Raw genomic sequence first — 57,671 nt, forward strand, 5'->3', positions numbered from 1 at the left:
CGCCAGCGTCGGCGGCGGCTGGTGACTCGACGGCGCTGTAACGGGGCCAGCAGGCGGGGCCAGGGGCCCAGCCATACCACCCGGGTCATTCCCGCCAAGGCTTGGACAGCCAGCCCGATGCCCGCGGTGGCCAACAACGCCGCGACCACCGCGACTGCCTGGCCGCCGGGGGGTTGCCGGGCCATCCAGGCGATGAGATCGGTTGCGGCCGTGCGTAGCCGGGTGTAGTCGAGGGCGTGTTGCTGTCCGAGCCGGGCAGCGATCCCGGCTGCGGTGGTGAACAGGGCGCCAGGAACGACCAGCAGGGTGAGCCATCGTTCGGCGAGTTTCTTGGCCAGTTCCTGAAAGAAGGTCCCCACCGGTAGCTACCGTCGCCGCATCGGGGTGTCGGTGAGCACACAACGCGGCACCGGCCCGGCCGGTAGGGGGACACAGACCCGGTCGCAGGCTTGGTCCGGGCAGCCGAAGGACTCTTCGTCCGCGCGCCCGCCCCTGAACCCAGGCAGGCCACTGGAGACCATCTGGCGGGTTTCTTGCTGGCTAGCGCCCATCAGCTGGGCCAGCAGAGGAAGGATCGGCCGCCGTGCCCTGGCTTCGGTTTCGATGCGCGCCAGCAACTCTCGGTGCGATTCAGTATGCCGGGCACACTCGGCCCGTAGCGATTCCAACTCCTCGCACAGCATCGTCAGGACCGCCCGCTCGGGACCCTCCACCCGACTTCCCCTCTCCCGCATGAACATCGACCGCCGCGGCAGCCGCGGCGGCGTGAGGTAACGCCCGTCACTCACACCCGATGATTCCATCAAACACAGGGACACGGGAATGACAGAATGACAGCGTGCGGTAACACAACCAGCCAGGGGGCTTGCGTGTCGTTCGACGAGCTGCAGACACGGATCCACCACCGGCTCATCACTTATCACCGCTCGGGCCAAGCAGAGACCATCCTTGGTGATGAGGCACTGGCCGAGGCGAACGAGGTGTGGCAGGCCGCGCAACCGGCCGACGGTGATCACCTCACGCGCGAGGACAGCGAGCGCCTGGAAGCGGCTCGTTTCGCCTTGGGATGGCTGCATTTTCTGCGCTGGAAGGCACTACCGAGCTTCGATCCACATGCGCTGGCCCGTGCCATTTTTTTCTTCGAGCCCCTGGACTGGGACATCGAGATGTTCCCCGAGCCGCTGCGGGTCGTCGTCGGAGCTTCAGCCGAGGCTCGCGTTCAAGGCGACCTCGCAGCGCACTTGCTGCAGCATGTCCAAACCTCAATCGATCCGATCCTTCTGCACACATGCATCAGTCTGTCCGCTGCGGCGGTGGCCGCCGCACCTCCCGGCCACCGCAGCCGGGCAGCGATGTTGTCCAACCTCGGCGCTGCCTGCCTGTTGCGGTTCGGGCGGGGTGGAGTGGAAGCCGACCTCGACCGCGCGATCGAGGCGGCCGAGCAGGCAGTCACCGCCTCACCCCCTGACCATCCCGACCGAGCGAATTTCCTGTCCAACCTCGGTAACGCCTACCGGGTCCGGTTCGAACATCGCGGGGTGGGGGCCGACCTCGACCGCGCCATCGAGACAAGCGAGCAGGCACTCAGTGCCACAGCCGCCGATCATCCCAACCGTGGGATTTGCTTGTCCAACCTCGGCGGCGCCTACCGGGTCCGGTTCGAACATCGCGGGGTGGGGGCTGACCTCGACCGCGCCATCGAGATTGGCGAACAGGCAGTCGCTGTCACACCTTCCGATCACCCCGACCGAGCGATGAGGCTGTCGAATCTCGGCCTCGCCTATCGAGTCCGGTTCGAGCGCCTCGGGGTGGAAGCCGACCTCGACCGCGCCATTGAGATAGGCGAGCAAGCAGTCACCGCGACACCCCCCAACCACCCCGACCGAGCGATAGTCCTGTCCATACTCGGCGGTACCTATGGGCGACGGTCCGAGCATCGTGGGGGCGAGGCCGATCTGGACCTCGCGATCGAGCTAGGCGAGCAAGCGCGAACCGCCACGCCCGCTGATCACCCCGACCGTGTGATGATGCTGCTCGCCCTCGGCGCCGCCTGCCAGCGGCGGTTCGAACGGCGTGGCATGGAGGCCGATCTGGACCTCGCGATCGAGCTAGGCGAGCAAGCACGAACCGCCATGCCCCCTGGGCGCATCAAACGGGCCGGGGTCCTGTCCAACCTAGGCGGCGCCTACCAGCGGCGGTTCGAACGGCGTGGGGTAGAGGCAGATCTAGACCTCGCGATCGACGTGTTGGAGCAGGCGTCCGCCGACACATCCCTTGATCACCCGGATCGAGCGGCGACACTGTCCAACCTCGGTAACGCTTATCAGATACGGTTCGAGCGCCACGGGGTAGACGCCGATCTAGATCTTGCGATCGAGACGGGCGAGCAGGCGGTCAACGCGACCCCGTCCGACGACCCGTACCGTGCGATATTCCTGTCCAGCCTCAGTGGCACGCATTTGATGCGGTTCGAGCGCCGCGGGGTGGTTGCCGACCTGGATCGGGCGATAGAGGCAGGTGAGCAAGCGGTCGCCGCCATACCCGCCGACCATCCCGACCGAGCGATCATCCTGTCAAACCTCGCGAACGGCTACCAGCGGCGGTTTGTGCGCGATGGGGCATCGACCGACCTGGATCGGGCGATAGTGATAGGCGGGCAGGTGATTGCTACTACACCTCCTGAGCACCCCGGCCGAGCGATATTCCTCTCCAATCTCGCGAACGGCTACCTGACGCGGGTGGCTACGGGCGAGCAGAGCGTGGACCGCGAGACTCTCCACGGCCTGGTCGGGCAGGTTGCTGCAACCAGGACAGCGTCGCCGATCGACCGGATTCGGGTGGGGTATTTGGTGGGGTCTCTGGCACTCGCAGTGCACGAGTACTCGCTCGCGGTGCAGATCCTCGACGCGGCGGTGGCGCTGATGCCATCGATGGCGCCGCGGGAGTCGGGATGGGAAGACCAGGAGTATCGCCTCGGTGCGTATCCGGGTGTGGTCGGGGCGGCCGTCGAGGCCCATTGCGCGACCGACGACCCTGCCGGTGCAGTGGAGGTCGCCGAATTGGGGAGAGGCGTGCTACTCGCCGCTCAGCTGGACTCTCGCACCGACCTCACCGATCTCGACCACTCCCTTCCCGACTTGGCCGCGCGGTTGCGACACGTGCGTGAGTTGCTGAACACCCCACATACCGGCACCACCCCAGCAGGGGATACCCCAGCCGAAATCGCCAACCGAATCGAGGACCGCAAGAGTTGGTGGGCCGAACACGACGAGCTACTCGATCGAATTCGCCAATACCCCGGTTTCGACCGATTTCTGCGAACGCCCCGCCTGACTGACCTGCAGCAGGCGTTGGCTGGCAGCACGGTCATTCTCGTCAACGCCGGACAACATCGTGGCGACGCCATCATCCTCACTTCGGACGGCGAAACAGTACTCGTCCCATTACCGGATCTGGCTCCCGCCGACGTCGCCTCCTACGCCCGAGCCCTGCTAGACGCCAGCTATGACCGCGGTCTGGTAGGAGTCCTGGGACGACAGCGCATAATTTCTGAGGCTCTTGCCTGGTTGTGGGACACAATCGTGCACCCCATCCTGCGAACCGCCCTACACCTCAACGGCGCTGGAGGACTGCTACCGCGGGTGTGGTGGCTGCCCACCGGCCTGCTCGGCCTGTTCCCCCTCCACGCCGCCGGCCGCCCTGGACAACCGGGCGCCCTCGACACCATCATCTCCTCTTACACCCCCACCCTGCGCACACTCGCCCACGCCCGCACTCGCCCACCAGCCACCACACGCCGCCAACTCACCGTGGCCCTGCACCACACCCCCGGACAGCCCGACCTGCCCGGCACCGTCGCTGAAGCCACCCTCCTGCATGCCGACCACCCCGGCACCCCGCTGCTGCGCGACTCCACCGCCACTGCCGACCGCGTCCTGGCCGAACTCCCCGACGCCACCTGGGCGCACTTCGCCTGCCACGCCGGGATCGATTTCACCGCTCCCTCCCGCAGCGGGCTGCGATTGCACGACGCCACCCTGTCGCTGCCCGAGATCAGCCGACTCCAACTCACCCACGCCGAACTCGCCTACCTATCGGCCTGCTCCACCGCCCACCGCGGCATCCAGCACGCCGACGAAGCCTTACACCCCGCCTCAGCCTTCCAGCTCGCCGGGTTCCGCCACGTCATCGCCAGCCTCTGGCCACTCGCCGACCACACAGCCGCGACCACCGCCACCACCTTCTACCAGCATCTTCCCCCATCACCAATCGCTGATAGCGCCGCGACCGCCCTGCACAACACCGTCCACGAGCTACGCACCCTGTACCCTGACCGGCCCGATCTGTGGGCGGGGCTCATCCACAGCGGCCCATAGACAGCCCGAATATGCGGTAAGCGCGCACCGCCTGGTACGCGGGATGTGGGCCCATTCGAGCGAAAGTCCCAGCGCGTCAACCCCGTCCCCACTCAGACGAATCCCACCCACGATCCAGAATATCCGGAAATCGGCTGCAGATCACTTACATAGACTTCAGTCAGCCCGCAGGCCCACAGTTCGGTACCGGCCAGCTGCTAATTCGGCAGCTGGCCGTCGGCCGAATCACAACACGATCACACGGTCGTTCGAGCGACCTGGGCGGATTCGGTGAATCCGCAGCACCTGAGAGGCGCAACGGCATGTCCGCCGACGCGTTAAATCGGATACGCACCCACGATGACCAAGCGTTTTCCAGTTGCCCATGTTTTGCGTGTCCTGCCGAGGGCACGAACCTGCGACCAACGACCGACACAGGCCCGATGGCGATAACTCGGTACCGACTCTGCCGTCGTGCCACTCCAGGGTGGAACAACTGGGCCACCGGTCGTCCGTGGTGTCGAAAGAGAGTGAGCCCGGAAGCAAGTTTGCACCGGCTACCGGGTTCGCCCGGGTATCGCCCCGCCGATCGCTCAGCTTGACCCGATGACCGTACCCGATCCCACTCCACCTGCTCGACTCCGCCGTCACCCACGCGGCGACATTCACTCACGAACCCGCCAAAGGATCCGGCGAATCCCCTGCAACGACAGGTAACCAAAGATCATCGGTCAGCATGGTTGAGATGAAAGACACTCGGCCACAACCTATTACGGCAGAAATGCCCCGCCGACAACCTTGCGGCAATTGCCTATGTCAGATGTCATCGAGCACATGGTTCAGGCACATCTGCCGCACCGAGGGGTTCAAGCCCCCTCTCGCACACAGCGACTTGACGACCGCGGGCGAATACCGTCAGAACGCACACGCTCGACCCCGCGTGCCAGACATATTCATCGCCACAGTCGCGACACTGCACAAACCAGCGCACCACCGGACACTCCTCCTCCTCACTTCGCCTCGAAGCCCGGACACCGTCCGAAGGCAGATCCGGACTTTAATAATCAAGTGCGCATATATTGGTACCAATCTAAGTCACGCGCGGGAAACGCGCGGATCGCCTCTGAAGCCCGATTCCACTCACCCGCGAATCGCGTCGGAATCGCACAGGACGTCGGCAAACGACATCAGCATCAGGACGTCCACAGGACGTCACAGATCCACGAACAGCAACAAACAGCAACCGGCAACAGTCGCCAACAACCACGAACCCCCAGGTCGCACCGGTTCGGCGGACGAAACCGGGCGGTCGCAAGTAGCATCCAAGGATGCGATCGATACGCAAATAGGCTGGCGCACTTCCTCGTTCGCGCTACTCCTCCGCATTGTGACGAACAGCAAACCCGCAGTTGGACTGCGTTTCGGTACGACAAAACTACTGAAACCACGCTTCCAAACTTCCTGGTTGCCAATCCGTTTGGATCTACAGAACGTCGACAGGACGTCGCGGAATCACAACAACATCCGAGAAGGACTGTTACCCCTGAACCTGACCGTATTCACCCCCGATCCGTCGCCGACGGCGAAACTGTCTGTGCTGGTGCGGATTCACGGGGGCGTCACGCACGCACTACAGGAGGAGAGTCTGATGACCGGGATCAGTCGGCGCCACCGGCGCACACAGCTCCCGATGATCTTGTACCTGCTCGTGGCACTGCTGATCCGGACTGCCAACGGCGGTGGCGCTGTCGGGCTGCGGACTCTGGCGATCGACCGTGGCGCGGGTGGTCAGGTAGGTGCAATTCGTGTCGGCGACGACCATCCGCGTCAGCGTCCCAGCGCCTGCAGCACGCGGCCGTTGACCTCTTCGACCTCGCCGACACCGTCCACGGTGACGACCAGCCCGTCGTAGTGCTCGAGCAGCGGCGCGGTCTCCGACTGGTACACGTGCATCCGGTTGCGGATGACCTCTTCGGTGTCGTCCGAGCGACCGCGACCGAGCATGCGCCCCACCACGACGTCTTCGGCGACCTCGAGGTTGACCACGGCGTTCAGCTCGTGTCCGGCCTCCTTGAGCATCTTCTCCAGTGCCTTGGCCTGATCGACCGTGCGCGGGTAGCCGTCGAGTACGAAACCCTTCATCGCGTCCGGTTCGGAGATGCGGGATTCCACCATGCGGTTGGTGACGTCGCTCGGCACCAGATTGCCCGCGTCGATATACCGCTGTGCCTCGCGGCCGAGCGGCGTCTGCTGCGAGATGTTCGCACGGAAGAGGTTCCCCGTGGAGATGTGCGGGACGCCCAACTTGTCCGACAGCAGTTTGGCTTGTGTGCCTTTACCGGCACCCGGCGGACCGAGCAGTACGAGTCTCACTCGAGGAACCCTTCGTAATTTCTGTTCATCAGTTGGCTGTCGATCTGATCTGTTTCACCGTGTCGAGGCCCACACAAACGACGATCAGCACCGACGTACCACCGAACGGCAGGTTGCTGGCCGCACCGCCGGATCCACCGATATGCAGCAGCAGATTCGGCAACACCGCAACAGCACCCAGAGACAACCCGTAACCGCGGGCCATGACGACCTGGTTCCCCCCACGCGCGTATTCCGACGATGCCGCCGTCGATGCCGTTCTGGTGTAGAAAACTCGCCTCCTCGGTGGGTGAAGTTCACATCTGGGATGGTCCATGATGGTCCACTCTCGTATGTGCGGGTTGGTGCAAGGTTGAGACAGTCGGCGTTTCGGAATTATGCGCATCGTGCCGCGTGTAGTCGTGCGGCGGCCACGGCACGACAGAATCCGGCAGCAGCGAAATCCTCGGACGGAGGGACCGTGGGATTTTCGGTGGCTGGGTCGTCCACGCCGGATACAGTCTTGCTCCCTACGTCGAAGGCGCTGTTGTACGGGCTGGGATCGAATCGTGCGCTTCCCGGACGGCAGGAGGTCCGTCCGGCACCGATACCGGTTCTCGGGCGTCGAGATCCAGGGCGCGGCGTAGAGCGCCAGGGCTCCACCGTCACCGAATTGAGCGAAGCCCTCTGCGGCGACCCGGATCATGCCGTGGCGGTGCGTGTGGATCGTCGGATCGGTGGTGCAAAGCCGACCGTACCGTCCGGCCGTCGGCGAGCTCACCCTGATCCCCAGCACGACAGGCGAATTCGCCGACTGTTCCTTCGTCCGAGACTCCACCCGGCCCAGGCATCCGACCCCTACCACGCCACCTGCGCTGAGACGTCGTTCAGATCAAGCCCATCTTGCTGGCCTCGTACACCGCTTCGGCGCGGGTCGAGACCGCCAACTTGCGCATCAGATTGCGCACGTGGAACTTGACGGTGGTCTCGGAAACAAAGAGGCGAGAACCGATTTCGCGATTGCTCAGCCCACGCGCCAACAGCTCCAGCACTCCCTGCTCACGTTCGGTGAGCGCCGGGTCCTCCGGCGCCGTCCGGATGCTGCGCATCATGACCGAGGCCGACCGTGAGTCGAAGGCGCTCTCGTCGCGGGCGACGGCGCGGATGGAGGAGATCAGGCCGGTGGTGTCGACGTCCTTGATGACATAGCCCTTGGCGCCCCGATGAACCGCCTCGAGCACCAGGTGGTCGTCGAGGAAGGTGGTGAGCACCAGCACGCCGACGCCCGGGAACCGGGCTGTCAGCTCCGAACACACCTGCAATCCTTCGGTATCGGCACCGGTGCCGAGTTTGAGATCCAGCAGCACGATGTCGGGGCACTGCTGCTCGACCACGGCCAGCGCGTCCGCGGCGGTACTTGCCTCGCCGACGACGTGCAGGTCGACCTCGCGCTCGAGGATGGAGCGCAGGCCCTGGCGGATGATGGCGTGGTCGTCCACCAGGACGATCCGCAGTTGCTGCGGAACCTGTTGCGGCACAGTGGTTATCGGCACCCGCGCGTTCACGACATGCTCTCCCTCTCGGTCGTCACGGGCAGCGGGATCTCGAACCTGATCATCACCCCGCCCAATTGGGAACGGCGGATGGACATGCCCCCGCCCAATTCGGCCGCCCGCGCCCACATATTGGCCAGTCCGCGATGCGATCCGGCCAGATCTGCCGTCGAGGTCATACGCAGCAGCCTGCGCAGCTGGGCTGGATCACCGGCGCCGTCGTCGGAGACGGTGAGCACGATGCGGTCGGGATAGTAGAGCAGCCGCACGTGCGCCTGCGTCGCCTCGGCGTGCGCGACCGTATTGAACAGCGCCTCGCCGGTGATGCGCAGCAGCGAGTATCCGGCGTCGTCGGGCAGCGCCACCTGCTCTCCGATCACGGTGACGCACACCTTCAGATCGCTGGGCAGGTGCACGTTGGACAGCCGTTCCAGCATCTCCGGCAGCGAACCGGGCGTCTCGTCGGCGGCGTGATGCAGCGCGTAGATGGCCGCCCGCAGCCGCTCCACCGCAAGACGTGTGAGTTCCTTTGCCGCCGTGAGCTTTTCGACGACAGCGTCGTTCCCGCCGACTGCGGCGAGTTCGGAGCGGCAGATCTCGACGGTCATGCCCGCCGAAAGCACGTCCTGGGTGACGCTGTCGTGCAATTCCCGGGCGATGCGGTGGCGTTCGTCGTCGAGCACCTGCCGCTGCATGGCCTCGGTCAGGCGTTGCTGGGTGAGCGCCAGCTGAGCATCGCGTTCGGCCAGATCACGGGCGTGCTGGGCGGCCGTCTCCGTGAGCTGCTCGGCGCGGCCGCGCAACCGGGTGGTGGCGTGCAGCAGGAACGAATTGTGCAGCGCCACGGCCACTTGATTGGCCAGCACCCGAAGCAGCGCCAGATCGGTGTCGGCGACGTCCACCTCTCGGCCCGGCAGACCGGCGATGCCGCCGACCGGTTCACCGTCGACGGTCATCATCACGCGCACGACCGGCCGCTGCGGGCACTGTTCGGCTTCCCAGGGCCGGCTCCGCAGCACGCGCAGGTGTTCGGCGACCTCCGCGGGCAGCCGACCCTCGTCGTCCACGACCCCATCGCCGGTCAGCAGCAGGAACCGCGGGCGTGCCGCCGGCAGTGCACCGTCCGCGACGGCGACGAGCAGCCAGTCGGCCTGCAGATGGTCCGCTGCCGCCCGCAGTACGGCCTCCACCAGCCCGCGCGGCCCCTCCGCGGTCCGCACCAAGGCCCGCGAAATCCGGTCCAGCGCCTGGATGGTGCGCTCGAGCCGCTCGGCCGAGCGCACGTACGCGGTGTAGTACGAGCGCTTGCCCGAGCGCACGCCGGTGAGCGTGCCGAGATCGGGTGTGATCGCATCGGCCTCGTAATGCCCTGTAGGCAGCGGGAATTCGACGCTCATAGAGCCCGCCGGAACAGGGCCTCGATATCCTCTGCGGCAACCGACCTCGGATTGGTGGTCAGGCAGGCGTCGCCGAGCGTGGTACGCGCCAGCGTGGGCAGATCCGCGGTGGTGACTCCGAGCTCGCCGAGGCCGCGAGGTATGCCGAGTTCGTCGGCCAGCTCGCGGATCCGCTGCGCCAGCACGTCGGCGGCCTCCGCGGCGGGCAGGCGCGTGACATCGATGCCCACCGCGGCGGCGAGCGGCACGTAGCGGGTCGGATCGGTCTCGGCGTTGAAGCGGATGCAGTGCGGCAGCAGCACTCCGTTCACCACCCCGTGCGGCGCGTCGAGCAGACCGCCCACCTGATGGCTCATGGCGTGCGTGATGCCCAGGATCGCGTTGGTGAAGGCCATGCCCGCCTCGAGCGCGCCCTGGGCCATCGCGATCCGGGGCTCGGACCGACGCGGATGGGTGATGGCATGGCGCAGATTGCTCGTGATCAGATGCACCGCGTGCAGCGCGTGGTGGTCGGTGAGCCGGTTGTGTGCCCGGGAGACGAACGATTCGACGGCGTGGGTGAGCGCGTCGAGTCCGGTGGCAGCATTCAGGTCGTCGGGCATGGTGGTCAGCAGCCGCGGGTCGACGATCGAGATGTCCGGCACCAGGGTCCGGCTCAGAATGGTGATCTTCGTGCGCTCGACGGTGTCGGTGATGATCGCGAACTGCGAGACATCCGCGCCGGTGCCCGAGGTCGAGGGTGCCATCACCATCGGGGGAATGGGCTGCACCACCCGGTCGACCCCGGCGTAGTCCAGGATCGAGCCGCCGTTACCGGACAGGATGGCCACCGCTTTCGCCGCGTCGATGCACGAGCCGCCGCCGACGGCCATGATCACGTCGCAGCCGGTCTCCACATAGTGCTCGTAGGCTGCGGTGACCTCGTGATCCTTCGGGTTCGGCGTGATCCGCGACCACACCACCGGCTGCAGCCCCACGTGCTGCAGATGGGCCACAGCCTCGGCGGCCCACCCCGCCTCGGTGATGCCGGGATCGGTGACCAGGAAAGGTCTGCGCGCTCCTACCCGGCGCGCGCAGTGGCCGAATTCGGCGAGCGCGCCAGGGCCGAACACCACTTCGGGCGCGTGGAATTTCGCCAGTTCGGGCGCGGTGGTCCCGCCCACGGCACAGGCGCCAGGGCCGGTGAGCTCCGCTGGTTCCGCCGAGGCCCCGGGCTCCGGGAGCGACCCCGACCACGCGTCCAGACCCTGCTCCCCCAAGATCGGTCGAGTCACTGAGCCACCGCGATTCCTCCTGAAAGCCTCGGCCGCATTGCCGAGCACTTCCCAGGCTAACCGGATGTGAGAGCCGACACACCGTCCGGTGGGTCCGGAGGGCACCTGGCCGATCGGACAGGTAGCGATCGGCGTTCGAACGGTTCCGGCGCTGTTTCGTTCTCATCCCCCGCGACCATCCCTAACGTCCAGGTCACATCATCGAACCGTCTCACAAGGAGCCAGATATGAACGAAATGAGTGAATCCAGCACCGACGCCGTGGCCGTCGAGCAGGACCTGCTCGTGGAGGACGTCTCGATCGACGGGATGTGCGGTGTCTACTGACACCGCGCGCTTCGACCCGGCCCGGCCGTACCGTCTCGCCCCGTCGGTGGCGGTGCGGCCCGAGCCGTTCGGCGCGCTGCTCTACGACTACGGCACCCGCAGGCTGTCCTTCCTCAAGACCCCCGATCTGGTGCGCGTGGTTCGGGGGCTGGCCGAGCACGACGACGTGGCTGCGGCACTGACCGCCGCGCACGTCCCGGCCGCCGAGCACACCCGCTATCTGGCCGCGCTGACCGATCTGGCCGCGACCGGAACGATCGAGCCTCGCCGCCGAGGCTGACGCCGGGCGCATCCCGCACCGCGGGGCCGCCCGCAATCAGGAGAAAACGATGAAACTGGTGGAGCATTTCAAACAGGGGCTGGACGCACCGATCTGCCTGACCTGGGAGCTGACCTACGCCTGCAACCTCGCGTGCACGCACTGCCTGTCGTCCTCGGGCCGGCGCGATCCGCGGGAGCTCTCGACCGCCGAAGGCCGGGCGGTGATCGACGAGCTGCGGCGCATGCAGGTCTTCTATGTGAATATCGGCGGCGGTGAACCCACTGTGCGCCCGGACTTCTGGGAGCTGCTGGACTATTCCGTCGACCAGGGCGTCGGAGTCAAGTTCTCCACCAACGGAGTTCGCATCACCCAGGAGCGGGCGCGACGGTTGGCGACGACCGGCTACGTCGACGTCCAGATCTCCATCGACGGCGCGACCGCCGAGGTCAACGATGCCGTGCGCGGTCCGGGTTCGTTCGCGACCGCCTGCCGCGCCATGGAGAATCTCGCCGCGGCCGGGTTCGAGAATTTCAAGATCTCGGTCGTCATGACCCGCCACAATGTCGGCCAGCTCGACGAATTCAAGGCCATCGCCGATCGTTTCGGCGCACAGCTGCGCATCACCCGCCTGCGGCCCTCCGGGCGCGGCGCAGACGTCTGGCCGCAGCTGCACCCGACCGCCGAACAGCAGCTGCGACTCTACGACTGGCTCGTCGACCACGGGGAGGGCGTCCTCACCGGCGATTCGTTCTTCCACCTGAACGCACTCGGTTCCACCCCACTGCCGGGGCTGAACCTGTGTGGCGCGGGCCGCGTGGTGTGCCTGATCGATCCGGTGGGCGATGTGTACGCCTGCCCCTTCGCCATTCACGATCAGTTCCTCGCCGGCAATGTCCGCGATCCGGGCGGCTTCGAGAACGTCTGGCGCACTTCGGAATTGTTCACCCGGCTGCGGGAACCGCAGGGCGGCGGCGCGTGCGTGTCGTGCTCGGCCTTCGACGCCTGCCAGGGCGGGTGCATGGCCGCGAAGTTCTTCACCGGCCTGCCGCTGGACGGACCCGACCCCGAATGTGTCCGGGGCAACGGCGAATTCACGCTCGCCGCTGCCGGTGCGCGTCCGCAACCGGACAAGGACCATTCGCGGACCGCGGCGGCGCGGCCCCGGTCGGTGGCCCTGGGCCTGCCGAGCGTCGGACTGCTGCCCGACCGGCCCTGCGACACCAGCCCCCTCATTTGAACACGTTGAACCGCAAGGACATTCATCATGGCAAGTAGCAAGGATTGGTTCGAGACCGTCGCCGAGGCGCGCGAGCGCGCCCGCAAGCGGGTGCCCGAACCCGTGTACCGCGCGTTGCTGGCCGGGTCGGAAGCCGGCGTGACGCTGGCCGACAACACCGCCGCCTTCGCCGAACTGGGTTTGCGACCGCACATCGCCGACCTGCCCAGCGTCCGCGATCAAGCGACGACGCTGATGGGTCAGCAGCTTTCGCTGCCGGTGATCTGTTCACCCACCGGCGTGCAGGCCGTGGACCCGGCCGGGGAGGTCGCCGTCGCCCGCGCGGCAGCCGCCTCCGGCACCGCGCTCGGGCTGTCCTCGTTCGCCTCCAAGCCGATCGAAGACGTCATTGCAGCCAACGACAAGGTCTTCTTCCAGGTCTACTGGCTCGGCAGCCGCGAGGCCATGCTGGCCCGGTTGGACCGGGCCAAGCGGGCCGGAGCCAAGGGCCTCATCGTCACCCTGGACTGGGTTTTCGCCACCGCGCGTGACTGGGGCAGCCCGCCGCTGCCCGAGCGGATCGACCTGGCGACCGCGATCCGTTTCGCCCCGCGGGTGCTGACCCGGCCGGGCTGGCTGTGGCGGTTCGCGCGGTCGGGGCGACTGCCCGACCTGACCACCCCGAATCTGGTCGGCCCCGGCGAAACCGGTCCCACCTTCTTCGGCGCGTACGGCGAGTGGATGGGCACCCCGCCGCCGAACTGGGCGGATCTGGCGTGGCTGCGCGACCAGTGGGACGGCCCGCTGATGATCAAGGGCATCTACCGTCCCGAGGACGCCCGCCGCGCCGTCGACGTGGGTGCCACCGCCGTCTCGGTGTCCAATCACGGTGGCAACAACATGGATTCGACCCCGGCCGCGATCCGGGCGCTGCCCGCGGTGGCCGCGGCGGTGGGTGATCGGGTCGAGGTGGTGCTCGACGGCGGCGTGCGCCGGGGCAGCGATGTGGTCAAGGCGCTGGCGCTGGGCGCCCGGGCCGTGATGATCGGACGCCCCTACCTGTGGGGCATGGCCGCGGGCGGGGAACGCGGGGTGCACAATGTTCTCGAAATCCTGCGTCAGGGCATCGATTCCACCCTGTACGGGCTCGGCCGCGCCTCGGTGCAGGAGCTCACCGCCGACGATGTGCTGATGCCGGACAGCTTCACGCGAGGCATGTAGTGACCGCCCGAGTCGCCGTGGTCACCGGCGCGACGCGGGGCATCGGCGCCGCCGTGGTGCACCGGCTGGCCTGGGCCGGCTGGTCGGTGGTGGCGGTGGACCGCTGCGCCGACGATCCACGCCTGGACTATCCGCTGGCGACCCGCCGGCAGCTGACCGCGCTGGCCGAGGCCCATCCGGACACCGTCCTCCCGGTTGTCGCCGACGTCCAGGATCCGGCCGCGCTGCGTTCGGCGGTCGCGTTCGCGGCGTCGTCCTTCGGCCGCCTGGACGCGGCGGTCGGGGCCGCCGCGGTCATGTCGGGCGGAAAACCGCTGTGGGACATGGACGATCGGCAGTGGGAGGCGCTGTTCGACATCGATGTGCGGGGTGTGGCCAATCTCGCGCGGGCCGCCGTGCCCGCGCTACTGCGCCGCCCGCGCCCGCGCTCGGGTCGGTTCGTGACACTGGCTTCGTCGGCCGCGCACCACGGCATGACACAGCTGGCGGGCTACAACGCCGCCATGCACGCGGTGGTGGGACTCATCAAGGGGCTCGCGCACGATCTGCGCGGCAGCGGGATCACCGCGACGGCGGTGTCCCCCGGGTCCACCCGCACCGACATGCTCACCGAGACCGCCCGCCTGTACGGACTCGATACCGTCGAGCTCTTCGCCGACCATCAGCCGCTGGGCCGCCTGCTCGCGCCGAACGAGGTGGCCGCCGTCGTCACCTGGCTGTGCGGAGCCGACTCCGCCGCGGTGAACGGTACCGTCATCCATGCCGACGGAGGATTCGTGCCGTGACCATCGCCCGTGAACCCAATTCCACTGCTGTACAAGAGAATCCGCTACCCCCACCGTGGATGCGGGTAGCACCCGATGCCACCGTGCGGCGCCATGCCGAGGGCCGACTGCTGGTCGGCGGATCGCCTTTGCGGCTGGTGCGGCTCTCACGCGCGGGCGCCGAGCTGCTGGGCCGCTGGCTCGACGGCGCGCCGATCGGGGACGACCCCGCGGCGCGGACACTGGCCCGGCGGCTGCTCGATGCCGGGGTCATCCACCCGGTGGGAGGCGGCCGCGTTCACACCACCGCGGACGTGACCCTCGTGATTCCGGTGCGCGACAACCCGGCTGGAGTCCAGCGGCTGCTGGCACGCACGCGCTCGCTCCGCCATCACCTCGTCGTCGACGACGGCTCGAGACCGCCCGCCACCGCCGCCCACCTGCGCCACGACACACCACAGGGCCCGGCGGCGGCCCGCAACACCGGATGGCGCGAGGCGCGCACCGACCTCATCGCCTTCGTCGACTCCGACGTCGAGCCCGAAACCGGTTGGCTGGACGCGCTTGTGCCCCTGTTCGACGATCCTGCGGTCGCGGCCGTCGCGCCGCGCGTGCGGGCGACGACGGACACACCCGTCCCGAGGACGACGGCGCTGCTGTCGCACTACGAAGCGACTCGATGCGCACTCGACATGGGCGCCACCCAAGGCGTGGTGCGGCCGCTGAGCCGAATCGGCTACGTGCCCTCGGCGGCGCTGCTGGTGCGCCGCTCGGCCTTGCGGGCAGTCGGCGGATTCGACGAGCGGTTGCGGTTCGGCGAGGACGTCGACCTGGTCTGGAGACTCGCCGACGCCGGATTCCTGATTCGCTACCACCCCGGCGCCGTGGTCCGGCATCGGCCGCGCCGGACACTGCGCGCCTGGCTGACACAGCGATTCGACTACGGCACCTCCGCTGCTGCGCTGGCGCGGCGGCATCCGGGGCGCCTCGCGTGCGCTAGTGTCAAACCGTGGAGCGCCGTGATCTGGGCGCTGCTGGTAACAGGTCGCCCGCTGCCCGCCGGGATCGCGGCCGTGACGACCACCGCGGTGGCGCAGCACCGGCTGCGGCGACACGGCCTGCCGCCCGCGGTGGCCTGCTCGATCGCCGGCCGGGGACATCTACTCGGTGGCCGGGCGCTGGCCGACGCGGTGCGCCGAACCTGGTGGCCCCTGGCGCTGCTGACCCGCACCGGCCGACGCGCCGTGCTGGTAGCCCTGCTGCCACTCGCGGTGGAGGCGGTCGCCGGACGGCGTCCGCCGAGTTGGTGGCTGCTGCGGCTCGCCGAGGATCTGGCCTACTCGGCCGGTGTATGGGCCGGTTGCCTGCGGGCCCGCACCCTCGCCCCACTGCTACCCGATCTCGCCGCGCGGCCGGGCGCTTCGACCGCGCCCGAGAAGCGCGCACGCCCCTCGACGAGCTGACCACGACGGAGGCAGCGGCCCGGCCAGCGCCGACCGTGCTGACCGTGCCGCTCGGGGCGACCGAACAGCACGGCCCGCATCTGCCGCTGGGCACGGACACCGCCATCGCGACCGAACTGTGTCGCCGACTCTGCGCGGCCCGGCCGCAGATCCTCGCCGCGCCCGGGGTGCCCCACGGGTCCAGCGGCGAGCACGCGGGATTCACCGGATCGCTGTCCATCGGCCGCGCCGCGGTCGAGTTGCCGATCGTCGAATTGGTGCGCTCCGCCGATACTTTCGCGGGGGTCGTGCTCGTCAACGGCCACGGCGGCAATCTCACACCGTTGGCGGGCCGCGGCGGATACCTTGCGTCGAGAGGGCCGTCGCGTACTGGCTTGGTCGCCCACCGGCCGACCCGACGACAGCCATGCCGGGCACCTCGAGACCTCGGGCATGCTGCGTCTGCGGCCGGATCTGGTCCATCTCGACCGCGCCGCCGTGGCAACACCGAATCCCTTGCGAAGCTGATGGATCGCCTGCGTTCCGGCGGGGTACGCGCGGTCAGCGCGAACGGCGTGCTGGGCGACCCGACGCGGGCCACGCCCGAGGGCGGGGCCGCCGTACTCGACCGCTGGAGCGCCGATCTGGACGCCGCGGTGACGCGGTGGCTGCCCACGATCGGGTAGCCACCGCCCTCGCCTCAGTCGATGTCGAGCACCAGCCAGCCGCCGTGGTACTCCGAGACAGTATGTGGCAGACCGGTTTCCAGGCCCAACACCTGCAATTCCGGCAGATCGAAGGTCCGCACATGCCCGTACACCGGGTCCGGCTCGTCCTCGAGCGGCACCGCGACGACCACCCGCCGCTGCGCGATCCGGATGGCCTCGGCCAGCACCGCACGGGCGTGTTCGGGATCCAGATGCTCGAGCAGATGCAGCACCGTGACCGCGGGAACCGACTTGGGCGGCAACGGAACCGCGGCCGCGTCACACGTCAGCGTGCCGACCTCGACGCGGCGGCGGGCGGCCACCGCCGCCAGCAGCCGCATGCCGCCGCGCGACAGATCGCTGGCGACGACCGTGCGCCCGGTCTCGGCCAGCAGCATCGGGAAGAACCCGAAGCAGGAGGCGATGTCGAGCGCCCGGCCCGGCACCACCAGATCGGCCGCGCGGCGGTACACGGGAGCCATGCCCGCCAGCTGGGTCCCCGATTCCCAGGTCCCAGCCCAGTGGCCGCGGATCTTGGCCAGGGTGTTGCGGTAGAAGACGTCCCACGCCGGCAGCTCGCCCTCCACACTGGAACGGACGACGCCGACGAGTATCCGCTCGAACATGTCGGTGCCGGCGACCAGCCCGGTCCGGAACAGTTCATCGGCAATCAGTTCCGCGATGTCGTTGTCCACCCGCTCCGGCGGCAGCCTATGGTGCACCACCACCCGCCCTGCCCGGGCGTGCACCCGGAAGTGCACGGTGTCCACCCCGGACGTGGCGTGCCCCGGGCGCAGCGCCGCCACCCGCACCACGCCGTCGTCGTAGGGCAGTTCCGGTGATTCCGCGAGCGGGTCCGGCGGCGGGGCGACCGGCCCCCTCATCAACCGACCGCCGCGTCGAGCAGCTCCGCCACGTCCACCAGTTCCCGCAGGCCGCGCACCACCGACACCCGGTCGCAGCGCTCGGCGTAGGCGGCCATGTCACAGCTGCCCAGCCGCCAGGAGTAGCGCGGTTCCGGTGTGAGCCAGACGGTTTCGCGCACCCGCCGGGTGATCTCCTCGAATTCGGCCAGGCCCGGATCGTTGCCGTTGCCGCGGCCGTCACCGAGCACCAGCAGGGTGGTACGCCGGGTGAGCGCGCCGGAATGTTCGGCCAGCAGCGCGCGGAAGACCGCCCCGTAGTCGGAATTGGCGTCGGTGTCGAGGAGATCGCCACCGAACAGCGCCCCCAGCGCGCGCCCGCCCCCGTCCTCGGCGAGCAGCCCGGTGATCTCGGCCGTCTCGGCGACGAAAGCGAACGAGCGGACCTGCGCGAACACGTCCTGCATGGAATGCACCAGATGCAGGGTGAAATGCGCGGTGGCACGCACCGACAGGCTGACGTCGGCGAGCACCAGCAACCGTGGACGGTCCTGAGCGCGGCGGACCGTCACCGGGGCGAACGGCACCCCGTCGAAACGGCGGCAGCGCCGCATGGTTCGCGCTGCGTCCACGCGACCGGCACGCGCAACCCGGCGACGGTGGGTAGGCGCGCCCCGCAGCGAGCGCGCGATCCGGCGCAGCGCCTGTTCGAGTTCGAGCCGCTCGGCCGCGCCGAGGTACGGCAGGTCGGCTCCGCGGCGCGGCCCGGCCTCGTGGTCGCGGCGGCGCAGCCGCAGCAGGGATTCGGCATGGCGGCGCAGCGCCGCCGGGAGGTCGCCCAGCAGGCAAGCCTGCTCCCGGGCGGCCGCGGCGTCGAGATCCTCGGGCGCGCCGAGCCATTCGAGCAGCGCCTGCTGATCGGCCGACCCCAGCCGCAGATCGACCTCGGCGCCCGCACCACCGCTGAGCTGTCCGGGCGCGGCGCCGGTGTGCAGCCGTCGGGCGTCGAACTGCAGCCGGTATCCGTCGGCGCCCACCACCTGATTGCCTTGGGAGAAGGCGATCTCCTCACTCGGCGCGGACAGATCGATCATGCCGTCGTCCTGGCTGAGGTTGAACCGGCGGCCCAACTGCTCGGTGTCGAACAGGTGCCGGACGTCCTCGGGTCGTGCGCCGTCGCCGGGAGTGGCGGCGGCGGCCTCCTCGGCCAGCTCGAAGGACGCCGGATCCGCGGTGGGCATGGCGGATTCGTCCGCCCCCGTCAATTCGGCCGTCGCCGCCGTGGCGGTGCTGGGGGCGGCGGGTTCCGCGTCGAGCAGCGCGAAGTACACATCGAACAGGTCACCGAAGAGTTCGTCGTCGCGCTGATCCTTGATCAGGGCCGCGCGCAGGGTCCAGCGCAGGGTTTCCCGGTCGGCAAGCACTCCCGGTTGGGCCGCGCCCCGCATGGCGTCGGCCATCTCGGCCGCCGATACCCGGATCCCCCAGCGCCGCAGGATATTCGCGAATCTATGCACGGTCGCTTCCATGGCGTTTCCCTACACTCCGCGGCGGCGGGCGAACGACAGCGCGCCCTGACTGGCGCTCACGCCAGACCGGGCCAGGTTGCGGGCATGCGCGCCGTAGTAGCCCTCGTCGAAGCGGCCCGGCGCGTCCTTGCCCGCGCGCACCCTGCCGCCGTCGTCGAGCGAATCCGGCTGTCCCGCCGGTATTTCGCCGGCGAGCAGGCTGGGCAGCGCCTCGACCGCGAGCCGCAGATCCTTGTCGTATTTCGCGACGACCGACAGGGTGTCGGTAAGCACGTGCCGCGACAGCGCGCGCACCTCGAGCACGGCCAGCGTGCGCGCCCAGTCCACCGTCTCGGAAATGCCGGGGGCCTTGCGCATGTCGAGCGCGCGCAACCCGCGCACGATGCGCACCAGTTCGGCCGCGAGCGCGTCGTCCAGGCCGGTGCGCTTGGAGCGGATGATTTCCAATTCCCGCTCCTCGGAAGGATAGTCGGCGAACAGATGCAGGCAGCGGCGTTTCAGGGCGGCGGCCAGGTCGCGAGTGTTGTTGGAGGTGAGGATGACCAGCGGCGTGTGCCGGGCGCGGAAGGTGCCCAGTTCGGGTACCGAGATCTGGTATTCGCCGAGCATTTCCAGCAGTACTGCTTCGAGGGCTTCGTCGGCGCGGTCGACCTCGTCGATGAGCAGCACCACCGGCTGTTCGGAGCGCACCGCCTCGAGCAGCGGCCGGTGACTCAGGAAGCGCTCGGAGTAGAACACGCTGTCGTAGGCGCCGATGCGTTCCACCGCGGCGTCGACCGAGTCGGTGTCGGCGAGCAGGTCGCCGATCTTCTCGCGCAGCATCTGTGTGTACAGCAGCTGTTTGCCGTAATCCCACTCGTACAGCGCGCGGGTTTCGTCCTGCCCCTCATAGCATTGCAACCGCAACAGACGGCGGCCGGTCGCGGCGGCCAGCGCCTTGGCCAGTTCTGTCTTGCCGACTCCGGCGGGTCCCTCGATCAGCAGTGGTTTGTCCAGGCGCGCCGACAGGAACACCGTGGTGGCCAGGCGCGCGTCGGCGACGTATCCGGTCTCGGACAGCGCCCGGCGCACGTCCTCGACGTCGGTGAAGTGATTCATCGGCAGTCCTTTCCGGGACAGGAACGGTGCGCGGACGGAGTACGGGTCTCCGTCCGCGCACCGGAGACGGTCAGCTGAGCAGGTCGTCGAGGCTGCCGTTCATGCAGTGCTCGACCACCGGCCGCACCGTCTCGAACGTGCACTCCTTGGGGTTGCCCGGAGTGCAGGCATCGCCGAGCACGTGGCGGGTGATCCGATCGACGTCCTCGTCGTCGCCCTTGATGACCGCGGCGTTCTGGTAGAACTTGGTCGGGCCCTGACCCAGCCGGTTCTTCGAGTAGCTGGTCTGGGTGATGTCGGTGAACTTCTCCGGGATGCCGACATCGCGCAGCAGCCGGATCGCCGCCGCCAGGGCGGCATCGGCGGCCTGCACGTCGGTCATCCCGTGGGTGTCGACGCCCATGGCGCCGGCGATCTCCGCGAAGCGCTTGTAGACGACCGGCATGTTGAAGGCCCACACGCGCGGCAGCGCGATGGCGTTGTTGAGCCCGTGGTGAGTGTCGTAGAACGCCGACACCGCGTGCGAGATCGAGTGGATGATGCCGAGTCCGCCGGAGTTGAATGCCTGCCCGGCAATGTATTGCGCGTACATCATGCCTTCGCGGCCGGACAATTCCGCCGGATTCCAGGTGGCCGTGCGCAGATTCTCGGCGACCAGTTTGATCGACTGCAGCGCATTACCGATGGAGGGCGTGAAATTCAGCCGGGAGACATACGGTTCCGAACCGTGCGCGAGCACATCGAAACCGCACTGCGCGGTGTAATCGGTCGGGCAGTCGAAATACAGCACCGGATCGTCGATCGCCAGAGTCGCCACCGACGCGTCGTCGAATGCCACATACTTGTGGGGATTGCCGGGATCGGTGGTGGTATCGGTGATGACATACGCCCACGACGTTTCCGAGCCCGTTCCCGCCGTGGTGGATACCGCGATGTGCGGCGGGTTCTTCGGATTCTCCGACTTGTTGAAGCCCTCGAACTCGTTGATGTTGCGCCCGTCGTGCGCGATCGAGATGCGCGCGCCCTTACAAGCGTCGTGCGAGGACCCGCCGCCGATGGAAACGAAACTGTCGCAATCGTTCTCCTGATACAGCGCCACGGCGTCCATGACGTTGTAGTCCTTCGGATTCGATTCGACCTTGTCGTAGAGCACGACCTCGAGTCCGTGGTATTCGAGCGAACCGACGATCTTGGGCACGATATCGGTACCGCGCAGGCCGCTGGTCATTACCAGCACCTTCCGAAATCCGAGTTTCAGTGCCTCCGGGCCGATGATCTCGTGCGCGCCCGGACCGAGCAGCGCTCGCGGAAACGGGTGAAACTCCTTGATGGGAAACGGCTTGATCAGCTCGTCGACCTGCATGGCACAGTCCTTTCGGGAAATACAGACGGTCCGGAATCGCACCGGCCCCTGCGACGCTATGACCGCGGCCACAGCCGCGACAGGCGAATTCCGGCAAACCATGCGACCGGAACCGGCCACCCGACCGAAAGACCAACCCCGGACTGCCCGATCGGAGAGGGTGGCAGGCAACGGCATTCGACGCTCGCGCGCTATTTCACCATTGTTCGGCAGCGAAATTCACCCGCCCAGAAATGAGAAATGCCGGTCGGCCCGGTCGTTCGCCACAGTGGGTGAACGACCGGGCCGACCGGCGCCGAGGGGCTGCCCTCCCTTCGCGCGGGAAGGAAGGGCAGCATTCCAGGCGGTGGAGCCAGGGGCGGCTCGAGGCTGCTCCGCGCGCCCCCGCTATCCAGCCGGGTCCGCGCCCGTTCTCGGGAGCGGACCGGCCTGCAGTTTCGCGTACTCCTCGTCGTCGAGCAGTCGCGAGCGGATGAGGAAGCGCACGCCGTCGGGCGCCTCCAGTGAGAACCCGCTCCCCCGGCCGGGCACCACGTCCACTGTCAGAAAGGTGTGCTTCCAGTACTCGTACTGGTCAGCGCTCATCCAGAACGGCGTCTGGTCACCGACGTGCCCGAGCAGCACATCGGAGCCCCCGACCCGGAACTCCCCGACTGGGTAGCAGATCGGGGCGCTGCCGTCGCAGCAGCCGCCCGACTGGTGGAACATGACCTGACCGTGACGCCGAATCAGGCTGCGCAGCAGCGATTCCGCCGATTCGGTCAGTTCCACCCGGGCGAGGCCCTCGGCCATCAGAAGAATCCGAGCTTCTTGGGCGAGTAGGAAACCAGCAGATTCTTGGTCTGCTGATAGTGGTCGAGCATCATGGCGTGGTTCTCACGGCCGATGCCGGACTTCTTGTAGCCGCCGAACGCCGCGTGCGCCGGGTAGGCGTGGTAGCAGTTGGTCCACACCCGGCCCGCCTTGATACCGCGACCCAGGCGGTAGGCGGTGTTCATATCGCGAGTCCACACGCCCGCGCCGAGGCCGTAGAGCGTGTCGTTGGCGATCCGCAGCGCCTCCTCGGTGGAGTCGAAGGTGGTCACCGACACCACCGGACCGAAGATCTCCTCCTGGAAGATCCGCATGTCATTGCGGCCGGAGAAGATCGTGGGCTCGACGTAGTACCCGTTGGGGTAATCCTCGACCTTGCGCGGCCCGCCGCCGGTGAGCACCTGCGCGCCCTCCCTGCGGCCGATGTCGATGTAGGACAGGATCTTCTCGTACTGGTCGTTGGACGCCTGGGCGCCGATCATGGTCGAATCGTCGAGCGGATTTCCGCTCTTGATCGCCTTGGTGCGCTCGACGCAGCGGGCCATGAACTCGTCGTAGATCGACGAATGCACCAGTGCCCGAGACGGACAGGTGCAGACCTCGCCCTGGTTGAGGGCGAACATCACGAAACCCTCGACGGCCTTGTCCAGGAACTCGTCGTCGGCGGCCATCACATCGGGCAGGAAGACGTTGGGGCTCTTGCCACCCAGTTCGAGGGTGACCGGGATGATGTTCTCGCTGGCGTACTGCATGATCAACCGGCCGGTGGTGGTCTCGCCGGTGAACGCCACCTTGGCCACCCGCGGGCTCGACGCCAGCGGCTTGCCCGCCTCGACACCGAAACCGTTGACCACGTTGAGAACTCCCGGCGGCAGCAGATCCGAGACCAGCTCCACCACCTTCAGAATCGAAGCCGGGGTCTGCTCGGCGGGCTTGAGCACCACCGCGTTTCCGGCCGCCAACGCCGGAGCCAGCTTCCAGGTCGCCATGAGAATGGGAAAGTTCCAGGGGATGATCTGGCCGACCACGCCCAGCGGTTCGTGGAAATGATAGGCCACTGTGTCGGCGTCGAGCTCGGAGATGCCGCCCTCCTGTGCCCGCAGGGCACCGGCGAAGTAGCGGAAGTGATCCACCGCCAACGGGATGTCGGCCGCCTTGGTTTCGCGGACCGGCTTGCCGTTCTCCCAGGTCTCGGCGACCGCGATCGCCTCGAGGTTCTCCTCGATCCGGTCGGCGATCTTGTTGAGGATATTGGCGCGCTCGGCCACCGACGTCGCGCCCCACGGCTCGGCGGCCCGATGCGCGGCATCCAGGGCGAGCTCGATATCGGGAGCGGTGGAACGCGCTACCTCACAGAAGGTTTCGCCGTCGACGGGGGACGCGTTCTCGAAGTAGCGGCCCTCGACCGGAGCGGTCCATTCGCCTCCGATGAAATTGTCGTACCGGGCGGCGTAGCTGACGATGCTGCCGTCCGAACCGGGCTTGGCGTAGGCCATGACTGATACTCCTCGCTGAGTCGAGCTGTGCATCACACGACCACTCGGCCGTGATGCGCACCACTATCCGCAGCGAGGGTTGGCAGAAGGTTTGACAACCCGCCACCGGCCGGTTACCGCCGGTCAAGACCGCAGCGCGGCGTGCAGGCGGGCCACAGCGACAGCGCGACGCGTGTCGTCGGGACGCAGCAATCGCAGGGCATGCTCGTGTACCGCGATGTCGTCAGGCACCCGCTCGCCGTAGCGCAGCGCATACTCGGGATCGGTGCTGGCCAGCACCGCCGTCCGGACGCCGACCTCGAAATACTCACGCCACTCGACGATTCCGGGAGTTTCCGATCCCGGCAGCAGCGGACCGCGGTACAGGCGCACCGCCTCGGCCGTGTTCCCAGCCTCCAGCGCGGCGGCCAGGTCGACGGCGTCGCAGGTCAGCGGGACGGTCAATTGATAGACACGGTTGGCGATCTCGCCGCCGGTCTCGCGCCGCAGATGCGACACATCCGCCTTCAAAGTGCTCGAGGTGACCGGGCGGTCCCCGTAGATTGCGTAGTGCAGCCGCTCATGGGTGAAGCCCTCGGGCTCGAGGGCGAGCAGGGTGAGGATCTCGATCTGCCTGGGGCGCAACCGCACTGGTTTGCCGTCGCGCAGAACGCGGGCGGAACCGAGGCTGGTCAACCGCATTCCGCTCTCCGCCGCTTGCGCGGCCCCCGCCCGCAGTCGGTTCTCGATCGCGCTGACAAGCATCTGCGCGGTAGACATCGCCAGCGGATGCGCGCGATCCCAAGTCGTCGACAGATCGAGCACACCGAGCTGGCGCCCGTCGGCGCCACGGATCGGCGCGCAATAGCAGACCCAGCCGTGCAGGGCCGCGACTAGATGCTCGGCGGAGAACACCTTGCTCGGCTTGCCGGTCTGCAAGGCGAGCGACAACGCGTTGGTCCCCATGTGCATTTCGCCCCAGCGTCCGCCGGGTGCGAAGTTGACGCGCTCGGCGCGGCGGCGCATGACCATGCCGCCGTAGGACCACAGGATCGTGCCCGCCTCGTCGGTCACCGCGGCGACGTACCCGGCATCGTGCGTGATGCCGTGCAACTGGTCGGCCAGCTCGGTGACCGGCGCACGCAGCGGCGACTCGGCCCAGCGCGGCGCGATATCACCGGGCGCGGTGGGCGCGCTGTCACGGCCGGGGTCGACGTCGAGCAGCGACCGCATCCACGACTGTGCCACCTCACCACGCAGCCGCGAACTCGCCGGCGCGGGTGCGTGGCCGGGAATCCAGCGGGCCCATTCCTGCTCCAATGCAGCTCGCAGCTGCGAGAGGGTGCTGTGGTCTGCCATCTCGCGATGTCTTCCTCGTCACATTCTCGTGTGTCTACATCATGCATCACACTGCGCCGGGTGCAAGCAGCGTCCCGGGGACGCCCAACCTGTTGCCAACCGGCGCTCTGGAAACTGCCCGCCATGGACGACCAGGTGAACCACCTCACTCCCGCACACCCCGCGCACGGCAACGACTCCGGCGCCGAACTGTACGCCCGCGCCGAGGCCGACCGAAAGGCGTTCTGGGCGGCACAGGCCCGCCGCCTGCATTGGGACGAGCCGTGGCAGCACGTCCTCGACTGGTCGAGGCCCCCGATCGCGCGCTGGTTCGATGGCGGCCGACTCAACGTCGCCTACAACTGCGTGGATCGACATGTCGAGGCCGGATACGGCGACCAGGTGGCGGTCCACTGGGTCGGCGAACCCGGCGACACCCGTGACATCACCTATCGTGACCTGCACCGGATGGTGCAGCAGGCCGCCAACGCGCTGGCTGGACTCGGCCTGCGCGCCGGCGACCGGGTCGCGATTCAGCTGCCGATGATCCCGGAGGCGATCGTGGCCATGCTCGCGTGCGCCCGTCTGGGCTTGGTGCACAGCGTCGTCTTCGCCGGATTCTCCCCGGCGGCGTTGCGGGCGCGCGTCGACGACGCACGCGCCAGGGTGGTCGTCACCGCGGACGGGCAGTACCGCCGCGGACGGGCAGTACCCATGAAGGAGAAGGTCGACGAGGCACTGGTCGACGCGGACAGTGTCGAGAGGGTGATTGTGGTGCGCCGCGTCGGGGCTGACCTCGACGATGACACGCCCTGGCAGAACGGCCGCGACATATGGTGGCACGACCTCCTGCGCGACGCATCCGACCACCACGACGCCGAATCCTTCGACGCCGAGCATCCCCTGTTCATCCTCTACACCTCGGGCACGACGGGGAAACCGAAAGGTATCCTGCACACCAGCGGCGGCTATCTCACTCAAGCCGCCTATACGCACCGCATCGTGTTCGACCATCGCCCCGGCAGCGACGTCTACTGGTGCACCGCCGACATCGGCTGGATCACCGGCCACACCTATCTGGTGTATGGGCCGCTGGCCAACCGGACCACCCAAGTGGTGTACGAGGGCACGCCGAACGTCCCACACGAGGGCAGGCACTGGGAGATCATCCAGCGCTACCGCGTCAGTCTCTACTACACCGCGCCTACCCTCATCCGGACGTTCATGAAATGGGGGGAGCAGATTCCGGCCCGCTACGACCTGTCCAGCCTGCGGGTGCTGGGCAGCGTCGGCGAGCCCATCAATCCCGAGGCGTGGCTGTGGTATCACCAGCATGTCGGCGGCGGGCGCAGCCCGATCGTCGACACCTGGTGGCAGACCGAGACCGGGGCGATCATGGTCGCGCCGCTGCCCGGGCTCCGTGCGCCGAAACCTGGTGCCGCACAACGACCGCTGCCCGGCATCGGGGCGAAGGTCGTCGACGACGAGGGGCGGCAGGTCTCTCCCGGCGCGTCCGGATATCTCGTCATCGACAGCCCCTGGCCCGCCATGGCCCGCGGGATCTGGGGCGACGACGAGCGGTTCCGAACGACCTACTGGGATCGCTTCGCCGCGCACGACGACTACTTCGCAGGTGACGGCGCCCGGTACGACACCGACGGCGATATCTGGATCCTCGGCCGCACCGATGACGTCATGAACGTCTCCGGCCACCGCCTGTCGACGGCGGAGATCGAATCGGCCCTGGTCGCCCATCCTGCGGTGGCCGAAGCGGCGGTGGTCGGCGCATCCGACGCGTTGACCGGCCAGCGCGTGATCGGGTTCGTCGTGGCGCGCGGTGAGGCCGATCCGCCCACCGCCGACGACCTGCGCCGGTATGTGGCCGAAGCAATCGGCCCGATCGCTACCCCCCGCGAAATCCACTCGGTGCCAGAGCTTCCCAAAACCAGGTCGGGCAAGATCGTGCGCAGGCTGCTGCGGGACATCGCCGACGGTCGCGAGCCGAGCGAAACCACGACGCTGGCGGACCCCGCCGTAATCACAGACATCGCACAACGATTCGGCCCGCGAACGGATGCGTGAGTCCGACCCGCCCGAGGCGTCGCGGCACGAACCGCAGAGTGACGATCAGGTCCAGCGCCGCGCCCATGCAGTACCTGGTGGGGCGCTTCGACAGCAAAGCACAGCGGCTCTGCCGCGCTGAGACGCGCCGACAGGAGTTCGGTGAACGTGCTGCCGCCAAGGTGGCAGCACGCGAACGTCCTCACCACGGGGTGTCCCACTCCCGCGACACCTCGGGCGGGTCGGTGACCAGGGGTAGCGGTGCGGGTGTCCGGGTGACCGGCCAACCGGCGGAGCGAACGACGGCGGCGAAGCGGATCGCGTTGTGGATGGCCGCGCCATCGGGATCGTTGTTGAAGTAGACGTAGATGTCGCGGTCGACGTCCCAGATGTCGCCGAGGCGGTGCACCCGGTCGGCTAGGACGTTCTCCTCGTAGCAGGGCCACAGCGTGCCGGTGCTCTCGTGGAAGCACAGGTAGCCCCAGTCTGCCGTGCGCAGGATTATGACGAGCCCGGAGACTTCAGCTAGGCCGAATTGAGCAGTCCCGAGTCCTCCGCATCGACGACTGCCCTACTGCGGGTGGGTGGTCGGGCAGCGCGGTGCGGGCGGGGTGTCCCAGCCGGTGCCGGTCAGCCACCGGAGACCCTGCTCACAAGGTTATCCGCGCGCGACCTCGCCGTATCGACGTAGTTCACTGCTCACATCGCCGCCACGGCCGCCTCGGCGACGGTCTTGTCCTGCTCTCCGGTGCCACCGCTGACGCCGACCGCGCCGACGACCTGGCCGTTGCGCCGCAGCGGCACACCGCCGGCGAAGATCATGATGCGCCCCCCGTTGGAGGCGTGTATCCCGTAGAACTGTCCGCCCGGACCCGCGTCGGCCGCGAGGTGCTCGGTCGAGATGTCCAGCGCCCGCGCGGTGAACGCCTTGTTGATCGAGATGTCGATGCTGGCGATCCAGGCACCATCCATCCGCACGTGGGCGACGAGGTTGCCGCCGGCATCGACCACCGCAATGTTCGACGGCGACTCGATCTCGTCGGCTTTGGCCTGTCCGGCGGCGATCATCCGCTGCGCATCGCCGAGGGACACCGAGGTCTGGTTCACTGTCATCACGCACTCCCTCGGGGCTTCGCGGACTGCTCTACGATGGCCCGACAGAACGCGGGGAGGTCGTCGGGCGAGCGGCTCGAGATCAGGTTCCCGTCGATCGCGACCTCTTCGTCCACGACGTCGGCCCCGGCGGCAACCAGTATCGCGATCCGCTTGCCCTGCAGTGTCGTTGCCATGGTTGTGCTCCTCTCGGTCCGGGACGCCTCACGGATGCATGACGACCTTGGTCCATCCGTCGTCCCGGGCATCGAAATGCTGATAGCCGGACTCGGCCTCGGCCAGCGGGAGCTCGTGAGAGACGATCCAGGACGGTGTGGCCCGGCCCTCGTGGATCAGGTCGCGCAGCTGCCGGTTGTAGTGCTTGACGTTGGCCTGTCCGGTACCGACCTTCTGCCCCTTGAACCAGAATTTGCCCATGTCGAAGGCGATCTTGCCGTGACGTTCGAGTTCGTCGGGGCCGTTCTGGTCCTGGGGCAGGAAGATGCCGACCACGCCGATGTGGCCGGTGAAGCGCACCGAGTCGACGAGCCGGTTCATCGTCATCGCGGCGTTTTCGTGACCTTGCGGGTCGTGCGCCTGGTACCCGACACACTCACAACCCTTGTCGGCGCCGCGCCCGTTGGTCTGATCGAGGACCTGCTCGACCGGGTCACCGGTGGAGTCGTCGATGGGTATGGCCCCGATCTGCTCGGCGAGCCGCAGCCGGTCGGGGTGACGGTCGACGATCATCACCTTGCTCGCGCCCTGGATCATCGCCGAGTATGCCGCCATCAGACCGACCGGCCCGGCCCCGTAGATCACCATCGAATCGCCGGGCTGCATGTCGGCCAGGCGGGTGCAGTGCCATCCGGTGGGAAAGATGTCGGAGAGCATCACGTAGTCGGTTTCCTTGTCCTGCGCGTCCTCGGGCAGCCGCAGACAGTTGAAGTCGCCGAACGGCACCCGCAGATACTCCGCCTGTCCGCCCCAGAACGGTCCCATCCCGGCGAAACCGAATGCGGCGCCGGCCATCTTCGGATCCGGGTGCACCGTCAGGCAGAACGCGGTCAGACCTTCCTCGCAGTTTCGGCAGAAACCGCAGCCGATATTGAACGGCAGGCACACCCGATCCCCGGCCGAGACCTTGACCACCGCATTGCCCACCTCTGCGACGATCCCCAAATTTTCGTGACCGAGGACCATCCCGGGCTCCAGATCGGTGCGGCCCTCATACATGTGTAGATCCGATCCGCAAATGTTGGTGCTGGTGATCTTTACCAGGACATCGGTCGGCTGCTCGATCCTCGCATCGGGCACATCCTTCACATGGACCTCACGTGGCCCGTCGTACACAAGCGCTTTCATCTCGACACTCCCTCACATGCGGCGTTTCCGGTTGATGCCCGGCCCGGTGGCCACAGGCGGCTACATGCGAGCGACCGGCCGAATGAATCGTGTTTCTGGGGCAGACGACGCAACAGCGCACGGAGCCGACAACCACACCAAAACGTTGGCACACCACCATATTTCGCGTCACGGCGACGTGAGTGCACTCCAGGCGTCGTATTCCCTCCATGGTGAAGTCTCCTCTTATGGCTCCACGATCGCTAGGGGTTGAGATTGGTTTCGTTGATTCGCGGGCTCGACCGGCTCCTTCCCTTCACAGGTCGATGGTGTGATGCTGGACCATGTCCACCACCTCGAACAGGAGATCCGACATGGCCACCAAGGCGCTGCTGGTCCGGCTCGAAGCCAAACCCGGCAAGGAAACCGCGGTCGAGGAATTCCTCCGATCGGCGTTGCCACTCGTCGAGCAAGAGCCGGGCACGAAGCCCTGGTTCGCGGTACGGTTCGGCCCCTCGACGTTCGGCATCATCGACGCATTCCCAGATCAGACCGCCCGTGAAACACATCTCGATGGGCCGGTCGGCAAGGCCCTCGGCGAACGCGCCGACGAACTCTTCGCTACCCCGCCCGAAATCAGCAAGCTCGACGTGCTCGCCGATAAGCTCTGAACCACCGACTGGAACCGTTGCGCCGCGTATTGTGACCCCACCCATCACTTTCAGCGGCGTAGGTGTTGCCGCAGACATCGGCGAGTTCGCCCCACCGGATCGCGGCGGTGACCGACGGTCCCAGCAGGCTCGCTGAGCGCTTTTGCGGCAGGGCGGCATGGACGGCCAGTGCTCCGAATGGTCCAGCTGCCAATCATGGTTGGACAGCGCGCCACGAGCGATCACCAACTGGCGTAGTTGGTGGATCCACCGCGCCGGTGCGATGTGATCGAAGGGGCCGTCCGCGACGGGCCCTCGGCCGGCGCGACCGCCAATCGGTCCTGCATCGAGGAGAAGCTGCGGCGGTGCGGCCAGTTCCGAACTGAACTCGGAAGATACTCAGCTGCAACGCATTACCTTCAAATTCCAGCGCGGCATCGTTGAAAACAGTAGGGAGTCCACCTATGTTGGAGGTCATCGAACACCCGGGTTAGGTAAATCTGCCGCATCGAGGGGGACGAGTCCCCTCTCGCGTACGCGACTTGACGACGGATCTCTAGATCTGTTCCGGCAGACGCCATCAAACGCGCCGGATCGCCGCGGCCGACTCCGCCCCCACTGGAGTGCCGCGTCGCAGGCATCGGGCTCGACTCAGGTCTCCACCAAAGCCGGGGCGATCCATCCAGCGCAAAGTCCAACGCGCCCTTGTCCTTTGGATCGGCACCTGCCCACTCTGCCCCGCAGTAGAAACCATGAACCGCCGGTCCTTCACATACGGGAAGGAACGTGTTCCTGGTTGGTAGACCTTCTACGCTAACGAGCTCTCCGTCGCCGCCGGCTGCAAGGTCGCGGCTGGCCCCAGTGAGCTGCGAGACCCGATGCCGATAGCCTGCCCGCGGTGCAACGCCCCTATGGACCGATATGACTTTCACCGGAGACACCGTCGACTACGAAGTGCGTTGTTCATCGAACACGGCCGCTCGAAGTCGTCGCGACTTGCCCGGTGGCAAGACCGCCTCGAAGTCCCCCGGCGCCGATTCGCGCAGGGCTGCCGCTGCAACCGCGCCATCCTCGAGTTGATCCGGGCATCCGGACTGGGGCTCGACGACGTTCAGGAAGCAAATTGGCCGAGAATGATGGTCCCCATCGTAGAACCCCTGATCATCGGTATGGCAACCAAAACCGGTAGCCGACATTCTTGGCTTTCGACCGTGCGGCCCGACGTAGGCGCACCATGTGTGCGAACCTCGTCGGCTGCCCGATCGCCGGCGGAATATCAGCCCTGCTCAGGTGGTTGAAGTTGTTGGTCTGGTCAGGCTATCGGGCCGTGTCGCGCGTTGATTTCGCCAGTTTGTCCTATCCGGTCGCTGTCTCGGCGAGGAAGCCGACGAAGTGGGTGGTTTGCGGTCGTAGCGGATGTTTCAGCAGGTGACACCCGGTCGGCCGGGAAATGGCGACCTGCGGCGCCGGAACAACTCGACATCCTCGCGCGATCCGCACCGCGACGCCGCGATGGCCCACCAACTGCCGCAGCTTGCGCGGCACCGGAAACTAATCACATCAACACAGGACAAGTACTCACGAATTCAATTCTTGTTCGTTGAAGGAGATGATCATGTCACCTTCTGACAATACCTACGAGGCACGCCGACAAGATCGATTCGAGAAGTTGATCTCGAGCGACGCGCAACTCGGTGCCGCGCAACCCGATCCAACGATTGCCGCCGCACTGGACGACCCGGGCGTCCTGCTCGCCGACACGATGCGCACCGTGCTGGACGGCTACGGTGACCGGCCTGCGCTCGGTCAGCGCGCGGTCGAATTCGTGATCGGAGCAGACGGACGCACCGTCGCCGAATTGCAACCTCGATTCGACACCCTGACCTACCGCGAGACCTGGTCTCGGGTCCGGGCGCTCGCCGATGCCCTGGCCGGCAGCCCTGTCCGGCCCGGCGATCGCGTAGTGACTCTCGGCTTCACCAGCGCGGACTACGTGATCGTCGACATGGCGCTCTCGCTGGCTGGGGCCGTCGCTGTTCCGCTGCAGACCAGTGCCCTGGTGCAACAACTGCACCCGATCCTGCTCGAGACGGAACCGGTCGCGATACTCTCCAGCGTCGACCACCTCGCGGATGCGGTCGAACTCGCACTCACCGCGTACACACCGAAGCGTCTGGTGGTTTTCGACTACCACCCGCAGGTCGACGACCACCGCGAGGCATTGGAATCGGCAGTAGCACGCCTGGCGGATCGACACGTGACGGTCGAGGCGCTCGACGATGTCATCGCACAGGCCCCCGAGCCCCTCGACGGGGCGGCGACGTCGAGCGGCGATGGTGACGCTCTACGCCTGCTGGTATATACCTCCGGCTCGACAGGGACTCCGAAGGGCGCGATGTACACCGACCGCCTGATGGCCAACTCCTGGCGGGGCTGGTTCAGGCGCGGCTCCGACCTGGATCACAAGCTGCCGGCGATCACCCTGAATTTCATGCCGATCAGCCACGTGATGGGTCGCGTGAGCCTGTATTCCACGCTCGGCGCGGGCGGGACGGCGTACTTCGTCGCTCGCAGTGACCTGTCGACTCTGCTCGAGGATCTCGCGCTGGTCCGCCCGACGAAGCTGGATCTCGTGCCCCGTGTCTGGGAGATGTTGTTCCAGCATGTCCAGAGCGAAGTCGACCGTCGCTCGGCACACGGCGACCGGGATACCGTCGAACTACAGGTCATGGCCGAGCAGCGCGAGAAACTCCTCGGTGGACGCCAGCTATCGGCGATGACGAGCTCCGCGCCCATTTCGCCCGAGTTGCTGTCCTGGGTGGAAGAGTTCATCGGTATCCATCTGACCGAGGGGTACGGCTCGACCGAGGCCGGCATGGTCCTTCTCGACGGCTGGATCCAGCATCCGCCGGTGCTCGACTACAAGCTGGTCGACGTCCCCGATCTCGGCTACTTCGCTACCGATCGGCCGCATCCGCGCGGCGAATTGTTGGTCAAGTCCCCGAATCTGATCCCCGGCTACTACAAACGGCCCGAGGTCACCGCCGAACTGTTCGATACCGAAGGCTGGTACCACACCGGCGATGTGATGGCCGAGATCAGCCACGATCAGCTGGCCTATGTGGACCGACGCAACAACGTGCTCAAGCTCTCGCAGGGCGAGTTCGTCACCGTCTCCACGTTGGAGGCAGCCTACAGCGGTCACCCGCTGGTGCGTCAGATCTTCGTGTACGGCAACAGCACCCGGTCCTTCCTGCTCGCGGTGATCGTGCCGACCGATGACGCACTCGCCAGTGTCGGCGGCGACGTGACCGCGGTCGAACCGCTGCTGCGCGATGCGCTGCAGAGTGTCGCCCGGGAAGCGGGGTTGCAGTCCTACGAGATTCCCCGTGACTTCCTGGTCGAGACGACCCCGTTCACCTTGGAAAACGGACTGCTGACCGGTATCGGCAAACTGGCCCGCCCCGCGCTGAAGGCGCACTACGGCCCGGCGCTCGAACAGCTCTACAGTGATCTGACCGACAGCCAGGCCGAGGTGCTGCGTTCGCTGCGCAAGGACGGCGCTCACCGGCCGACGGCGGAAACCGTGATCCGGGCCGCCGGTGCACTGCTCGGTGCGGCCGCTGCCGACGTGGCGCCCGACGCCGCGTTCGCCGATCTCGGCGGGGATTCGTTGTCGGCGTTGACCTTCGCCAATCTGCTTCGCGAGATCTTCGACGTCGATGTCCCCGTCGGCGTGATCGTCGGCCCGGCAGTCGACCTCGCCGCCATCGCCGACTATATCGACGCGCAGCGTATCGGTGGAACCGAGCGGGCGACCTACGACACGGTGCACGGTCGCGACGCGGTCGAGGTGCACGCCCGCGATCTGACGTTGGACAAGTTCCTCGACGAAGCCACGCTCGCCACCGCGCCGTCACTGCCGAAGGCGAATCGCGAAGTGCGTACCGTGCTGCTGACCGGGGCGACCGGCTTTCTCGGGCGTTATCTGGCGCTGCAATGGCTCGAACGGATGGATGTGGTCGGCGGCAAGGTCATCTGTCTGGTGCGCGCCAAGGACGACACCGCGGCCCGGCAGCGGCTCGATGCGACGTTCGACAGTGGCGATCCGAAACTGCTCGAGCACTATCGGTCGCTGGCGGGCGATCATCTCGAGGTGCTCGCCGGTGACAAGGGTGAGGCGAACCTCGGACTCGACGATGCCACCTGGCAACGGCTGGCCGACACCGTCGACCTGATCGTCGACCCCGCCGCGCTGGTCAACCACGTGCTGCCCTACAGCCAGCTGTTCGGGCCGAACGTCGCCGGTAGCGCGGAGCTGATCCGAATCGCCTTGACGACCCGGATCAAGCCGTTCGTCTACATATCGACGATCGCTGTCGGTGACGGCGTCGAGCCGGGGACGTTCATCGAGGATGCCGACATTCGGCAGATCAGCCCGACCCGCAAGATCAGCGACGACTATGCCAACGGATACGGCAACAGCAAGTGGGCCGGCGAAGTCCTCCTGCGCGAGGCGCACGACCTGTGCGGTCTGCCGGTGTCGGTGTTCCGCTGCGACATGATCATGGCCGACACCACATACTCCGGTCAGCTCAACGTGCCGGACATGTTCACTCGGATGATGCTGTCGCTGGTGGCAACAGGGATCGCGCCGTACTCGTTCTACGAACTGGATGCCAACGGCGATCGCCAACGCGCGCACTTCGACGGGCTGCCAGTGGAATTCGTCGCCGACGCCATCGCTACCATCGGCGCCCACATGATCAGCGGATTCGAGACCTATCACGTGATGAATCCCTACGACGACGGTATCAGCATGGACACCTTTGTCGACTGGCTGATCGAAGCCGGCTACCCGATCGCCCGGGTGCCCGAATACGCGGCCTGGTTCACGCGGTTCGAGACGGCTCTGCGCGGTCTGTCCGACAAGCAGCGTCACGCGTCGTTGCTGCCGTTGCTGCACAACTACCGCAAGCCCGAACATCCGATCAACGGGTCCGTCGCGCCCGTGGATCACTTCCGGGCGGCCGTGCAGGACAACAAGATCGGGCCGGAAAAGGACATCCCGCACATCTCCGCACCGGTGATCATCAAGTACGTCACCGACCTGGAACTGCTCGGTCTGCTCTGACCTGCTTGCAGGAAACTCGATCGTCCGCTAAGCCCAATACTGTTCAGTTAAGGATTTCGGATTGTGATCCTGGGTGCGTGGGTGGGTTGTGGCCAGTGCGCGTGGTGGGCGCGTTTGGCTTTCCATTTGAGGACTTTGCGTTTGACTACTCGGGGGTTGGCGCGTGGGCGGCGTGCGGGGTTGAGGCGTTGCAGGAGTTTGGTGATGGCGCACTGCCACAGTCCTGCGGCGGCGTCATGGTCGTGAGGGGAGAAATGAGCTGTGCGACAATGATCTTCGAGTGATTCGCAGGGCCGCGACGAACGACATGCGGTCCGGGTCGTGCCCGGATCGGGTGGCGGCGTCGAGCATGAGGGTGCGGATCGCGTAGTGGCAGCACAGGTACCCCCAGATCTCCTGCTGGACCAGTTCGGGAGACTTCGAACGCAGCACGGCCCGCGGCCCGCGCTGGTGGGTTTTGAGTTCGTCGAAGGTGTTCTCGATCTCCCAGCGCTGCGAATAGGCAACCGCCAGTTCTGTCGCGTCGGCTTGTTGCGGGTCCAGGATCGTGGTCAGCAGCCGATAGTGTTCGGGATTGTCGCGGCCGTCGTCGATCGTGTACTCGACGACCCGCACGGTCACCGGCGCCGTCTTTCTCCATCGGGGACCCGAACTCGGGGCGATCCGGGCCAGCCACGAACCGTCGGGCAGCGTGTCCACATGGCGTGGCCGCACGAGTGAATTGATCCGCCACAGCAGATCCGCCCCGGTATCGGCTGCCTGTTTCCACAGCCCGAATCCGTAGAACCCGCGATCGGCGAGCATCAGCATTCCTGGTTCGAGCCGCTCGATCACCTCCCGGGCCAGCTCGACCTCCGAGGTAGTGCACGCACCGATCGTCGCGGCGAACAGTGCATGTGTCCCGCACTCGGCCAGCGCGACCAGACGAGCCTGCGGGAACGCCGACCGCTCGCCGCGCCCGGACCCCGGCCGTCCGAAGAACTCCTCGTTGCCCGGCGTGTCGGCCAGGTCCAAGCACGTGCCGTCGATAGCCACCAGCCGCCGCCCGCCCAGCCAGCTACCGGGCGTGTCCTGCCCGGCCAACGGCCGCGCCACACGCGTGAACAGATCACGGACCGGTTCGAATCCCAATCGCGAACGTGCTTGGAAGATACCCGATTTCGTTGGCGGTGACCACGATTGCGACCACCCGGTCGTCCATGACAGCCCATCGGTCAACGCCGCGAACACATCCTCGTACGAACCGTCGGAATGCAACGCCATCCCGATCGCGAAGTACGCCATCACCCGTGCCGGCAGCGCCCGATGCCGCTGCTGGGTGCGCCCCGCGTCCGCGATCACACCATCGACCACATCGGCAGGGAAAACCCTGGTCAACAACCCCACCGACACCAAATCCGACAACCGGCGATCCGACTCCGGCTTCACCCATCCACCACGAGGCACACCGGCACAATACAACCCCGGACCTTAACTGAACAGTATTGTCCCTAAGCCAGCATCCGAAAACAGCACGACCCGAAGTGCGTAGCCTGGCGGGGGTTATCGCCCTCAGTTTCCTCATATTGACACGACCTGCGGAAAGGTTGGGATGAGATGATCGGGGCGCATGGGCGGCTCGCAGAGCCTGCCTCTACAGGCTGCCTCCACCCGCGGATGTCGTTGGGGCACCAGTAAGCGGAGTGTCGGTTGACACCGAGTTCACCGTACCGCCGAAAGCTGCTTGCTCACTTGCCCGCACAGTCGGGTGAGATACCCATCTCAGCAGACAGGCCACGAGCGAACGGCAGAGGCGACGTATGACCAACGAGGATATCGTCGTCGCGTTCGCCCTGACCACACTGGACAACGCGAACAGCGGCCTCGATCTGGAAGAGGTTGCCGCACCGGTGGTGCGCCGCCGACCCCCGATCAGATGGTCGATCTCGTGCCCCCGCACCTGGCTAGGCAGCCTGGCAGTGCGGCGCTGGTATCGCTCCATCCCGCTGGGGCCTTCTCTCGGATACTCTGTGGCCCCACTGGATTCGGGCACGTCAGATGTCGAACAGTTGCGCGGACATACACCAACTTGCCGTCGCAAGTTACGTCGACCAAGGTCCACTGTCGGTAGCTGTGAACCGCCTACGACACCCCGCACCGCAGCGTGGGCAGACGGCTGGACCCGGCGCCGCCCCGGGGCAGACGATGAGCCAAACGCCCTCGGCTGCTGCCACATCTTCCATGATCGGCGGCGACCCATCGAGTTCGTCATCCGATCCGCAAGGCAGGACATCGCGATCATTCCCATCGCGACTCCGACGGCCAGGTGAGCACCAGGAAGGCTGACACCATCCCGCGGATCACTGCTTTCTGCGACAGTTCCACAACTGGACCCATTCGTTGGGGACGGCCATCAGGTTTCGGATCGGATGGTCGATTGTTGCTGCCGTTCAAAGGATCTCAACCGGCAAAGCGCATTGCGGCCGCGGATCGTTGCGCTCGCGACAATTCGGTCGGTTGAAGGCACGTAGCGTAGCCAGATGAGTCCGAGGGTCTCGAGTTCTCTCACGTACGATTCGTATCGGCAGTGCACGTGTTTGGCGTGACGACCGCGCAGGGCTTTGGCTCGTGAGGGCAGATGCCGTCGGATTAGGTCGGCCACCAGGATCGAACCCTCCGCTGCGACGGAGTCCAGCAGCAGTCGCTGGCGCGGATGTCGCCGCAGCCACCCCGCCATGCCTCCGAGCTTGCTCACCGGCGGCACCGGCGCGCTCGAGGCAGCTCGCGAAGCGCCAGACGGGCATCCGAGCGCCGGACAGCGTCCGGATGGAGAGTAGCCACCGTGACACCAACCACTGTCGGCAGCCGGGAGAGCCCGACCGCGGTGAGGACCAAGGTGGCCAAGTCGTGCATCGTCATAGAACGATGATCAGCAGCAGCAAGGGCCAGAGCAATCCAGCCGAAAGGCGACCCCTCTTGGTTCGGACTCACGAACGGCCTGCTCACTGCCGGTTTGTGAAACCTGACACAGGCTACGTACCCAATCAATTCCGACGTCGCGGCGCACCACCAGTCGCACGGCTGCCCGGACTTCGCTCAACAGCCAGCCGATCACCCGATCCTGAGCACGTTAAGGCCACCAGACTCGCGCTGCGCTCACTCGCCCAACGCATCAGCGACTCGCAAGCCCACGCCGACCAGCTCAAACAACAGCTGAGCAAGGTCCTCGAACAGGTCGCGCCGAACACCATGGATTTGTTCACCCTCGGCCCGGATACCGCTGCAGCCCTGCTTATTTCGATCGGCGACAACCCCGGCAGCCTCATCTCCGAAGCCGCGTTCGCCCGCCTCCGCGGCGTCGCGCCGATCCCCGCCTCATCCGGGAAAACCACCCGGCACCAGTTGCATCGTGGCGGTGACCGCCAAGCCAACCAGGCCCTCCACACTGCGGTTATCGTCCGTATGCGCTACCACCAGAACACCAAGGCATACGCCGCCCGGCGCAAGCACAACGGCAAGACAACCCCGGAAATCCTGCGCTTCCTCAAACGCTATCTCGCGCGAGAAGTGTTCCGCGCCTTACGCACCGACTACCGAGCCATGACAGCTTGACACCTACAGGAGCGTCCTTCGCGATCTCCTTCAACACCGCCTTCTCCAACTCCGCCTCGGCGAGAAGCCGTTTGAGGGTTGAGTTTTCGCGTTCGAGGCCTTTCAAGCGCTTGGCGTCGTCGGCCTTCAATCCGCCGATCTGGTTGCGCCAGCGATAGTAGGTGGCCTCGGTAATCCACAGCCTCCGGCACACCTCGGCGATGTCTTTGCCCTCGCCCAGCAGCCGGTCGGCCTCCCCGAGCTTGCGAACGACCTGTTCGGGGGTGTGCCTCTTGCGGACGCGACCTTCTCCAACGCAGCCGGTTTCAGTGACACGACATTCGCTGACGATACCTCGTTCGAGAACGCGGAGTTCTCTTTCAGCGCCGATTTCCACGGGGTGACGTTTTCCGGAGAAACCACCTTCAAAAAAAAGTAGCTTTCGGGTTCTTTGTCTCATTTACCGACCCAAAGCAGTGGGGCCCGCCGGCACCAGTGTTCGACTGGGACAAGGACATCACCAAAAAGCCCGACCGCCTCGAGCCACAAGACTGGCCACCAGGCATAGTGCCAGCAACGGATCCCGTCGAGTGACCTGAACAAGCGTCGGACGTTCTTCCTGTCTCGAAATCTCGGATTAGGAACAGCCTGACGCAGGTGGACGACGCGATACTTGGATCGCACACAGCAGAGAGGACGATCCGGTCCGCCCGGAGAGCTGGGCGCCGCGCGATTACTACCGGAACCCCAAATTTCGTTGCACACGCCCACTTTTCGTGAGATCAGCTCGGTCTGGTCCGCGGACCGGCCGCTGGCGCCGGCAGTCCGCGCGTTCGGTGACCATGCCGAGAGCGCGGCCGGGGGTTGCCTGATCGGTGCGGGCAGGCCGCGGCCCGATCGTCCTCATCGCGTAACGGGCTTCGGGCCCGGTTGCGGGCCGGTGTTCAGCTGTTCGGGTAACACGGTGAAGTGGCGGACGAAACCGGACAGGACGGGCAGGTCCTTCGGTGTGGTCCACTCGCCGAGCAGGTCACCGGTGACGGTGTCGCTGTAGAGATAGTGACCGTGCGTGGGTTCGTCGAGGTCGTACGCATCCAGGTAGATCCGCCATCGGCCGTCGGGGAGCGGGATCACGCACTGTCCCTCGCGCGGTTGTCCCGGGCCCGGTCCGCCCCAGTGCGCCCAGTTCCCGGTTCGCGCGAACGTGTACGGGCCCACCAGGCGGTCGGCCACTGCGACCTCGACGTTCTTGGTCGATTCGTTCTTGACGAACGCGTAGTAGCGTCCCTGTGACAACTTGACCGTGGTGTCGATGTAGCCGAGGCCGCCCCGTGCGGGAATGACGCCTGCCAGCGGTATGGGCGTGGTCCAATGCAGCCGGCTCAGCGATGAGGTGGTCGCGGTCATGACGCAGGGCCGGAAGACCGTGCCGTCGTTGATGTTCACCAGGACGCTGACCGTGCCGTCACGGTCGACGAACCATTCCGGAGCCCAGGTATGGGTGACACCGACGAACGGAATCGTGTACTCGTACAGGAACTCCCAGTGGATCCGGTCACGGCTGCGAGCGAACCCGATGGTGTTGCCGCCCCATGCGGTCGTGTACGTCACGTAGTACTCGCCGTCGATGTGACGAAAGACGCTGGGGTCGCGGCACAAGCCCGTCTTGGTCGTGGCCGCCGCTGCCGGGGTATCGGCGGGGTCGGCGTCCGGCGGACGGTAGGCGTCGGCCTGGACGAGCCGGAAATTCGTTGCGTCGGTGGATTCGTAGACCCACATATCGGTCTGGCTGGCGTTGGTGAACGCCGTCATCGTGTATCGGATCGGCGGGGCGGCGGCCACTGCGCGTCGGGATGCCACAACGCTCAACGGTACGCTCGCCGCCAGGGCGAGCATCGCTCTGCGGGACAACCCGATCGACGTCATATGCGGATTATTCAGCCCGTGAACGCTGAAGGATTGCTGACACACCGCGCGTGGTGCGTGGGTCGATATGGTCCTGGTCGCCGGTGCGCTCGCCTACCTCCTGCGCCGGCGGCTCGCCCCGGCCCCGCGGTGAATACGGCGCCTGTACTGGTGTCATACCCGAACTCAGCCAGATCGGTGGCCTGCCATGCGAAACCGATATCGGCAACCGATTCCACCCAGCCGCAGAGCACCAGGGAACCGTCCAGCAGCAGGGAAGGTTCCCACAACGCCCGCCATGCCCGTGATCCGGTAGCCGCGACCGCCGGGCTGCAGTCGAGATGGGGGATATGAGCTGATCGCGGGCGAGTTCGGCAGCCCTGTCTGACATCGCGTTGTACACAAACCGCGGCGCCCTGGGCCAGCGGAGCGGGCATGTCCACGATCCCCCGCTTCAGAAGGAGAGCCGGGACTCCGGGCGCCAGCGCCGGACTTCGACGCAAGCTCACCGTCTGCCAACTCGCCACCACGAAGGGCGCGCTCGCCGCAGGACAGCCCGTCTATATCGTCGCTCCGCCCCTTGGATCTCGTGAAATTCGAAAAGCTCTGGCCCGTTACGCGTGTCCGGCTGTTACTGCCCAACATCAACTTTCACGCCGCCACTGAACAGCGAGTCATGTAGCTCGACGGTTTGGATGACCGTGCCGGCAGGCACGCCGAACGCGACTTGCCGATCGACGGACAGGCCAGGGTTGAGGTCCGTGCCGTCGTTGTCCTCCAAGGCGAGATCCGCTCCACCATCGGCGCTGTACCTGCGGCCCCGGCTGTCGATGAGCTTCTGGGCGGTCGATGTGAATCCGCGCCGATCAGTGCCCGTGTTCGTGACGTGCACGTGGACGATGGCGTACTCGCCCTTGGCGTCCGCGGAGAACAGGCCCGACCCGAGGTGCTTCGCGCCGTTCTGCTCGATCGAGGTGTTTCACGACGCGCGTTCGAGCTCCCGCTCCGGTCCCGAGACCGGCAGCAGGGCCGCCAGCCCCAGCAGCAGTACCAGCAGGAGGCCGATGATGCCGGCCCGATCGGCGGCGAACGCCCAGACGAAGAACCCGAACAGAGTGGGGGCCAGGAAGGTGACCGCGCGACCGGTGGTGGCATAGAGGCCGAAAAATTGTCCTTCGCGGCCGGGTGGGGCCACCCGGGCCAGGAAACTACGCGACGCGGACTGAGCCGGGCCGACGAATACGGTGAGCCCCAGGCCGAAGATCCAGAACAGCATAGGACCGGACACGATCAGCAATACCGTTCCACAGGACAACATCGCGATCAGGGAGACGACGATCACCGGTTTCGGACCGATTCGATCGTCGAACCGGCCGCCGACAATGGCACCCAGTGCCGCAACGACATTCGCGGCGATGCCGAACAGGAGCACATCGCCTTCGGCGATGCCGTAGACGCGAACGGCGAGGATCGCCCCGAAGGTGAAGACCCCGGCCAGGCCGTCCCGGAATACGGCGCTGGCCACCAGGAAGCCGATGGTACGCCGGTCCACCGCCCACAGTTCGCACACATCGCGCCACAGAACACGATATGAACCGAGAAAACCGGCGCTCGCGGCACCCGGGTCGGCGGCCGTACGGGGCAGCTCCGGCACCGTAAACAACAGTGGCAGTGCGAAAACCGCGAACCATACCGCCGCCAGGATCGCAACCAGCCGGATGTTCATCCCGTCATCGGCCAGCACCCCCAGCAGGCCGCGGTGATCGCCGTCCCCGCTGATGAAGCCGAAATAACAGATAAGCAGCAGGAAGATGCCACCGAAATAGCCCATGGACCAACCGAATCCAGAGATGCGGCCGACCGTGGCGGGTGTGGACACCTGCCGCAGCATGGCGAAATACGGCACGTGAGACAGCTCGAATGTGGCAGAGGCGGCCCCCAACAATGCCAATCCCAGCCACAGATAGTGATAGTCGGCGCGCACGAAGAACATGGCCGCCATCAGCAACACCGTGACACCGGTCAGCATCGCCAGTGATAGCTTGCGTTTCGCGGCCGCATCGAACCATTGCCCGCTGACCGGCGCGGTCACCGCGACAACAAATCCGGCCAGCCCCAATGCCCAGCCCAGCCAGGAACTGGGCGAAATCCCGCCCGGCAACCCCGCGCCCACCTTGCTCGTCAGATACACCGAGAATACGAACGTCAGAATCACCGCACTGAAGGCGGAAGACCCCGAATCCCACAGCCCCCAGGTCAACACCTGCCCGCGACCCGACGCCTGCCCGATCCCGCCCCGCACTTCGGTCATGCGCGCAGCTTAGCCCCCGACCGGCGAAGGGACGTCGGCTCGGCGACACGCACCACCGCCGCCGGGACTGTCGGGAAGTCGGCTCTGGCTCACTTTCGGTGGCGGCTTGAACGGTCAATTCACCCGCAGCCTGGTACCTGGTTGTCGCGGCAGCCGCGCGCCCCAGAGCACCTTGACACAACCACGATCGCGACGGATCGGCGTCAGCGATCGAATTCCGCGCGAAGCAGGTCGCGAGCCCGAAACCGTACGAGTGGGTGTCTCTGACGTGGCGTCGATCTGCCGCACTGTTCGGAATCGCTCAATGTGACTGCACCGCAACTGGTTCGATGTCCCCAGCGCGGCAGAGTGTCTGTGGTGGCATCATCGGGCAATGGGTATCGAGTTCGTGGGAACGAGTCCGTGGAACCGCATCAGCCAAGCCGCTGCCACTACCGGTCCTCGTTTCGCAGCAATCGCCTACCTCGGTCACGAAGCACCCGACCTGCTGAACGAGTTGGGAGAGGGTGACGTGATCGTGGTCAACGCCTCCGAAGAAGCCGTCACCTCCCACTCCACCTCTCCTCACGCTATCGGCGTCTTACGCAAGCGAGGCGTGGTGGTGAAAACAGCACCGGGACTGCACGCCAAAGTCATCGCCACCGCCGAGTACGCCGTCGTCGGATCAGCCAACGCGTCAACACATTCCACATCCAGCAACGAAGCGGTCGTGATCACCGACCAGAAATCGGTGGTCCGCGAAGTCCGCGACTACGTCAACTCCATCCCCGCCGACGAGATCACCGACGAACAACTGGACCACCTCTACGATGTGTGGCAGAACTCCGTGCCCCGCAGCATCGTGCCCGGGATCAACGGCATCTCCCAGGAAACCGGTCTCCTCCCACACGATGCCACGACGGTAATCCTGACCGACACCGTCGACGACGATCTCACCGCGGATGAACTCGACGCGATCGCTGACACGGTAGAACATGCTCGCGCATTCCCTATCGAGCCTATGCAACTCGACCACCGCAGCCGCAGTTACCCTAAGAACACGATTCTCCTGCGGCTCAGCGACCAACCCACACAAATCCTTCCGCCAGCAGTCGTATACTCGCCCCCGCGGTCGATTCCGAAACGAAAAACGGGCCGGTATCAGCTAATTCGGACACAGGACAACCACCGAGCCCGAAAGCTCACCGCGATCAACAGAAAGCTCACACCAGACCACCGCCAAGCGCTCGACCGCGCTCTGGAGTCCACCTACAACACCACGAGCGTCCGCTTGGCCCCGGACCTGGCGCAGGCACTGCTGGCCTGCTGGGCACTATCGCTGCCACAGCCACCAGAAGCCAAATAGCAAAACCGGAGCCTGGATCGCCGTGTACTTGCTCAACGTCGCCAATCTCGCCAACACCGATCCTCTCGCTAGTACGGGGTTTCCTGCGCGCCTTGCTCTGAACATGTTGCCGCACAGACGAACCGCGCGGAATAGTCGCGACGCCCAGAAAGTGGAAGGCGGCGTGGATCAATACAGGACAGCGCCGGAAGTCGGGGCCGAGGTCTCGTGAGGCTTCCCCGCCGGCGCGGTCGTACCAGAGTATTGACGCGCAGGCGCACGCTATCGGCCTACCCAGAGCGACGTAGCAGCTCCCCACACATTGACGGCCTGGCCGAGCTCCCGTCACGGATTTCCTGGCACAAACCAGGCGATCCGGTCGCCGGAACCAGGTGCCAAGCGCAGTTCCTGCACTGCCAGCAGGCCTCGAAACGGCACCGGACGTGGGCAAATCGCGCCGACATCAGGACGTCCACAGGACGTCACAGGTCCACGAACAGCAACAAACAACAACCAGCAACACCCACCAACAACCGAGAATCCCCAGGTCGCACCAGTTCGGCGGACGAAACCGGGCGGTCGCAAGTAGCATCCAAGGATGCGATCGATCTGGAAGGGTTCCATCGCGTTCGGCTTGGTCAATGTCCCGGTGAAGGTCTATACGGCCACCGAGGACCATGACATCAGGTTTCACCAGGTGCATGCCAAGGACGGTGGGCGGATCAAGTACGACCGCGTGTGCACCGTGTGTGGGCAGTCGGTGCAGTTCGCCGATATCGATAAGGCGTATGAATCGCCCGAGGGTGACCGGGTGGTGCTCACCGACGAGGATTTCGCGAAACTTCCGGTGGCGGAGAAGCACGAGATCCCGGTGTTGCAATTCGTTCCGGCGGAGCAGATCGATCCCATTCTGTTCGACCGGAGCTACTATCTCGAACCCGATTCCACGACGCCGAAAGCCTATGTGCTGCTGGCGAAGACGCTCGAACAGGTGGATCAGGTCGCGGTCGTGCATTTCACGTTGCGGCAGAAGACTCGGCTGGCCGCGCTGCGCGTGCACGACAACGTGCTGATGTTGCAGACGCTGCTGTGGCCCGACGAGGTGCGCACGGTGGATTTCCCCGCCCTCGACGGGGTGGCCGAGCCGCGGCCGCAGGAGATCACCATGGCCCGGACGCTGGTCGACAGCATGTCCGACGAATTCGATCCGAGCCAGTACACCGACGAGTATCAGATCGAACTGAAGAAGGTGCTCGACGAGGCGATCGCCTCCGGATCCGGCACGGTGACCACACGCGAGGAGGTCGCTCCGGCCGAGACCGACGCCGAGGTGGTCGATCTCGTCGCGGCCCTGCAACGCAGTCTCGAGGCGTCCGGGCGTCGCACTCCCGCGCCTGCGGCGAAGCAGGCCGCGAAAAAATCCGCCGCGAAGACCGCGCGCAAAACAGCAGGTAAAAGTCCTGAGAAGGCCGTGCGGAAGTCGACCCGCAAGGGCGCGTGAGCGGTCCATAGCACAACCACAGCGACGACATACCTGAGAGCTAGGGTGGGACGGTGTCATCGGTGCTGTCATTGTCACAGCAGAGAAAGGTTGCCGGATGGCACACCGCATCGCGAAGTTCGCCATGATGGGCGCACTCGTCGCCACCCCGATCGTGATGGCCGCGGCCCCCGCATTCGCCGATACCCCGCAGCAGCCCCAGGGCAACAACCAGTCGGCGCATCAGCAGAACCATCAGGATCAGGGCCGTCAGCAGCCCGCACCGCAGCAGCAGCCTGCTCCCCAGCAGCACTCGACCCCCCTGCCCTTCCCGACCGGCAGCGCCGCCTAGCGGTACCGGGCAGGTTCGCGTCGGTCTCGGCGCGCCGAGCCGACGCGGCGAAGACCTCCGAGCGGAAGCGCGGTCCCTCGGAGGTCTTCGCCGTTCCGCCTCGGCGCAATCGACCGGCCCGTTCTCCAGCGCACGCGGCACCGGTCTCCACGATGCACCTGGTCGATCAGAGATACTGAACGTAGTCGGCGGCGTACGCCCCGCCCGTTCGCCGCCACGCCCTGCCGCATCGGAGGAATCGCAATGAGCAACCCGTCGGACCCGAACAACCGCTCGAGCGATGCCGAGAATCCCCAGCCGCAACAGAATCCGCCAACGCCGCAACAGGATTCGCCACCACAGGCGCCCCAGCCACCGCAGCCGCAGCCGCAGCAAGCACCCCAGCCACCGCAAGCACCTCAGGCGCCGCAGCCGCAGCAGCCCGGATCCGGCTACCCGCCCGCACCCGCTTACAACGCTCCCCCGCCCGGATACGGTGCACCGCCGCAAAGCCCGCCCGGAACCGGGCCGGGCGCACCGGGCTCGGGTGTCCCATCCACTCCTGGCAACCCCGCCGTATACGGCCCGCCACCGGAACACGGCGGACCATCCTCCCCTGGCAATCCCGTATACGGCGCTCCTCCCGGATACGGCGGCCCATCCTCTCCGGGCAATCCCGTATACGGCACGCCACCGGGATACGGCGGCCCATCCTCACCAGGAATTCCGACCTACGGCTCGCAACCCGGATACGGCGGACCGTCCTCCCCCGGCAACCCGGTATATGGCACACCCCCGGGATACGGCGGCCCATCCTCACCAGGAATTCCGACCTACGGCTCGCAACCTGGACCGTCCTCCCCCGGAATGCCGACCTACGGCTCGCCGCCCGGCTACGTGCCCCCGCACCCCGGCGCACCCGGATACGGCGGACCACCACCGGGTTACGGCTATCAGCAGGCGCCGCCGGGATACGGATATCCGCCCGCGGGCTACGGACCGCGGCCGCCCTATGCGAGCTGGATCCAGCGAGTAGGCGGCGCGCTCATCGACGGTCTGATCGTCGGCGTACCGGCCGCCATTCTCTACATCGCCGGACTCACGGTCGGCTTCTCCGCGCAGTCCTGCGCGCCGGACGAGAACGGCTATCCGGTCTGCACCGGTGGCGGCCTGTCCGGCGCCGGATGGATCCTGATCGTCCTGGGCTGGGTGATCGCGGTCGCGGGCGGGCTCTACCTGACCTATCTGGTCGGCACCACCGGGCAGACGCCGGGCAAACGGATGGTCGGCATCCGCCTGATCCGGGAGGCCGACGGCCAGGTCCTCGGCTTCGGCATGGCCTTCGTCCGCAACCTGTGCCACGTCCTGGACAGTTTCTGCTACATCGGTTACCTGTGGCCGCTGTGGGACGACAAGCGCCAGACCTTCGCCGACAAGATCATGAAGACCATCGTCGTGGAGGTCTAACCGCTCGCCTGCTCACCCCAGGTGGCCCGCGCACCCGACTCGCCGATCCGGTAGACCTGCACGGTCGCCGCGACGCTCGCGGCGATGGTCAGCACCGCGATCACCGAGACCAGCACGATGCCGACCCGGCGCTCACCCCGCTCCCGCAGGTGGACGAACACCAGCAGCAGCGCCGCGACCAGCAGGCCGATCGCGAAATAGATCATGGTGTCGCCCAGATGCGCGTGCGTGTGAATAGCCGGGGACCGGCCGATCTTGTGCTCGAGCCATTCCCCCGCATCGGTGGTGATCGGCGTCATCACGACGGTGACCGCCGCCAGCGCCGCGACCAGCCAAACCAGCCGTTGCCGCACCGGTCGCCAGACCGCGCACAGGATGGCCAGTAGCGAGGTGAGCGGCACGAGCACGACGATGATGTGGACGAGCAGAACATGTGCCGGCAGACCGTTGATGGTCGACATTGCAGGGTCACTCCTGAGAGACGAACGGGAATCGCATCGAGTGTCCACACGGTAGCTGAGAGCACACTGTGACCCCGCTGGCGAGTTTGCTCGAGAATCGGACGAATCCCACTGCTACTCCGGCACCTGACCTATCGGTACAGAAAGGCGGTCGAGCTGTAATCGGCCTGCTGATCGTCGCCGAAGGGACCGTGCTGGATGCCGAATCGTAGCGAGAACAGGTAATTCACGGCGTCGGGGAGCATCAAGCGGTAGGCAGTCAGGCAGTAGTCGGCGCATCCGGGGCCACTTCGCTGCTCGGTCGGCGAACCGGTCAGCGGCAGGCTGAAACGCCGTCCGAAATCGAAGAACCAACCGCCCTCGTAGAAGTCCTCGGTGCCGGTTCCGGGGATCTGCGGAGTCGGGGCGCCGTCGACGTAGGCGCGTTCGTTCCCCTCCAGGAACGCCGGCCACCGGAAACCCGACGGCGTACCGATCCGGCGACCGCGCATCGTGTGCGATATCCCGACGAACTTGCCGTGCCCCAGTTCGTCGGCGAAACTCCAATCCTGTCCCGGCACAGTCGGTCCCGCGTGTGAGTGAGTGCCGAAGTGTCCCGCCGCGCCGGTGGCCAGCGCTATCGCCCATTGTGGATCCGGGTCGACGACCATATCGGTGTCGACGCCGCGCACCGGTGCGCCTGTCGTATTCACCAGGCTCACAGTGGCATTGGCGATGAACGGCATCGGCCACCACGCCGAGAGCCATCCACCGGGAGCGGGATCTGCCCCGAACATCAGTGACCGCACCGGAATCGCGCCGGGAGTACCGAGGCCGAGGCCGAAGAACTCCGCGACGGGGGCATCGACCGTCTGTTGACCGTCGAAGCCGATTCGCAGACGCAGTCCCGTGAATGCGGCCCCGCTGGGCATCCTCAGCCGCAGTGCCGACACCTCGCCCGGGCCGGTCGCCGACGCCACCGGCACCGCCGTGCCCGGCGCGATATCGACTGTGCGCGTTTGCCTCTGCGCATTCGCCTTGGGCGGCTTGGGATCACTCGTGCCTGCCCTGCGCAGCATGGCCAGCACATCCTCGGCGTGGTCCGAGCGGTCGAAGGTCCGCACCCCGATCGGATCCGGGAACCGCCGGTAGGTCACGTGGTAGTACTGCAGATTCCGCGCGATGCTGACGCGCATCGAATCTCGGTACGGCATAGGCACTTTGATGTACACACCGCCCGGCGACTGCGACGCGTCGGCCACCAGCGGAAAGGCGAACGGCGCTCCGGCCGCCCCGCGCACCACCGCCTGCAATGGCGCGTCGAGGACGACTGCTCCATCGAGTTCGATGCGAATGTTGCCCATGGATGCGACATTCCCGCGGTCCCGCGTGAACCAGATCGAATCGATCTCGCCCGGACCGTGATCCTCGGCCACCACACATCCCGCACCGCCGCCGTGCAGGCAACCGCCGCCACCGTCGTTGTTGCCGCCGCTGCGGTCGTAACTGGAGAACTGCTGCGTCTGCACCCCGGGCGCCAAGTACGGCAACCGATCTAGCTGTCGATAGGTATCCCAGCCCACCAGAGCGCCGGGTGTCGGGGCGAACGGTTCCGCATGCACCGGCGCGGTCACCGCCGCCGCCAATGTCGCCGTAGACGATACGACAGCCGCGTGCAGTGCGGCTCTGCCCAGTATTCGACGGAAATTCCGGATCACACGTAACGGCATAGGCCGACCTCCTCGCCGGGCGGTGGTCTGCGAAGCAACGGCACGGTCCTGCGAAGGTATCAGCGCATCCGGGCCGAATGTCGGAGCTCGAACCACATCGGCGCGTATCGGTCAGGGATCGGATCAATGGTCGCCCTGCCGCCCAAAGAGTGCCGGTCGGCGCTGAGAGGCCATGAATAGCGTTGTCGGCGAGATCTTCTCGTCGCCTACGCCGAAGAAGTACAGCAGAATACGAACGGCACGTCGCCGTCGCCGAACGACGCGAGGTCTCGGCCGACCCGTACTCCGGACCGGCGCGAGACCTCGCAGGTATTCAGATCACACGTTGGCCGTGCACGCCGACAGCACCACGTGCGCCGCCCGCGGCGAAGCACTACCCAGGTCCGGGAACGGCGGGGCGCTCAGGCCCAGCGCCTTCACCGCGGACTGCTCGGCCTCGACCTTGGACCGCGCCCAGTTCCACGCGAACCGCCCGTCGGCGCCCTGCGCGACCGCGCCACAGGCATTCACAATTTGAATGATGTTGCGGCAGTCCGGACGTCCGCACTTGGCGTCCGCTGCGTGGATGGCATCGGGATAGTTGGCGTAGTTCAGCGCGTAGGCCACGGTACCGGTGCTCTGCGATAGCGAAAAAGCCCCGTACGCATTGGGACCGGCGTTCGCGGTACCCGTCCCCAGGACACTCAGGCCCGCGGTCGAGACGACTGCCAGACCCAGGACGGCCTTGCGCAGCAATGACATCGATCAATCCTCCCCGTTCGAGAAATATGTCGGGGAGGATCATTGCGGAGTTGCTGTGTTTTGTCCAGCTCGTTATCGGATCGGGTACAACGCCCCAAATCCCGGTAGCCACAACCGGATCGGGCCCTGCGCACCGGCCCGCCGCCACTGTCGCGACGGGCTCGGCGAACGCGAGATCAGACCGTGAAACCCAGGGCCCGCAACTGCTCGCGGCCGTCCTCGGTGATCTTGTCCGGACCCCACGGCGGCATCCAGACCCAGTTGATCTTCAGATCCTCGACCAGGCCGCTACGCACCAGGGCATTGCGCGACTGATCCTCGATGACATCGGTCAGCGGGCAGGCAGCCGAGGTCAGCGTCATGTCCAGCAACGCGACGTCGCCCTCGACTCGCAGGTCGTACACCAGGCCCAGATCGACGACGTTGATCCCGAGTTCGGGGTCCACGACATCGCGCATGGCCTCCTCGAGATCCTCCAGCCGGCCGATCTCCTCGGCCGAGAGCTCGCGCTCGGGCGCGACCGCCGCCGATTCGCTCGCGGACGTTTCACTCATCGTGCTGACCCTTCGTGGAGATGCCGTTTCCCATCACATTCTTCGCCTCCTGCGCGGAGGTTATCCGCACGACCGCGTCCTTGAACGCCATCCAGCCCAGCAGTGCGCACTTCACCCGGGCGGGATATTTCGCCACGCCCGCGAACGCGATGCCGTCGCCGAGCACTTCCTCGTCGCCCTCGATGGTGCCGCGGCTGGAGATCATCTCGCTGAACGCGTCCACGGTCTTCAGCGCCTGCTGCAGCGGCAGGCCGATCACCTGATCGGTCAGCACCGAGGTGGCCGCCTGGCTGATCGAGCAGCCCTGACCGTCGTAGGAGATATCCGCGACGTCGCCGTTGTCGTCGATGTGCACCCGCAGGGTGACCTCGTCGCCGCAGGTCGGGTTGACGTGGTGCACCTCGGCCCCGAAGGGCTCGCGCAGCCCGCGGTGATGCGGGTGCTTGTAGTGATCGAGGATCACTTCCTGGTACATCTGCTCCATACGCATGGGGAATTCCCCTCCTGTCTACTGCTCGCCCGCGCTCACGCCGAAGAAGCTCTGCGCCTTGCGCACGGCGGCGACCAGGGCATCCACCTCGTCGAGGGTGTTGTACAGCGCGAACGACGCACGAGCGGTCGCGGCGATGCCGAACCGGCGGTGCAGCGGCCAGGCGCAGTGGTGCCCGACGCGAATCGCCACACCCTCGTCGTCCAGGATCTGGCCGACATCGTGCGCGTGTACCCCGTCCACGAGGAAGGACACCGCACCGCCGCGATCCACGTTCTCGGTCGGGCCGATGATCCGTACCCCGTCCAGTTCGCCCAGACCCGCCAGCACCGCGCTGACGAGCGAATGCTCGTGTGCCGCAACCGATGCCATGCCGACGCCGCTCAGATAGTCGATGGCCGCACCCAATCCCACGACCTGCGAGATCATCTGGGATCCGGCCTCGAACCGCTGCGGCGGCGGCGCGAACGTGCTGTGGTCCATGTAGACGGTCTCGATCATCGAGCCGCCGGTGATGAACGGCGGGGTGTCCTCGAGCAGCGCGCGCCGCCCGTACAGGATGCCGATGCCGGACGGGCCGAGCATCTTGTGCCCGGAGAAGGCTGCGAAATCCACATCCAGCTCGCGGAGGTCCACCGGCATGTGCGGCACCGACTGGCAGGCGTCGAGCACCACGATCGCGCCGACTTCCTTTGCGCGCCGGACCAATTCGGCCACCGGCGCGACCGCACCGGTCACGTTGGACTGGTGGGTGAACGCGACGACCTTGGTCCGCGGCGACAGATCCAGCGAGTCCAGGTCGATCCGGCCCTCGTCGGTGGCGTCGTACCAGCGCAGCGTGGCGCCGGTGCGACGGGCGAGTTCCTGCCACGGCACCAGGTTCGCGTGATGCTCGACCTCGGTGATGACGATCTCGTCACCCGCGCCCAGGCGATACCGGAAACGGTCGTCGGAGAACGCGTACGCCACCAGATTCAGCGATTCGGTGGCGTTCTTGGTGTAGACGATCTCGTCCGCGCCGACGCCGACGAACGCCGCGATCGTGGCGCGCGCGGCCTCGTAGGCGTCGTTGGCCTCCTCGGCCAGCGCGTGCGCGCTGCGGTGCACGGCCGCGTTGTGCTCGGTCAGGAACTGCCGTTCGGCGTCGAGCACCTGCAGCGGTCGCTGCGAGGTCGCGCCGGAATCCAGGTACACCAACGGTTTTCCGTCGCGCACCGTGCGGCTCAGAATCGGGAAGTCGGCCCGGATGCGGGCCACGTCCAGGGCCGGAACCGTCAAGTCCGACACAGCGGTCATCTCATGCTCCTACGGCGGCGGAGGTGAATCGCACGTACCCGTTCGCGTCCAGTTCCTCGGCCAGTTCGGGGCCGCCCTCGGCCACGATGCGCCCGCCGACGAACACGTGCACGAACTGCGGCTGGATGTACCGCAGGATCCGGGTGTAGTGCGTGATCAGCAGGATGCCGCCGTTCTCGCGCTCGGCGTAGCGGTTCACGCCCTCGGACACGATCCGCAGCGCGTCCACGTCCAGACCCGAGTCGGTCTCGTCCAGGATGGCGATCTTCGGCTTGAGCAGGCCCAGCTGCAGGATCTCGTGCCGCTTCTTCTCACCGCCGGAGAAGCCCTCGTTGACGCTGCGGTCGGCGAAGGCGGCGTCGATCTCGAGTTCGTTCATCGACTCCTTCACCTCCTTGACCCAGGTGCGCAGCTTGGGGGCCTCGCCGCGGACCGCGGTGGCCGCGGTGCGCAGGAAGTTCGACATGGACACGCCGGGAACCTCGACCGGGTACTGCATGGCCAGGAACAGGCCCGCGCGGGCGCGCTCGTCCACGGACATGGCCAGTACGTCCTCGCCGTCCAGGGTGATCGAACCCTGGGTGACGGTGTACTTGGGATGTCCGGCGATCGCGTACGACAGCGTCGATTTGCCCGAGCCGTTCGGCCCCATGATGGCGTGCGTCTCACCGGATTTGATGGTGAGGTTCACGCCGTTGAGGATCCGGATCGGGTCACCGGACTCGTCCGGATTGGCGACCTCGACGTGCAGGTCCTTGATTTCCAGGATGGTCATCGAATCGAATTCCTTTGTGGGGGTGTGTAGTTCGTGTCAGACACCGACAGCGGCGAGTTCGGCCTCCACGGCCGCCTCGAGCCGCTCCCGGACCTGCGGGACGGTGATCTTCTGGATGATCTCGTGGAAGAATCCGCGCACCACCAGACGGCGGGCGGCCTCCTCCGGAATACCGCGAGCACGCAGGTAGAACAGCTGCTCGTCATCGAAACGCCCGGTGGCCGAGGCGTGTCCGGCGCCGATGATCTCGCCGGTCTCGATCTCCAGGTTCGGCACCGAATCGGCGCGCGCGCCGTCGGTCAGGACCAGGTTGCGGTTGGCCTCGTAGGTGTCGGTGCCTTCGGCCGCGGCGCGGATCAGCACGTCGCCCACCCAGACGGTGTGCGCGTCGGGCTTGTGCGAGGACGGGTCGCCCTGCAGCGCGCCCTTGTACAGCACGTTCGACTTGCAGTGCGGCACAGCGTGATCCACCAGCAGGCGCTGTTCGAAGTGCTGGCCGTCGTCGGCGAAGTACAGGCCGAGCAGTTCCGCGTCGCCGCCGGGACCTCCGAAGCGGACGGTCTCGGTCAGGCGCACCAGATCGCCGCCCAGGGTGACGTTCGCGTGCCGCAGCACCGCGTCGCGGCCCAGTTTGGCGTGCTGCGCGGTGGCGTGCACGGCGTCGTCGGCCCAGTCCTGCACCGCGACGACGCTGAGCTTGGCGCTGTCACCGACGACGAATTCCACGTTCTCCGCGTAGGTTCCGCTGCCGCGGTAGTCGATGACGACCGTGACCTTGGCGAACGCATCCAGACGCAGTTGCAGGTGGCCGTAGGCGGTCTTACCCTCACCGGGACCGGTGATCGTCAGCACGACCGGCTCGGCGACCTCGGTCTCCGCGGCGACGGAAACGATCGTGGCCTGCTCGAATCCCGAATATGCCTGGGCGGCAACACGATCCGAGGGCACCCCGGACTCGCCGAGGCGAGCGTCGGAGCGATCGACGGTCTCGGTGCGCACACCCTCGACCGCGGCGACCTCGACGGTGACCGCGCCATCGCGCACCGCGGTGCCGTCGTGCAGGCCGCGCAGCCGGCGCATCGGAGTGAATCGCCACGACTCGTCGTGGGCGGTGGGCACCTCGAAGGCATCGACATCGAACGAGGTGAAGACCTCGCCCTTGTTCAACGCCGGAACCCGGCCCTCACCGGCGACAGCAACGTTCTCGACCGGCATCAGCCGACGGCTCCTTCCATCTGCAGCTCGATCAGGCGGTTCAGCTCGAGCGCGTATTCCATGGGCAGTTCCTTGGCGATGGGCTCGACGAAGCCGCGCACCACCATCGCCATCGCCTCGTCCTCGGTCATACCGCGGCTCATCAGGTAGAACAGCTGATCATCGGAGACCTTCGAGACAGTGGCCTCGTGACCCATCGTGACGTCGTCCTCGCGGATGTCGACATACGGGTAGGTGTCCGAGCGGCTGATCGTATCCACCAGCAGCGCATCGCATTTCACCGACGAGTGCGAACCGTGCGCGCCCTTGTTGACCTGGACCAGGCCACGGTAGGAGGACCGGCCGCCGCCGCGCGCCACCGACTTGGACACGATGTTCGAGGAGGTGTGCGGCGCCAGGTGCAGCATCTTCGCGCCGGTGTCCTGGTGCTGGCCCGCACCGGCGAACGCCACCGAGAGCACCTCGCCCCGGGCGTACTCGCCGGTCATCCAGACCGCCGGATACTTCATGGTGACCTTGGAACCGATGTTGCCGTCGACCCACTCCATGGTCGCGCCCGCCTCGGCCTTGGCCCGCTTGGTGACCAGGTTGTAGACGTTGTTCGACCAGTTCTGGATGGTGGTGTAGCGGCAGCGGCCGCCCTTCTTGACGATGATCTCGACCACCGCGGAGTGCAGCGAGTCGGACTTGTAGATCGGCGCGGTGCAACCCTCGACGTAGTGCACGTAGGCGTCCTCGTCGACGATGATCAGGGTGCGCTCGAACTGGCCCATGTTCTCGGTGTTGATCCGGAAGTAGGCCTGCAGCGGGATGTCCACGTGCACGCCCGGCGGCACGTAGATGAACGAGCCACCCGACCACACCGCGGTGTTCAGCGCGGAGAACTTGTTGTCACCGGCGGGGATGACCGAGCCGAAGTACTTCTGGAAGATCTCCGGGTGTTCCTTGAGGCCGGTGTCGGTGTCCAGGAAGATGACGCCCTGCGCCTCCAGGTCCTCGCGGATCTGGTGGTAGACGACCTCGGACTCGTACTGCGCGGCGACACCGGCGACCAGGCGCTGCTTCTCCGCCTCCGGGATACCCAGCCTGTCGTAGGTGTTCTTGATGTCCTCGGGCAGGTCTTCCCAGCTCTCGGCCTGCTTCTCGGTCGAGCGCACGAAGTACTTGATGTTGTCGAAGTCGATGCCCTCGAGGTTCGAACCCCAGCCCGGCATCGGCTTGCGGTCGAAGATGCGCAGTGCCTTCAGGCGCGCTTCGAGCATCCAGTCGGGCTCGTTCTTCTTGGCCGAGATGTCGCGCACGACCTCCTCGGACAGGCCTCGCCGGGCGCTGGCACCTGCGACGTCCTTGTCTGCCCAGCCGTAGCCGTAGGTGCCCAGGGAGGCAATGGTCTCCTCCTGGGTCAGCGGCTGCGACTGATCGGTCGTCGTCGTCATTCGGCACTCCTTCCGGAGTCGTTGCGAGATGCCGTCGCGGGCTGCGCGGCGGCGTCGGACTCGTCCTCTTCGGGGGTTGTGGTTTCGGAGGTCGCCGGGACGACCAACGGGACGTGAGTGGTGCAGGCGCAGTCGCCGTTGGCGATGGTCGCCAGGCGTTGGACATGGGTGCCGAGCAGTTCACGGAAGGCTTCCAGTTCGGCCGCGCACAGCTCCGGGAATTCCTCGGCCACATGCGACACCGGGCAGTGATGCTGGCAGATCTGAACTCCCGCACCGACTTTGCGGGTCGAGGCGGCGAATCCGGCATCGGTGAACGCCTCGGCGATCTCCCGCGCCTTGGCCGCGGTCGTCTCCGGGCTGTGCTGAGCCAGCCGGTCGATGCCGGCCACGATCGTCGCCACCCGCTTGCGGGCGAAGTCGGTGATCGCGGCCTGTCCGCCGATCTCACGCAACTGGCGCATGGCCGCACCGGCCAGATCGTCGTAGGCGTGGCCGAGCCGCCCGCGCCCCGCCGCGGTCAGCTGGAACTGCTTGGCGGGCCGCCCGCGTCCCTTCTGCTGCCAGGGTGCGGACCGCGTCGCCCGCGCCTCACCGGACTCGATCAACGCGTCCAGATGCCGTCGCACACCGGCCGGGCTCAACCCCAGCCGCTCACCGATGGCCGTGGCGGTCACCGGTCCCTGCTCGAGCAGCAGCTGAACGACGGCTTCGCGGGTATGCCCCTCACCCGTCGGCGCAGCGGGCGCGACGACACCCCGAGCGCCTTCCCGACGCTCGGCAGCAGCTTCCGCATTCCGCAAACCCACGGTTTTCACAACATCAGTGTGACGGAATTCCATCCCGCATTCTAGTAAGGTTCACCTTCCTAACCCCCGAGCAAAGTCAAACCGCCAGCTCGAGCACCTGGGCAGCCCGCTGCCAGCTTCCTCACACCTGTCCGGCCCCCTGTCCCCATTTCGAAACCTCACCCACTC

General features: G+C 66.6%; 48 protein-coding genes and 2 pseudogenes (1 of these 50 cut by a window edge). 17 read left to right on the top strand and 33 right to left on the bottom strand.

Annotation, left to right across the window (positions count from 1 at the left end):
- Positions 1-359, bottom strand: the beginning of a protein-coding gene (locus K7711_RS38380) for a hypothetical protein (protein ID WP_222976248.1). 553 nt of this gene lie to the left of the window's left edge; the window shows 359 of its 912 coding nt (coding positions 1-359); it begins with the start codon at positions 357-359; its stop codon lies off the left edge, out of view.
- Between the two features lie 510 nt (positions 360-869).
- Here K7711_RS38380 and K7711_RS38385 point away from each other — a divergent pair.
- The gene (locus K7711_RS38385) at positions 870-4,376 is read left to right on the top strand and encodes a CHAT domain-containing protein (RefSeq protein ID WP_222976250.1); all 3,507 of its coding nucleotides are present in this window, start codon (positions 870-872) and stop codon (positions 4,374-4,376) included.
- Positions 4,377-5,985: 1,609 nt separating this feature from the next.
- On the opposite strand, the gene K7711_RS38390 is transcribed toward K7711_RS38385, so the two are convergent.
- The 6 genes and pseudogenes from K7711_RS38390 to K7711_RS38415 form a co-directional block, all read right to left on the bottom strand.
- The gene (locus K7711_RS38390; RefSeq protein ID WP_222976252.1) at positions 5,986-6,177 is read right to left on the bottom strand and encodes a hypothetical protein; all 192 of its coding nucleotides are present in this window, start codon (positions 6,175-6,177) and stop codon (positions 5,986-5,988) included.
- 5 nt (positions 6,178-6,182) lie between these two features.
- Complete coding sequence (locus K7711_RS38395) at positions 6,183-6,728, bottom strand: adenylate kinase (protein ID WP_222976254.1); 546 nt, start codon at positions 6,726-6,728, stop codon at positions 6,183-6,185.
- A pseudogene (locus K7711_RS38400) lies at positions 6,725-6,909 on the bottom strand (preprotein translocase subunit SecY); the annotation flags it as partial. The gene K7711_RS38395 and the pseudogene K7711_RS38400, both read right to left, overlap by 4 nt.
- A 685-nt stretch (positions 6,910-7,594) precedes the next feature.
- Entirely contained in the window at positions 7,595-8,272 is a 678-nt protein-coding gene (locus K7711_RS38405) for a MadR family response regulator transcription factor (protein ID WP_308015134.1), read from the bottom strand.
- On the bottom strand, positions 8,269-9,657 hold the full coding sequence (locus K7711_RS38410) for a MadS family sensor histidine kinase (RefSeq protein WP_222976256.1): 1,389 nt from the start codon (positions 9,655-9,657) through the stop codon (positions 8,269-8,271). Before K7711_RS38410 ends, K7711_RS38405 begins: the two co-directional genes overlap by 4 nt.
- Entirely contained in the window at positions 9,654-10,820 is a 1,167-nt protein-coding gene (locus tag K7711_RS38415) for an iron-containing alcohol dehydrogenase (RefSeq protein ID WP_222976397.1), read from the bottom strand. Before K7711_RS38415 ends, K7711_RS38410 begins: the two co-directional genes overlap by 4 nt.
- Positions 10,821-11,158: 338 nt before the next feature.
- Between K7711_RS38415 and mftA the strand changes: the two genes are divergently transcribed.
- Genes mftA through K7711_RS38450 form a run of 7 tightly spaced genes read left to right on the top strand, consistent with a single transcriptional unit; the run spans position 11,159 to position 16,848 of the window.
- Positions 11,159-11,257 carry a mycofactocin precursor MftA gene (gene mftA, locus K7711_RS38420; RefSeq protein ID WP_372460228.1) on the top strand — a complete coding sequence of 33 codons (99 nt, stop codon included), beginning with the start codon at positions 11,159-11,161 and terminating at the stop codon, positions 11,255-11,257.
- Entirely contained in the window at positions 11,247-11,537 is a 291-nt protein-coding gene (gene mftB / locus K7711_RS38425) for a mycofactocin biosynthesis chaperone MftB (protein WP_222976258.1), read from the top strand. Before mftA ends, mftB begins: the two co-directional genes overlap by 11 nt.
- A 49-nt stretch (positions 11,538-11,586) precedes the next feature.
- Positions 11,587-12,756, top strand: a complete 1,170-nt coding sequence (mftC, locus tag K7711_RS38430) for a mycofactocin radical SAM maturase (RefSeq protein WP_222976260.1) — start codon at positions 11,587-11,589, stop codon at positions 12,754-12,756.
- Between the two features lie 27 nt (positions 12,757-12,783).
- Entirely contained in the window at positions 12,784-13,956 is a 1,173-nt protein-coding gene (gene mftD / locus K7711_RS38435) for a pre-mycofactocin synthase MftD (protein WP_222976262.1), read from the top strand.
- Positions 13,956-14,741, top strand: coding sequence for a mycofactocin-coupled SDR family oxidoreductase (locus tag K7711_RS38440; RefSeq protein ID WP_222976264.1), 786 nt, complete (start codon positions 13,956-13,958; stop codon positions 14,739-14,741). Before mftD ends, K7711_RS38440 begins: the two co-directional genes overlap by 1 nt.
- Positions 14,738-16,183 (top strand): mycofactocin biosynthesis glycosyltransferase MftF, encoded by a 1,446-nt coding sequence (gene mftF / locus K7711_RS38445; protein WP_308015135.1) that lies wholly within the window; start codon positions 14,738-14,740, stop codon positions 16,181-16,183. Before K7711_RS38440 ends, mftF begins: the two co-directional genes overlap by 4 nt.
- 44 nt (positions 16,184-16,227) lie before the next feature.
- The gene (locus tag K7711_RS38450) at positions 16,228-16,848 is read left to right on the top strand and encodes a creatininase family protein (protein WP_308015136.1); all 621 of its coding nucleotides are present in this window, start codon (positions 16,228-16,230) and stop codon (positions 16,846-16,848) included.
- Positions 16,849-16,862: 14 nt separating this feature from the next.
- Here the strand turns inward: K7711_RS38450 and mftM are convergent, their stop codons facing one another.
- The 7 genes from mftM to K7711_RS38485 all read right to left on the bottom strand — a co-directional run bounded on the left by mftM (position 16,863) and on the right by K7711_RS38485 (position 25,369).
- On the bottom strand, positions 16,863-17,753 hold the full coding sequence (gene mftM, locus K7711_RS38455; protein ID WP_222976269.1) for a mycofactocin oligosaccharide methyltransferase MftM: 891 nt from the start codon (positions 17,751-17,753) through the stop codon (positions 16,863-16,865).
- Positions 17,753-19,261, bottom strand: a complete 1,509-nt coding sequence (locus tag K7711_RS38460; protein WP_222976271.1) for a VWA domain-containing protein — start codon at positions 19,259-19,261, stop codon at positions 17,753-17,755. The genes mftM and K7711_RS38460 overlap by 1 nt, the downstream gene beginning before the upstream one ends.
- A 9-nt stretch (positions 19,262-19,270) precedes the next feature.
- The gene (locus K7711_RS38465) at positions 19,271-20,359 is read right to left on the bottom strand and encodes an AAA family ATPase (protein ID WP_222976273.1); all 1,089 of its coding nucleotides are present in this window, start codon (positions 20,357-20,359) and stop codon (positions 19,271-19,273) included.
- Positions 20,360-20,429: 70 nt separating this feature from the next.
- Positions 20,430-21,722, bottom strand: coding sequence for an NDMA-dependent methanol dehydrogenase (gene mdo / locus K7711_RS38470; protein WP_222976275.1), 1,293 nt, complete (start codon positions 21,720-21,722; stop codon positions 20,430-20,432).
- A gap of 387 nt (positions 21,723-22,109) precedes the next feature.
- Positions 22,110-22,514, bottom strand: coding sequence for a DUF779 domain-containing protein (locus K7711_RS38475; protein ID WP_222976277.1), 405 nt, complete (start codon positions 22,512-22,514; stop codon positions 22,110-22,112).
- The gene (gene adh, locus K7711_RS38480; RefSeq protein ID WP_222976280.1) at positions 22,514-24,031 is read right to left on the bottom strand and encodes an aldehyde dehydrogenase; all 1,518 of its coding nucleotides are present in this window, start codon (positions 24,029-24,031) and stop codon (positions 22,514-22,516) included. Before adh ends, K7711_RS38475 begins: the two co-directional genes overlap by 1 nt.
- Before the next feature lie 123 nt (positions 24,032-24,154).
- Entirely contained in the window at positions 24,155-25,369 is a 1,215-nt protein-coding gene (locus K7711_RS38485) for an AfsR/SARP family transcriptional regulator (RefSeq protein WP_222976282.1), read from the bottom strand.
- Positions 25,370-25,492: 123 nt separating this feature from the next.
- Between K7711_RS38485 and acs the strand changes: the two genes are divergently transcribed.
- On the top strand, positions 25,493-27,430 hold the full coding sequence (acs, locus tag K7711_RS38490; protein ID WP_222976284.1) for an acetate--CoA ligase: 1,938 nt from the start codon (positions 25,493-25,495) through the stop codon (positions 27,428-27,430).
- Between the two features lie 181 nt (positions 27,431-27,611).
- Here acs and K7711_RS38495 read toward each other — a convergent pair whose 3' ends face one another.
- The 4 genes from K7711_RS38495 to K7711_RS38510 form a co-directional block, all read right to left on the bottom strand.
- Entirely contained in the window at positions 27,612-27,914 is a 303-nt protein-coding gene (locus K7711_RS38495; protein ID WP_222976403.1) for a DUF72 domain-containing protein, read from the bottom strand.
- Between the two features lie 194 nt (positions 27,915-28,108).
- Positions 28,109-28,522, bottom strand: a complete 414-nt coding sequence (locus K7711_RS38500) for a GlcG/HbpS family heme-binding protein (RefSeq protein WP_222976286.1) — start codon at positions 28,520-28,522, stop codon at positions 28,109-28,111.
- Complete coding sequence (locus tag K7711_RS38505; RefSeq protein ID WP_268929658.1) at positions 28,522-28,698, bottom strand: DJ-1/PfpI family protein; 177 nt, start codon at positions 28,696-28,698, stop codon at positions 28,522-28,524. Before K7711_RS38505 ends, K7711_RS38500 begins: the two co-directional genes overlap by 1 nt.
- 28 nt (positions 28,699-28,726) lie before the next feature.
- Positions 28,727-29,866 carry a glutathione-independent formaldehyde dehydrogenase gene (locus tag K7711_RS38510; protein ID WP_222976288.1) on the bottom strand — a complete coding sequence of 380 codons (1,140 nt, stop codon included), beginning with the start codon at positions 29,864-29,866 and terminating at the stop codon, positions 28,727-28,729.
- A 353-nt stretch (positions 29,867-30,219) separates the two neighbouring features.
- On the opposite strand from K7711_RS38510, the gene K7711_RS38515 reads away from it, so the two are divergent.
- Together K7711_RS38515 and car are read left to right on the top strand one after the other, a co-directional pair.
- Positions 30,220-30,516: a putative quinol monooxygenase gene (locus K7711_RS38515; RefSeq protein WP_222976290.1), complete on the top strand. Its 297-nt coding sequence runs from the start codon at positions 30,220-30,222 to the stop codon at positions 30,514-30,516.
- A 1,594-nt stretch (positions 30,517-32,110) separates the two neighbouring features.
- Positions 32,111-35,629, top strand: coding sequence for a carboxylic acid reductase (gene car / locus K7711_RS38520; protein WP_222976292.1), 3,519 nt, complete (start codon positions 32,111-32,113; stop codon positions 35,627-35,629).
- A gap of 234 nt (positions 35,630-35,863) precedes the next feature.
- On the opposite strand, the gene K7711_RS38525 is transcribed toward car, so the two are convergent.
- The gene (locus tag K7711_RS38525; RefSeq protein WP_222976294.1) at positions 35,864-37,075 is read right to left on the bottom strand and encodes an IS4 family transposase; all 1,212 of its coding nucleotides are present in this window, start codon (positions 37,073-37,075) and stop codon (positions 35,864-35,866) included.
- Positions 37,076-38,533: 1,458 nt separating this feature from the next.
- On the opposite strand from K7711_RS38525, the gene K7711_RS38530 reads away from it, so the two are divergent.
- Positions 38,534-39,220 carry a transposase gene (locus tag K7711_RS38530; protein ID WP_222976296.1) on the top strand — a complete coding sequence of 229 codons (687 nt, stop codon included), beginning with the start codon at positions 38,534-38,536 and terminating at the stop codon, positions 39,218-39,220.
- 1 nt (position 39,221) lies between these two features.
- Here K7711_RS38530 and K7711_RS38535 read toward each other — a convergent pair.
- A pseudogene (locus K7711_RS38535) lies at positions 39,222-39,551 on the bottom strand (transposase); the annotation flags it as partial.
- Between K7711_RS38535 and K7711_RS49440 the strand changes: the two are divergent.
- Positions 39,486-39,638 (top strand): pentapeptide repeat-containing protein, encoded by a 153-nt coding sequence (locus K7711_RS49440; protein ID WP_222976298.1) that lies wholly within the window; start codon positions 39,486-39,488, stop codon positions 39,636-39,638. The pseudogene K7711_RS38535 and the gene K7711_RS49440 overlap by 66 nt on opposite strands.
- Before the next feature lie 464 nt (positions 39,639-40,102).
- Here K7711_RS49440 and K7711_RS38545 read toward each other — a convergent pair whose 3' ends face one another.
- The 3 genes from K7711_RS38545 to K7711_RS38555 form a co-directional block, all read right to left on the bottom strand.
- Complete coding sequence (locus tag K7711_RS38545; RefSeq protein ID WP_222976300.1) at positions 40,103-41,125, bottom strand: glycoside hydrolase family protein; 1,023 nt, start codon at positions 41,123-41,125, stop codon at positions 40,103-40,105.
- Positions 41,126-41,735: 610 nt separating this feature from the next.
- Positions 41,736-42,074 carry a DUF4352 domain-containing protein gene (locus K7711_RS38550; protein WP_222976406.1) on the bottom strand — a complete coding sequence of 113 codons (339 nt, stop codon included), beginning with the start codon at positions 42,072-42,074 and terminating at the stop codon, positions 41,736-41,738.
- Between the two features lie 9 nt (positions 42,075-42,083).
- Positions 42,084-43,415 (bottom strand): MFS transporter, encoded by a 1,332-nt coding sequence (locus K7711_RS38555; RefSeq protein WP_222976302.1) that lies wholly within the window; start codon positions 43,413-43,415, stop codon positions 42,084-42,086.
- Between the two features lie 373 nt (positions 43,416-43,788).
- Between K7711_RS38555 and K7711_RS38560 the strand changes: the two genes are divergently transcribed.
- The 4 genes from K7711_RS38560 (at position 43,789) to K7711_RS38575 (ending at position 48,017) form a co-directional block, all read left to right on the top strand.
- The gene (locus tag K7711_RS38560; protein ID WP_222976304.1) at positions 43,789-44,760 is read left to right on the top strand and encodes a phospholipase D-like domain-containing protein; all 972 of its coding nucleotides are present in this window, start codon (positions 43,789-43,791) and stop codon (positions 44,758-44,760) included.
- 577 nt (positions 44,761-45,337) lie between these two features.
- Positions 45,338-46,240, top strand: coding sequence for a non-homologous end joining protein Ku (ku, locus tag K7711_RS38565; protein ID WP_222976306.1), 903 nt, complete (start codon positions 45,338-45,340; stop codon positions 46,238-46,240).
- A gap of 97 nt (positions 46,241-46,337) precedes the next feature.
- On the top strand, positions 46,338-46,571 hold the full coding sequence (locus tag K7711_RS38570; RefSeq protein ID WP_222976308.1) for a hypothetical protein: 234 nt from the start codon (positions 46,338-46,340) through the stop codon (positions 46,569-46,571).
- Positions 46,572-47,417: 846 nt separating this feature from the next.
- Complete coding sequence (locus K7711_RS38575) at positions 47,418-48,017, top strand: RDD family protein (protein WP_222976309.1); 600 nt, start codon at positions 47,418-47,420, stop codon at positions 48,015-48,017.
- On the opposite strand, the gene K7711_RS38580 is transcribed toward K7711_RS38575, so the two are convergent.
- From K7711_RS38580 to K7711_RS38625, 10 genes are all read right to left on the bottom strand, one after another.
- The gene (locus K7711_RS38580) at positions 48,014-48,478 is read right to left on the bottom strand and encodes a DUF2231 domain-containing protein (protein ID WP_222976312.1); all 465 of its coding nucleotides are present in this window, start codon (positions 48,476-48,478) and stop codon (positions 48,014-48,016) included. The two genes, K7711_RS38575 and K7711_RS38580, sit on opposite strands and share 4 nt — an antisense overlap.
- A 131-nt stretch (positions 48,479-48,609) precedes the next feature.
- A complete protein-coding gene (locus tag K7711_RS38585) occupies positions 48,610-50,187 on the bottom strand; it encodes a glycoside hydrolase family 172 protein (RefSeq protein WP_222976314.1) in 1,578 nt (525 codons plus the stop codon).
- 318 nt (positions 50,188-50,505) lie between these two features.
- Positions 50,506-50,928, bottom strand: a complete 423-nt coding sequence (locus K7711_RS38590) for a DUF4189 domain-containing protein (protein WP_040824906.1) — start codon at positions 50,926-50,928, stop codon at positions 50,506-50,508.
- Positions 50,929-51,104: 176 nt separating this feature from the next.
- Positions 51,105-51,482, bottom strand: a complete 378-nt coding sequence (locus K7711_RS38595; RefSeq protein ID WP_222976316.1) for a metal-sulfur cluster assembly factor — start codon at positions 51,480-51,482, stop codon at positions 51,105-51,107.
- Positions 51,475-51,972, bottom strand: coding sequence for a Fe-S cluster assembly sulfur transfer protein SufU (gene sufU / locus K7711_RS38600; protein ID WP_222976318.1), 498 nt, complete (start codon positions 51,970-51,972; stop codon positions 51,475-51,477). The genes K7711_RS38595 and sufU overlap by 8 nt, the downstream gene beginning before the upstream one ends.
- Positions 51,973-51,990: 18 nt before the next feature.
- Positions 51,991-53,268, bottom strand: a complete 1,278-nt coding sequence (locus K7711_RS38605) for a cysteine desulfurase (RefSeq protein WP_222976320.1) — start codon at positions 53,266-53,268, stop codon at positions 51,991-51,993.
- Between the two features lies 1 nt (position 53,269).
- Entirely contained in the window at positions 53,270-54,043 is a 774-nt protein-coding gene (sufC, locus tag K7711_RS38610; protein ID WP_222976322.1) for a Fe-S cluster assembly ATPase SufC, read from the bottom strand.
- Positions 54,044-54,079: 36 nt separating this feature from the next.
- Positions 54,080-55,258, bottom strand: coding sequence for a Fe-S cluster assembly protein SufD (gene sufD / locus K7711_RS38615; protein WP_222976324.1), 1,179 nt, complete (start codon positions 55,256-55,258; stop codon positions 54,080-54,082).
- The gene (gene sufB / locus K7711_RS38620; RefSeq protein WP_222976326.1) at positions 55,258-56,694 is read right to left on the bottom strand and encodes a Fe-S cluster assembly protein SufB; all 1,437 of its coding nucleotides are present in this window, start codon (positions 56,692-56,694) and stop codon (positions 55,258-55,260) included. The genes sufD and sufB overlap by 1 nt, the downstream gene beginning before the upstream one ends.
- Positions 56,691-57,536 (bottom strand): helix-turn-helix transcriptional regulator, encoded by an 846-nt coding sequence (locus tag K7711_RS38625; RefSeq protein WP_222976328.1) that lies wholly within the window; start codon positions 57,534-57,536, stop codon positions 56,691-56,693. The genes sufB and K7711_RS38625 overlap by 4 nt, the downstream gene beginning before the upstream one ends.
- Positions 57,537-57,671 lie beyond the last annotated feature (135 nt).

The sequence above is a fragment of the Nocardia coffeae genome, assembly GCF_019890715.1.
Taxonomy (GTDB): Bacteria; Actinomycetota; Actinomycetes; order Mycobacteriales; family Mycobacteriaceae; genus Nocardia; species Nocardia jiangxiensis.

Excerpts from the sequence above, each read along its gene's own strand:
- K7711_RS38585 (WP_222976314.1), bottom strand. The coding sequence starts at position 50,187 with ATGCCGTTACGTGTGATCCGGAATTTCCGTCGAATACTGGGCAGAGCC.
- K7711_RS38465 (WP_222976273.1), bottom strand. The coding sequence starts at position 20,359 with ATGAATCACTTCACCGACGTCGAGGACGTGCGCCGGGCGCTGTCCGAG.
- adh (WP_222976280.1), bottom strand. The coding sequence starts at position 24,031 with ATGGCCTACGCCAAGCCCGGTTCGGACGGCAGCATCGTCAGCTACGCC.
- mdo (WP_222976275.1), bottom strand. The coding sequence starts at position 21,722 with ATGCAGGTCGACGAGCTGATCAAGCCGTTTCCCATCAAGGAGTTTCAC.
- K7711_RS38475 (WP_222976277.1), bottom strand. The coding sequence starts at position 22,514 with ATGGCCGAGGGCCTCGCCCGGGTGGAACTGACCGAATCGGCGGAATCG.
- K7711_RS38580 (WP_222976312.1), bottom strand. The coding sequence starts at position 48,478 with ATGTCGACCATCAACGGTCTGCCGGCACATGTTCTGCTCGTCCACATC.
- K7711_RS38590 (WP_040824906.1), bottom strand. The coding sequence starts at position 50,928 with ATGTCATTGCTGCGCAAGGCCGTCCTGGGTCTGGCAGTCGTCTCGACC.
- K7711_RS38625 (WP_222976328.1), bottom strand. The coding sequence starts at position 57,536 with ATGGAATTCCGTCACACTGATGTTGTGAAAACCGTGGGTTTGCGGAAT.
- K7711_RS38410 (WP_222976256.1), bottom strand. The coding sequence starts at position 9,657 with ATGAGCGTCGAATTCCCGCTGCCTACAGGGCATTACGAGGCCGATGCG.
- sufC (WP_222976322.1), bottom strand. The coding sequence starts at position 54,043 with ATGACCATCCTGGAAATCAAGGACCTGCACGTCGAGGTCGCCAATCCG.
- K7711_RS38510 (WP_222976288.1), bottom strand. The coding sequence starts at position 29,866 with ATGAAAGCGCTTGTGTACGACGGGCCACGTGAGGTCCATGTGAAGGAT.
- K7711_RS38515 (WP_222976290.1), top strand. The coding sequence starts at position 30,220 with ATGGCCACCAAGGCGCTGCTGGTCCGGCTCGAAGCCAAACCCGGCAAG.
- K7711_RS38545 (WP_222976300.1), bottom strand. The coding sequence starts at position 41,125 with ATGACGTCGATCGGGTTGTCCCGCAGAGCGATGCTCGCCCTGGCGGCG.
- ku (WP_222976306.1), top strand. The coding sequence starts at position 45,338 with ATGCGATCGATCTGGAAGGGTTCCATCGCGTTCGGCTTGGTCAATGTC.
- K7711_RS38460 (WP_222976271.1), bottom strand. The coding sequence starts at position 19,261 with ATGGAAGCGACCGTGCATAGATTCGCGAATATCCTGCGGCGCTGGGGG.
- mftC (WP_222976260.1), top strand. The coding sequence starts at position 11,587 with ATGAAACTGGTGGAGCATTTCAAACAGGGGCTGGACGCACCGATCTGC.
- K7711_RS38575 (WP_222976309.1), top strand. The coding sequence starts at position 47,418 with ATGCCGACCTACGGCTCGCCGCCCGGCTACGTGCCCCCGCACCCCGGC.
- K7711_RS38500 (WP_222976286.1), bottom strand. The coding sequence starts at position 28,522 with ATGACAGTGAACCAGACCTCGGTGTCCCTCGGCGATGCGCAGCGGATG.
- K7711_RS38560 (WP_222976304.1), top strand. The coding sequence starts at position 43,789 with ATGGGTATCGAGTTCGTGGGAACGAGTCCGTGGAACCGCATCAGCCAA.
- acs (WP_222976284.1), top strand. The coding sequence starts at position 25,493 with ATGGACGACCAGGTGAACCACCTCACTCCCGCACACCCCGCGCACGGC.
- K7711_RS38390 (WP_222976252.1), bottom strand. The coding sequence starts at position 6,177 with ATGGTCGTCGCCGACACGAATTGCACCTACCTGACCACCCGCGCCACG.
- K7711_RS38570 (WP_222976308.1), top strand. The coding sequence starts at position 46,338 with ATGGCACACCGCATCGCGAAGTTCGCCATGATGGGCGCACTCGTCGCC.
- mftD (WP_222976262.1), top strand. The coding sequence starts at position 12,784 with ATGGCAAGTAGCAAGGATTGGTTCGAGACCGTCGCCGAGGCGCGCGAG.
- K7711_RS38595 (WP_222976316.1), bottom strand. The coding sequence starts at position 51,482 with ATGAGTGAAACGTCCGCGAGCGAATCGGCGGCGGTCGCGCCCGAGCGC.
- K7711_RS38555 (WP_222976302.1), bottom strand. The coding sequence starts at position 43,415 with ATGACCGAAGTGCGGGGCGGGATCGGGCAGGCGTCGGGTCGCGGGCAG.
- sufU (WP_222976318.1), bottom strand. The coding sequence starts at position 51,972 with ATGCGTATGGAGCAGATGTACCAGGAAGTGATCCTCGATCACTACAAG.
- K7711_RS38485 (WP_222976282.1), bottom strand. The coding sequence starts at position 25,369 with ATGGCAGACCACAGCACCCTCTCGCAGCTGCGAGCTGCATTGGAGCAG.
- mftM (WP_222976269.1), bottom strand. The coding sequence starts at position 17,753 with ATGAGGGGGCCGGTCGCCCCGCCGCCGGACCCGCTCGCGGAATCACCG.
- K7711_RS38530 (WP_222976296.1), top strand. The coding sequence starts at position 38,534 with ATGATCAGCAGCAGCAAGGGCCAGAGCAATCCAGCCGAAAGGCGACCC.
- K7711_RS38505 (WP_268929658.1), bottom strand. The coding sequence starts at position 28,698 with ATGGCAACGACACTGCAGGGCAAGCGGATCGCGATACTGGTTGCCGCC.
- sufD (WP_222976324.1), bottom strand. The coding sequence starts at position 55,258 with ATGCCGGTCGAGAACGTTGCTGTCGCCGGTGAGGGCCGGGTTCCGGCG.
- car (WP_222976292.1), top strand. The coding sequence starts at position 32,111 with ATGTCACCTTCTGACAATACCTACGAGGCACGCCGACAAGATCGATTC.
- mftA (WP_372460228.1), top strand. The coding sequence starts at position 11,159 with ATGAACGAAATGAGTGAATCCAGCACCGACGCCGTGGCCGTCGAGCAG.
- K7711_RS38605 (WP_222976320.1), bottom strand. The coding sequence starts at position 53,268 with ATGACCGCTGTGTCGGACTTGACGGTTCCGGCCCTGGACGTGGCCCGC.
- sufB (WP_222976326.1), bottom strand. The coding sequence starts at position 56,694 with ATGACGACGACGACCGATCAGTCGCAGCCGCTGACCCAGGAGGAGACC.